Annotated in this window: 53 protein-coding genes and 1 pseudogene (1 of these 54 running past the window's edge); 37 read left to right on the forward strand and 17 right to left on the reverse strand. The window is 64.1% G+C overall.

Annotation, left to right across the window (positions count from 1 at the left end):
* The 5 genes from J2X54_RS24975 to J2X54_RS24995 all read left to right on the forward strand — a co-directional run.
* Positions 1–2,457: YDG domain-containing protein (locus J2X54_RS24975; protein WP_310184481.1), on the forward strand; the 2,457-nt coding region annotated here is incomplete at its 5' end.
* 4 nt (positions 2,458–2,461) lie between these two features.
* Complete coding sequence (locus J2X54_RS24980; RefSeq protein ID WP_310184483.1) at positions 2,462–3,211, forward strand: FecR family protein; 750 nt, start codon at positions 2,462–2,464, stop codon at positions 3,209–3,211.
* 97 nt (positions 3,212–3,308) lie between these two features.
* Positions 3,309–5,702: a heavy metal translocating P-type ATPase gene (locus J2X54_RS24985; RefSeq protein WP_310184485.1), complete on the forward strand. Its 2,394-nt coding sequence runs from the start codon at positions 3,309–3,311 to the stop codon at positions 5,700–5,702.
* Entirely contained in the window at positions 5,699–6,091 is a 393-nt protein-coding gene (gene cueR / locus J2X54_RS24990; RefSeq protein WP_310184488.1) for a Cu(I)-responsive transcriptional regulator, read from the forward strand. Before J2X54_RS24985 ends, cueR begins: the two co-directional genes overlap by 4 nt.
* Positions 6,092–6,143: 52 nt before the next feature.
* Entirely contained in the window at positions 6,144–6,878 is a 735-nt protein-coding gene (locus J2X54_RS24995; RefSeq protein WP_310184489.1) for a glutathione S-transferase, read from the forward strand.
* A 3-nt stretch (positions 6,879–6,881) separates the two neighbouring features.
* Here J2X54_RS24995 and J2X54_RS25000 read toward each other — a convergent pair whose 3' ends face one another.
* Together J2X54_RS25000 and J2X54_RS25005 are read right to left on the reverse strand one after the other, a co-directional pair.
* Positions 6,882–7,076: a cation transporter gene (locus tag J2X54_RS25000; RefSeq protein WP_310184492.1), complete on the reverse strand. Its 195-nt coding sequence runs from the start codon at positions 7,074–7,076 to the stop codon at positions 6,882–6,884.
* 76 nt (positions 7,077–7,152) lie between these two features.
* A complete protein-coding gene (locus J2X54_RS25005; protein ID WP_070246648.1) occupies positions 7,153–7,437 on the reverse strand; it encodes a type II toxin-antitoxin system HicB family antitoxin in 285 nt (94 codons plus the stop codon).
* A 470-nt stretch (positions 7,438–7,907) separates the two neighbouring features.
* Between J2X54_RS25005 and J2X54_RS25010 the strand changes: the two genes are divergently transcribed.
* Both J2X54_RS25010 and J2X54_RS25015 read left to right on the forward strand, forming a co-directional pair.
* Complete coding sequence (locus J2X54_RS25010) at positions 7,908–10,685, forward strand: TonB-dependent receptor (RefSeq protein ID WP_310184494.1); 2,778 nt, start codon at positions 7,908–7,910, stop codon at positions 10,683–10,685.
* Positions 10,686–10,772: 87 nt separating this feature from the next.
* Positions 10,773–12,803 (forward strand): S9 family peptidase, encoded by a 2,031-nt coding sequence (locus tag J2X54_RS25015; RefSeq protein ID WP_310184497.1) that lies wholly within the window; start codon positions 10,773–10,775, stop codon positions 12,801–12,803.
* Positions 12,804–12,881: 78 nt separating this feature from the next.
* On the opposite strand, the gene J2X54_RS25020 is transcribed toward J2X54_RS25015, so the two are convergent.
* From J2X54_RS25020 to J2X54_RS25030, 3 genes are all read right to left on the reverse strand, one after another.
* Entirely contained in the window at positions 12,882–14,798 is a 1,917-nt protein-coding gene (locus J2X54_RS25020) for a PhoH family protein (protein WP_310184500.1), read from the reverse strand.
* 291 nt (positions 14,799–15,089) lie between these two features.
* Complete coding sequence (locus J2X54_RS25025) at positions 15,090–15,554, reverse strand: peroxiredoxin (RefSeq protein ID WP_267875804.1); 465 nt, start codon at positions 15,552–15,554, stop codon at positions 15,090–15,092.
* A 102-nt stretch (positions 15,555–15,656) separates the two neighbouring features.
* Positions 15,657–16,049: an Mth938-like domain-containing protein gene (locus J2X54_RS25030; RefSeq protein WP_310184507.1), complete on the reverse strand. Its 393-nt coding sequence runs from the start codon at positions 16,047–16,049 to the stop codon at positions 15,657–15,659.
* A gap of 182 nt (positions 16,050–16,231) precedes the next feature.
* On the opposite strand from J2X54_RS25030, the gene J2X54_RS25035 reads away from it, so the two are divergent.
* The 4 genes from J2X54_RS25035 to J2X54_RS25050 all read left to right on the forward strand — a co-directional run bounded on the left by J2X54_RS25035 (position 16,232) and on the right by J2X54_RS25050 (position 19,757).
* Complete coding sequence (locus J2X54_RS25035) at positions 16,232–17,464, forward strand: pyridoxal phosphate-dependent aminotransferase (protein ID WP_310184508.1); 1,233 nt, start codon at positions 16,232–16,234, stop codon at positions 17,462–17,464.
* 27 nt (positions 17,465–17,491) lie between these two features.
* Positions 17,492–18,814 carry a homoserine dehydrogenase gene (locus J2X54_RS25040; protein ID WP_310184509.1) on the forward strand — a complete coding sequence of 441 codons (1,323 nt, stop codon included), beginning with the start codon at positions 17,492–17,494 and terminating at the stop codon, positions 18,812–18,814.
* Positions 18,815–18,941: 127 nt separating this feature from the next.
* The gene (locus tag J2X54_RS25045; RefSeq protein ID WP_310184510.1) at positions 18,942–19,292 is read left to right on the forward strand and encodes a phosphotyrosine protein phosphatase; all 351 of its coding nucleotides are present in this window, start codon (positions 18,942–18,944) and stop codon (positions 19,290–19,292) included.
* A 12-nt stretch (positions 19,293–19,304) separates the two neighbouring features.
* Positions 19,305–19,757 (forward strand): YcxB family protein, encoded by a 453-nt coding sequence (locus J2X54_RS25050; protein WP_310184512.1) that lies wholly within the window; start codon positions 19,305–19,307, stop codon positions 19,755–19,757.
* A gap of 167 nt (positions 19,758–19,924) precedes the next feature.
* Here the strand turns inward: J2X54_RS25050 and J2X54_RS25055 are convergent, their stop codons facing one another.
* Both J2X54_RS25055 and J2X54_RS25060 read right to left on the reverse strand, forming a co-directional pair.
* Complete coding sequence (locus J2X54_RS25055) at positions 19,925–20,377, reverse strand: VOC family protein (RefSeq protein ID WP_070246640.1); 453 nt, start codon at positions 20,375–20,377, stop codon at positions 19,925–19,927.
* Between the two features lie 105 nt (positions 20,378–20,482).
* Positions 20,483–21,129, reverse strand: a pseudogene (locus J2X54_RS25060) (tyrosine-type recombinase/integrase).
* 210 nt (positions 21,130–21,339) lie between these two features.
* Here J2X54_RS25060 and J2X54_RS25065 point away from each other — a divergent pair.
* A complete protein-coding gene (locus J2X54_RS25065; RefSeq protein ID WP_310184515.1) occupies positions 21,340–21,648 on the forward strand; it encodes a hypothetical protein in 309 nt (102 codons plus the stop codon).
* Positions 21,649–21,816: 168 nt separating this feature from the next.
* A complete protein-coding gene (locus tag J2X54_RS25070) occupies positions 21,817–22,440 on the forward strand; it encodes a hypothetical protein (RefSeq protein ID WP_310184517.1) in 624 nt (207 codons plus the stop codon).
* A 198-nt stretch (positions 22,441–22,638) separates the two neighbouring features.
* Here J2X54_RS25070 and J2X54_RS25075 read toward each other — a convergent pair whose 3' ends face one another.
* The 8 genes from J2X54_RS25075 to J2X54_RS25110 all read right to left on the reverse strand — a co-directional run bounded on the left by J2X54_RS25075 (position 22,639) and on the right by J2X54_RS25110 (position 31,054).
* Entirely contained in the window at positions 22,639–24,078 is a 1,440-nt protein-coding gene (locus tag J2X54_RS25075) for an IS1182 family transposase (protein ID WP_310184519.1), read from the reverse strand.
* Positions 24,079–24,375: 297 nt separating this feature from the next.
* Positions 24,376–24,708 (reverse strand): BON domain-containing protein, encoded by a 333-nt coding sequence (locus tag J2X54_RS25080; RefSeq protein WP_310184521.1) that lies wholly within the window; start codon positions 24,706–24,708, stop codon positions 24,376–24,378.
* A 226-nt stretch (positions 24,709–24,934) separates the two neighbouring features.
* Complete coding sequence (locus J2X54_RS25085; RefSeq protein ID WP_070251637.1) at positions 24,935–26,338, reverse strand: sigma 54-interacting transcriptional regulator; 1,404 nt, start codon at positions 26,336–26,338, stop codon at positions 24,935–24,937.
* Complete coding sequence (locus J2X54_RS25090; protein ID WP_310184524.1) at positions 26,335–26,925, reverse strand: hypothetical protein; 591 nt, start codon at positions 26,923–26,925, stop codon at positions 26,335–26,337. The genes J2X54_RS25085 and J2X54_RS25090 overlap by 4 nt, the downstream gene beginning before the upstream one ends.
* Positions 26,926–26,980: 55 nt before the next feature.
* Positions 26,981–28,405 (reverse strand): HAMP domain-containing sensor histidine kinase, encoded by a 1,425-nt coding sequence (locus tag J2X54_RS25095; protein WP_310184526.1) that lies wholly within the window; start codon positions 28,403–28,405, stop codon positions 26,981–26,983.
* Positions 28,406–28,504: 99 nt separating this feature from the next.
* Positions 28,505–28,849: a ribonuclease E inhibitor RraB gene (locus J2X54_RS25100; protein WP_070251640.1), complete on the reverse strand. Its 345-nt coding sequence runs from the start codon at positions 28,847–28,849 to the stop codon at positions 28,505–28,507.
* 28 nt (positions 28,850–28,877) lie between these two features.
* Positions 28,878–30,347: a sensor histidine kinase gene (locus tag J2X54_RS25105; protein ID WP_310184528.1), complete on the reverse strand. Its 1,470-nt coding sequence runs from the start codon at positions 30,345–30,347 to the stop codon at positions 28,878–28,880.
* A gap of 14 nt (positions 30,348–30,361) precedes the next feature.
* The gene (locus tag J2X54_RS25110; RefSeq protein ID WP_310184530.1) at positions 30,362–31,054 is read right to left on the reverse strand and encodes a response regulator; all 693 of its coding nucleotides are present in this window, start codon (positions 31,052–31,054) and stop codon (positions 30,362–30,364) included.
* A 190-nt stretch (positions 31,055–31,244) separates the two neighbouring features.
* Here J2X54_RS25110 and J2X54_RS25115 point away from each other — a divergent pair, with 190 nt between their 5' ends.
* The 24 genes from J2X54_RS25115 (at position 31,245) to J2X54_RS25230 (ending at position 54,852) form a co-directional block, all read left to right on the forward strand.
* On the forward strand, positions 31,245–32,336 hold the full coding sequence (locus tag J2X54_RS25115) for a porin (protein WP_310184532.1): 1,092 nt from the start codon (positions 31,245–31,247) through the stop codon (positions 32,334–32,336).
* A 32-nt stretch (positions 32,337–32,368) separates the two neighbouring features.
* Complete coding sequence (locus J2X54_RS25120) at positions 32,369–33,358, forward strand: tripartite tricarboxylate transporter substrate-binding protein (protein ID WP_310184534.1); 990 nt, start codon at positions 32,369–32,371, stop codon at positions 33,356–33,358.
* 40 nt (positions 33,359–33,398) lie between these two features.
* Complete coding sequence (locus J2X54_RS25125) at positions 33,399–34,490, forward strand: ABC transporter substrate-binding protein (protein ID WP_310184536.1); 1,092 nt, start codon at positions 33,399–33,401, stop codon at positions 34,488–34,490.
* Positions 34,491–34,621: 131 nt separating this feature from the next.
* On the forward strand, positions 34,622–36,403 hold the full coding sequence (locus tag J2X54_RS25130; protein ID WP_070251646.1) for an iron ABC transporter permease: 1,782 nt from the start codon (positions 34,622–34,624) through the stop codon (positions 36,401–36,403).
* A gap of 37 nt (positions 36,404–36,440) precedes the next feature.
* Positions 36,441–37,526 carry an ABC transporter ATP-binding protein gene (locus tag J2X54_RS25135; RefSeq protein ID WP_310184538.1) on the forward strand — a complete coding sequence of 362 codons (1,086 nt, stop codon included), beginning with the start codon at positions 36,441–36,443 and terminating at the stop codon, positions 37,524–37,526.
* A 194-nt stretch (positions 37,527–37,720) separates the two neighbouring features.
* Positions 37,721–38,491 (forward strand): beta-ketoacyl synthase chain length factor, encoded by a 771-nt coding sequence (locus J2X54_RS25140; RefSeq protein WP_310184540.1) that lies wholly within the window; start codon positions 37,721–37,723, stop codon positions 38,489–38,491.
* Positions 38,484–39,257 carry a 1-acyl-sn-glycerol-3-phosphate acyltransferase gene (locus J2X54_RS25145; protein ID WP_070251648.1) on the forward strand — a complete coding sequence of 258 codons (774 nt, stop codon included), beginning with the start codon at positions 38,484–38,486 and terminating at the stop codon, positions 39,255–39,257. Before J2X54_RS25140 ends, J2X54_RS25145 begins: the two co-directional genes overlap by 8 nt.
* Positions 39,250–39,504: a phosphopantetheine-binding protein gene (locus tag J2X54_RS25150; protein ID WP_070251649.1), complete on the forward strand. Its 255-nt coding sequence runs from the start codon at positions 39,250–39,252 to the stop codon at positions 39,502–39,504. The genes J2X54_RS25145 and J2X54_RS25150 overlap by 8 nt, the downstream gene beginning before the upstream one ends.
* 11 nt (positions 39,505–39,515) lie before the next feature.
* Entirely contained in the window at positions 39,516–39,782 is a 267-nt protein-coding gene (locus J2X54_RS25155) for an acyl carrier protein (RefSeq protein WP_070251650.1), read from the forward strand.
* A gap of 4 nt (positions 39,783–39,786) precedes the next feature.
* The gene (locus J2X54_RS25160) at positions 39,787–40,332 is read left to right on the forward strand and encodes a hypothetical protein (protein WP_310184544.1); all 546 of its coding nucleotides are present in this window, start codon (positions 39,787–39,789) and stop codon (positions 40,330–40,332) included.
* On the forward strand, positions 40,325–42,127 hold the full coding sequence (locus J2X54_RS25165; RefSeq protein WP_310184546.1) for an AMP-binding protein: 1,803 nt from the start codon (positions 40,325–40,327) through the stop codon (positions 42,125–42,127). Before J2X54_RS25160 ends, J2X54_RS25165 begins: the two co-directional genes overlap by 8 nt.
* Positions 42,120–42,884 (forward strand): glycosyltransferase family 2 protein, encoded by a 765-nt coding sequence (locus J2X54_RS25170; protein ID WP_310184548.1) that lies wholly within the window; start codon positions 42,120–42,122, stop codon positions 42,882–42,884. Before J2X54_RS25165 ends, J2X54_RS25170 begins: the two co-directional genes overlap by 8 nt.
* The gene (locus J2X54_RS25175; RefSeq protein WP_310184550.1) at positions 42,881–43,822 is read left to right on the forward strand and encodes an acyltransferase; all 942 of its coding nucleotides are present in this window, start codon (positions 42,881–42,883) and stop codon (positions 43,820–43,822) included. The genes J2X54_RS25170 and J2X54_RS25175 overlap by 4 nt, the downstream gene beginning before the upstream one ends.
* Positions 43,809–45,356 (forward strand): aromatic amino acid ammonia-lyase, encoded by a 1,548-nt coding sequence (locus tag J2X54_RS25180; RefSeq protein ID WP_310184552.1) that lies wholly within the window; start codon positions 43,809–43,811, stop codon positions 45,354–45,356. The genes J2X54_RS25175 and J2X54_RS25180 overlap by 14 nt, the downstream gene beginning before the upstream one ends.
* Positions 45,349–45,780 (forward strand): acyl-CoA thioesterase, encoded by a 432-nt coding sequence (locus J2X54_RS25185; protein ID WP_310184553.1) that lies wholly within the window; start codon positions 45,349–45,351, stop codon positions 45,778–45,780. The genes J2X54_RS25180 and J2X54_RS25185 overlap by 8 nt, the downstream gene beginning before the upstream one ends.
* On the forward strand, positions 45,777–46,409 hold the full coding sequence (locus J2X54_RS25190) for an outer membrane lipoprotein carrier protein LolA (RefSeq protein WP_070251656.1): 633 nt from the start codon (positions 45,777–45,779) through the stop codon (positions 46,407–46,409). The genes J2X54_RS25185 and J2X54_RS25190 overlap by 4 nt, the downstream gene beginning before the upstream one ends.
* The gene (locus tag J2X54_RS25195; protein WP_310184555.1) at positions 46,406–48,760 is read left to right on the forward strand and encodes an MMPL family transporter; all 2,355 of its coding nucleotides are present in this window, start codon (positions 46,406–46,408) and stop codon (positions 48,758–48,760) included. The genes J2X54_RS25190 and J2X54_RS25195 overlap by 4 nt, the downstream gene beginning before the upstream one ends.
* Positions 48,753–50,000 carry an NAD(P)/FAD-dependent oxidoreductase gene (locus tag J2X54_RS25200; protein WP_310184557.1) on the forward strand — a complete coding sequence of 416 codons (1,248 nt, stop codon included), beginning with the start codon at positions 48,753–48,755 and terminating at the stop codon, positions 49,998–50,000. Before J2X54_RS25195 ends, J2X54_RS25200 begins: the two co-directional genes overlap by 8 nt.
* The gene (locus J2X54_RS25205; RefSeq protein WP_070251659.1) at positions 49,988–50,548 is read left to right on the forward strand and encodes a DUF3261 domain-containing protein; all 561 of its coding nucleotides are present in this window, start codon (positions 49,988–49,990) and stop codon (positions 50,546–50,548) included. Before J2X54_RS25200 ends, J2X54_RS25205 begins: the two co-directional genes overlap by 13 nt.
* A 9-nt stretch (positions 50,549–50,557) precedes the next feature.
* Positions 50,558–51,769: a beta-ketoacyl-ACP synthase gene (locus tag J2X54_RS25210; protein ID WP_310184560.1), complete on the forward strand. Its 1,212-nt coding sequence runs from the start codon at positions 50,558–50,560 to the stop codon at positions 51,767–51,769.
* Positions 51,766–52,257 carry a hotdog family protein gene (locus J2X54_RS25215; protein ID WP_310184562.1) on the forward strand — a complete coding sequence of 164 codons (492 nt, stop codon included), beginning with the start codon at positions 51,766–51,768 and terminating at the stop codon, positions 52,255–52,257. Before J2X54_RS25210 ends, J2X54_RS25215 begins: the two co-directional genes overlap by 4 nt.
* Entirely contained in the window at positions 52,254–52,991 is a 738-nt protein-coding gene (gene fabG, locus J2X54_RS25220; protein ID WP_070251662.1) for a 3-oxoacyl-ACP reductase FabG, read from the forward strand. The genes J2X54_RS25215 and fabG overlap by 4 nt, the downstream gene beginning before the upstream one ends.
* On the forward strand, positions 52,988–54,226 hold the full coding sequence (locus J2X54_RS25225; protein ID WP_070251663.1) for a beta-ketoacyl-ACP synthase: 1,239 nt from the start codon (positions 52,988–52,990) through the stop codon (positions 54,224–54,226). The genes fabG and J2X54_RS25225 overlap by 4 nt, the downstream gene beginning before the upstream one ends.
* Positions 54,226–54,852, forward strand: a complete 627-nt coding sequence (locus J2X54_RS25230; protein WP_310184563.1) for a 4'-phosphopantetheinyl transferase superfamily protein — start codon at positions 54,226–54,228, stop codon at positions 54,850–54,852. Before J2X54_RS25225 ends, J2X54_RS25230 begins: the two co-directional genes overlap by 1 nt.
* Positions 54,853–54,854: 2 nt before the next feature.
* Here J2X54_RS25230 and J2X54_RS25235 read toward each other — a convergent pair whose 3' ends face one another.
* Entirely contained in the window at positions 54,855–55,799 is a 945-nt protein-coding gene (locus J2X54_RS25235; RefSeq protein WP_310184565.1) for a polysaccharide deacetylase family protein, read from the reverse strand.
* Positions 55,800–55,867: 68 nt separating this feature from the next.
* Positions 55,868–56,759, reverse strand: the 3' portion of a protein-coding gene (locus J2X54_RS25240) for a lytic transglycosylase domain-containing protein (protein WP_310184567.1). The gene runs 5 nt beyond the window's last position; only the last 892 of its 897 coding nucleotides appear in the window; its start codon lies off the right edge, out of view; the stop codon is at positions 55,868–55,870.

The following is a 56,759-nucleotide window of genomic DNA, read 5'->3' on the forward strand; positions in this document are numbered from 1 at the left end:
CTGGCGCTGGGCTTCACGGCAAACGGCAAGACTTATGACGGCACCACTGCCGCCACGGTCGGCGTGACTGACAACCGTGTTGCCGGAGACGTGCTGACCGCAACGGCTACCGGCGCCTTTGCCGACAAGAACGCCGGCATCAACAAGACCGTGACGGTGCAAAACGCCAGCATCTCTGGCGCCGACGCCGCCAACTACGTGCTGTCCTCGACCACCGGCGCCACCAGCGCCACCATCGCGCAGCGCGCGCTGGCGCTGGGCTTCGCGGCAGCGGGCAAGACCTATGACGGCACCACTGCCGCCACCGTCGGCGTGACTGACAACCGTGTTGCCGGAGACGTGCTGACCGCAACGGCTACCGGCGCCTTTGCCGACAAGAACGCCGGCGTCAACAAGGCCGTAACGGTGCAAAACGCCAGCCTGTCCGGGACCGACGCCGCCAACTATGTACTGTCCTCGACCACTGGCGCCACCAGCGCCACCATCGCGCAGCGCGCGCTGGCGCTGGGCTTCACGGCAAACGGCAAGACCTACGACGGCACCACTGCCGCCGCAGTCGGCATGACTGACAACCGTGTTGCCGGAGACGTGCTGACCGCAACGGCTACCGGCGCCTTTGCCGACAAGAACGCCGGCATCAACAAGGCCGTGACGGTACAGAACGCCAGCCTGTCCGGCACCGACGCTGCCAACTACGTGCTGTCCTCGACCACCGGCGCCACCAGCGCCACCATCGCGCAGCGCGTCCTGACCCTGGGCTTTACCGGTAACGACAAGGTATATGACGGCAGCACCGGCGCCCGGGTGGCGATCAGTGACGACCGAGTCGCCGGCGATGCCTTGAGCGCCTCGGCCAGTGCATCCTTTGCCGACAAGAATGCGGGCAGCGGCAAGGCTGTGACGGTGCAGGGCTTGGCCCTCTCCGGTGCGGATGCCGGCAATTACCGTTTGCTCGATACCGCTGGCGTGACCACCGCCAGCATTGCCCGCGCAGCACTGACCCTGAACACCGTCAGCGCCAGCGACAAGGTGTATGACGGCACCCAGGCGGCCACCGTCAGCGGCACGGTGGCCGGCGTGATCGGGCAGGATGCGGTCAGCCTGGCTGGCGGCAGTGGCGTCTTTGCCGACCGCAACTTTGGTACGGGCAAGGCCGTGGCGGTGAGCGGCTTCCAGTTGGCTGGCAGCGACGCCGGTAACTACACACTGGCGTCCAACAGCGGCGTGGCGCAGGCGAACATTGCACAACGCGCCCTGTCGACCTGGATCGGCGCCAGCGGCGGCTTGTGGAGCGACACTGCCAACTGGGAAGGCGGCGTGGCGCCAAGCGGCAGCAACGTCCTGGCAGCCGATTTTGCAGCGAGCACCGGCACCGTGGTGTACTCGGCGGCAGCCGGCGACACCGTCCTCAACAGCTTCACTTCGCGCGGTGGCCTGAACCTGACCGGCGGCAGCCTGCTGGTCAATGGGGCGTTGAGCGCGGCCAACTACGTACAAAGCGGCGGCTTGCTCGGCGGTGCGGGCAATGTCACGGTCAGCAACAGCTTCAGCCAGAGCGGCGGCGCCATCAACGTTGGCGGCAACCTGGCGATTACCCAGGCCAGCGGCGACCTGCGCTTTGCCGCCCTGACGGCCAATGCCATCAATCTGAGCGCCGGCACGGGCGCCATCAGCCAGAGCGGCGCCCTGGTGGCCAGCAGCCTGGCAACGCAATCGCAGACCGGCACGGTACTGAACGACGCCGGCAATCGTCTGAAAAGCTTTAGCGCCAGCAACAGCGGCGCGGGCGGCATTGTCCTGACGACGACCAGCGCGCCAGACCTGCTGGTGCTGGGCAGCCTGGCCACCGGCAGCGGCGATGTGCGTATCGACAGCACGGGCGGCGTCGAAAGCCATGCCATCACCAGCAACGGCGGCAACGTCACGCTGATCGCGCACAGTCCCGTCAACGTGCAGGGCGCCATCAGCGGTAATGACGTTACCATCGACGCCAGTACCGACGTGCGCTTCGGCGACGGCGCACGCATCAATGCCACGCGCACGGTCGCGGTCACGGCTGGCACCGGCGTGACGTTTGCCGGCGCGGCCACCGTCGATGTGCTGGCGGCGGGCGGGATCAATGTGCTGGCCAAGAATGGCGATCTGACGGCCGCCGATACCGTGCGCATCAACAGCCGCAGCGCACCCGTCACCTTGCTGGCGCCAAATGGCACGGTGCGCGTGCCGGCCTCGGTCATGGTCGGCGTGCCGGTGACCACGCCGGTTATCCCCCCCGCAACAGTGAGCCTGCCGAGCAATGCCGTGGCCGCTCTGGCCGACACGTATAACCCGCTCAACCAGGTCAATACGTCCAACACCGTGAGCAGCCCGCTGTTGACGAACACGACATCGACAGAATCGACGAAGGAAGCAACAGATGAATCCAAAAGCGGTATCAAGAAATCCTATTGCAACTAGGTCGATGCTGGCCAGCGCCATGCTGTGGCTGATGCTGATGAGCATCAGCCTGCACGCGTTCGCCCAGGTCGCCGGCACGGTGACGCAGGTGAGCGGCCCGATGATGGCGAAAAAGGCCGACGGCAAGGTCAAGATCCTGTCGGTGAAATCCGAAGTGGAGTCGGGCGATACGCTCATTACCGAGAAAAACACCTATGCGCTGGTGAAATTTATCGACGACAGCGAAATCACCCTCAAGCCGGCCACCACGTTTGTCGTGGAAAAGTTCACCTACCAGGCCGACCAGCCTGACGCCGACCAGGCCAGCTTCAACCTGGTCAAGGGCGGCTTGCGTTCGCTGTCGGGCTTGCTCGGCAAGCGCAACAAGGAGAAATTCAGCTTGAAAACCCCGGTCGCCACCATCGGCATTCGCGGCACTTTTTTCACGGCCGAGTATATCGGCGCCGGTGGTTACACTGTGCCGCGCTCGCCGTCGTCCCCGGCCGTGACGCCGGCGGGGACAACGCTGGCGCCAGGCCTGTACACGTCGGTGACCACCGGACAGATCGCGGTAAGCAATCCTGCCGGCACGCTCACTTTTGCTGCCGGCCAGTTCGGCTACACGTCGAGCTTTACCATGCCGCCCATATTGGTGCCGACCAACCCCGGCCTGCCATTCAAGCCGCCGGCCAGCTTCAGCATCAATGGGGCGGGCGCCAGCCCATCCACCACGGCGTCCGGCAAGTCCGGCAACGTCGATTGCGAAGTGCGTTAGGAAGGTCAAAACGGGCCCGGTGCGTAATTTCGCTTGACCTTCCCATCGTTGGATAGTCGATCCTGTCGGTATTCTTCATCCACACAGGAGCCGTGACATGCAACAGTCCGCTCAATACAGTTTGTCGTTCGGCATCGATGGCATGACCTGCGCCTCGTGCGCCGGCCGCGTCGAACGGGCGCTGGCCGGCGTTGCCGGCATCGATGACGCCAGCATCAACCTGGCCACCGATACGGCGCGCGTGACCAGCAGCGCGCCGATTGCGCTGGCGCCGCTGCAGGCCGCCGTGGAAAAAGCCGGCTTTGCGCTGGTCACCACCGACATCGACCTGGGCATCGAGGGCATGACCTGCGCCTCGTGCGTGCGCCGCGTGGAAAAAGCGCTGCAAAAAGTGCCAGGCGTGCATGCCGCCAGCGTCAACCTGGCCACCGAAAGCGCGCGCATCAAGGTCAGCGGCGTGGAACCAGCGGCCCTGGTCGCCGCCCTCGATGCGGCCGGCTACCCGGCCACGGTGGCCCACCATGACAGCACGTCACCCTCCAATACCACTGCACCGGCGCGCGATGGCTGGAAAGTGTTGCTGTCCGCCGCACTGTCGCTGCCGCTGCTGCTGCCGATGCTGCTCGAATGGGCCGGCCTGCACTGGACGCTGCCGGGCATGGTGCAATGGGCGCTGGCGACGCCGGTGCAGTTCTGGCTCGGCTGGCGCTTTTACCGGGCCGGCTGGAAAGCGCTGCGGGCCGGCGCCGGCAATATGGATTTGCTGGTCGCCCTCGGCACCAGCGCTGCCTATGGCCTGAGCGTATACCTGCTGCTGGCCGACCACGGCGGCATGGCACACCTGTATTTCGAGGCCTCGGCCGTCGTGATCACGCTGGTCTTGCTGGGCAAGTGGCTCGAAGCGCGCGCCAAACGGCAAACGGCTGCGGCCATCCGCGGGCTGCAAGTGCTGCGCCCCGAGTCCGCCCGCGTGCGCCGAGACGGCCAGGAGCACGACGTCCCGATGGACCAGGTGCGCCTGGACGACCTGGTCGTGATCCGCCCCGGCGCCAGGGTGCCGGTGGACGGCGTGGTGCTGGAAGGCGCCAGCGACGTGGACGAATCGCTGATCACTGGCGAGAGCCTGCCCGTGAGCAAACATGTTGGCCAGCCGGTGACGGCCGGTGCGGTCAATGGTGCCGGTGTGCTGCTGGTGCGCACCAGCGCCGTGGGCGCAGAAACCACGCTGTCGCGCATTATCCGGCTGGTGGAAGATGCACAGGCCGCCAAGGCGCCGATCCAGCACCTGGTGGACAAGGTCAGCGCCATTTTTGTTCCGGTGGTGCTGGCACTGGCGATGCTGACTTTGCTGGGCTGGTGGGGGACCACCGGCGACCTGCAAACGGCGATCATCAACGCCGTCGCGGTGCTGGTGATCGCCTGCCCCTGCGCACTGGGCCTGGCCACGCCTGCCGCGATCATGGCCGGCACCGGCGTGGCGGCGCGTTACGGCATCCTGATCAAGGATGCCGAAGCGCTGGAGGTGGCGCACGCGGTGACCACGGTGGTGTTCGATAAAACCGGCACACTGACGCTAGGCAAGCCGGCGCTGGCGGCCATCCATGCCCATGGTGTGGCCGAAGAGCGCTTGCTGCAACTGGCGGCGGCGATCCAGGCTGGCAGCGAACACAGTCTGGCCAGGGCCGTACTGGATGCGGCAACTGCCCGCCAGTCGGCGCCGCTGGCTGCCAGCGGCGTGACCGCCTTGCCGGGACGTGGCCTGGCGGCCAACGTCGATGGGCTGGCGTTGCGGCTGGGCAGCACGCGCCTGATGCGCGAAGAGGGCGTGGACCTGGCGCCGCTGCAAGCGCAGGCGCAGGCGCTGGAGCAGGGCGGCCACACCATTTCGTGGCTGGCGTCCGGTAAGGAATTGCTGGGCCTGTTCGCCTTCAGCGATCCGGTCAAGCCCGGTGCGCGCGCGGCGATTGCCCGGCTGCAGGCGCAGGGCATTGCTGCCGTCATGCTGACCGGCGATAACCAGGGCAGCGCCCAGGCGGTCGGCAAGCTGCTGGGCCTCGATACGGTGGTGGCCAATTTGCTGCCGGCCGACAAAGCCGCTAGAATCGCCGCATTGAAGGCCACGGGCACGAAGGTCGCGATGGTGGGCGACGGCATCAACGACGCACCGGCGCTGGCGGCGGCCGATGTGGGCATCGCCATGTCCACCGGCACCGACGTGGCCATGCAGGCGGCCGGCATTACCCTCATGCGCGGCGACCCGGTGCTGGTGGCGGACGCCATCGAGATCTCGCGCCGCACCTACAGCAAGATTCGCCAGAACCTGTTCTGGGCGTTCATCTACAACCTGGTGGGTATTCCGCTGGCCATGCTGGGCTTGCTGAACCCCGTGGTGGCCGGCGCCGCCATGGCGGCGAGCTCGGTCAGCGTGATCGGCAACGCGCTGCTGCTGCGCCGCTGGAAACCCGCCAACCACCGAGGGAGCGCCACATGAATATCGGCCAGGCCGCCGCAGCGTCCGGCATCACCGCCAAGATGATCCGCTATTACGAGAGCATCGCCCTGGTGCCGCCCGGGCGGCGCTCCGACGCCGGCTACCGCATCTACAGCGAGGACGACCTGCACGTGCTTCGCTTCGTCAAGCGCGCCAGGTCGCTGGGTTTTTCGCTCGAGCAGATCCGCGAGCTGTTGTCGCTGTGGCAGAACAAGGCGCGCGCCAGCGCGGACGTCAAAGCCATCGCGCTGGGCCACGTGGCAGACTTGAATCAGCGCATCGCCGAACTGACCGAGATGCGCGACACCTTGCAAACGCTGGCCGGCTGCTGCCAGGGCAACGACCGGCCCGATTGCCCGATCCTGCAAAGCCTCGGTGATCCGGCGTAAGCTGTTCCCGAAGCTGGCGCGGCGGTTTTGCGGGCGGTGCTAGCATCGGGGCATGACGACACCATACCAACTCACTTACCAACTCTACTATTGGCCCAACCTGCAAGGGCGTGGCGAATTCGTGCGACTGGCGCTGGAGGAGGCGGGCGTGGCTTACGAGGACGTAGCGCGGCAAAAGAAGGGTATGCCTGCGCTGCAGGGCAGCCTCGATTTCGACGAGGTGGATCATCCGGCGTTTGCGCCGCCGGTGCTGCGCGCGGGCGAACTGCTGATCGGCCAGACCGCTAACATCCTGCTGTTTCTCGGCGCCCGGCACGGCCTGGCGCCGCGCGCCGAAGCAGGACGGCTGTGGGCCAACCAGCTGCAACTGACGATTGCCGACATCGTCAATGAAGCGCACGACACCCATCACCCGCTCTCGACCAATCTCTATTACGAAGACCAGCAAAAGGCCGCCAAGGTGCGGGCGCAGGATTTCGTTGCCGAGCGCATTCCGAAATTTCTCGGCTACTTCGAGCAAGTGTTGGCCAACAACCGGGGACGCGGCGCCTATGCGGTGGGTTCACGGCTGTCGTACGTGGATTTGTCGCTGTTCCAGCTGCTGGCCGGCTTGCGCTACGCGTTTCCCAACGCAATGGCGCGCCAGGAGCACGCCTGGCCACGGCTGGTGGAGCTGCACGACGCGGTGGCTGCGCGGCCGCGCATCGCCGCCTACTTGGCGTCGAAGCGCCGGATACCGTTCAATGAAGATGGCATCTTCCGCCGGTACCCGGAACTTGACGGCTGAGGTTTAAGCCGTCACCGGAAAGCCGGCATCAACGATCGCCGCCTTGATCGGCGCCAGGTCGGCGCCGCTGTCGATGCGCACCGTCTTGCTGGCCAAATCCACTTCCACCGTGGCCGCCGCATCGACCGCCTGCACCGCGCGCGTGACGGCGCTGACGCAATGGCCGCAGGTCATTTCTTCCACTTGTAGCTGATACATGATGTTCTCCTGACAGGTTGGGATCATCATACTGTAAGGGTTCCAGTGGTGGAAAGGTCAAGCGTGCCGCCGGTTTTTAGCCCAGCGGCGGATCGTCGAGTCGCGCCAGGTCGAGGCTGACCAGCGCCCAGATGCCGTCGGCGTAGCTCGGTTCGCGCGACAGGTATTCCACCTCGGAGGCCTTCAGTTCGAAGGCCTTGCCCTGTTCGACCAGTTGCCCGACGTGGCCGTAAATGGCCTTGGTGGCGTTGCTCATGGCGCGGTCCACGGTCTCGCCGCTGGTGGTGCAGCCGGGGATGTCGGGCACGGTCACGCCGTACCGGCTGCCGCCGTGCTTTTGGATCAGAATTGGAATGTCCATCGTGTCACCTCGGCCGGGTCCAACTTCAGGAGAATCAACGACTTGAAGTCTCAGTGTCGTACAGTCGCTGCCACGTTTCAAGCAATTTCGTCATTCTTGTGGAAAAACCGGCTGCTTCCACCTCCTCGCTCCCTCCAATAATTTTCATCTTATGCACCAAGGCATGCGCCAAATTGGTGAGTTTTGTTCACGACGGTGCAAATTCAAGATTGAATTTAATTCTTATAAGCACGATAAAATATAAAGATAATTTTTTGAAATTCCATAATAAATAAGAAAAATGCGGGATAGTGGATAAAAAGCGACATTAAATTATATTTGTAACTGATTGAAACAGTTTCGGCTGCATAATAAATATTCTTGCTTTTACGGAATCATTATTGGTAGTAAGTAGTTTGCCAGTAATGGTTGTGATCGCTGGAGTCGGGGCTGTAACTTATAAAAAATTGACTGCATAAAAGGGAAGAGCGATGTTATTAAAAGAGAAAACCAGTGTCATCTTGGTGCGGTTGGCGATCGGGACTTTTGCCGGTACGGCGCTGCTGGCACAACTTGCTCATGCACAGGACGCCAATCTGGCGGCCAAGCCGGTGGCCCAGGCCAAGGTTGACGACGACAGCAATCCTGCCGTACAAAAAGTGTATGTGACCGGTTCCAACGTGCGTCGCATTTCCCTGGAAACCGCATCGCCAGTACAGATCATCACCCGCGACGAACTCACCCGTGGCGGCGCCACCTCGCTCAACGAGGTGCTGCGCACCATCTCCGCCAACGTGGGCGGCATCGACGAAAACCGCACCAACGGTTTCAGCGCCGGCGCCGCCGGTCTGAACCTGCGCGGCTTCGGTAGCCAGGCTACCCTGATGCTGATCAATGGCCGGCGCCTGGCGCCGTATGCGCAGCCCGAATTCCAGACCACCTTTGTCGACCTCAATTCGATCCCGGTCGGCGCGGTCGAACGGGTCGAAATTCTCAAGGATGGCGCCTCGGCGATTTACGGCTCGGAAGCGATGGCCGGCGTGGTCAACATCATCCTGCGCGACAGCTTCGAAGGCCTGGAACTGGGCGGCTCGCTGGGCGAGTCCAGCCGCAACGACGGCAAGCAAAAACGCGCAACCGTCAGCTTCGGCAAGGGCAGCCTGGTCGAAGACCACTTCAATGCCTATGTGACCCTCGACGTGCGCCAGCGCGATCCGATGTACATGTACAACCGCGACGACTACCTGGGCACCCAGGACCTGCGCGCCTACGGTTACAAGGACAACCGTTCGCTGTACACGTCTCCGGGCAATATCTACTGGACTGACAAGGCGACCAATGCGCTCACCTCGCGTACGCTCGACAGCAACTGCCCGGCCGACCGCCTGGCGCCGGCCTCGCGCGTGCTGGGCGCCACGTCCACCGGCCAGGCTTGCGTGTTCGATGATTACAAGGACAGCTCGATCAATTCCGCCGGCAAGACCGACCGTTTCGGCCTCACCAGCCGCCTGACCTGGCAGCCGACCGCCAGCACCACCGTGTTCAGTGAGCTGATGTTCAACCGCAACAAGGCCACCGTCACCGGCCTGCTGCACTGGTTTGCTGGCCAGAACGGCCAGCCGACCGGGGCGTTGCCGATCACCCACCCGCAGTATCCGAAAGAGCTGATCGGACCGGACGGCAAAACCCTGGCCGGCGGCAACGGCACCGTGCGCGTGCGTGCATCGCTGCGCGACTTCCCGGGCCAGGGCCAGAACAACACGACCGATTTCGGCCGCTACCTGGTGGGCGTCAAGGGCGACTTCAAGAACTGGGACTGGGAAACCGCCTTGCTGCGTACCGACAGCAAGGTCACGTCGCGCAACACCAGCGCCATCCTGGCCACGCCGTTCATCGACGCGTACAACAAGGGCACCTTCCTGTTCGGTGGCGGCGCCGCCAACCAGGCGCTGTACAGCACGATCACCGCCAACCCGTCCAACGGCTTCAAGTCGGGCCTGACCCAGATCGACGGCAAGGTGTCCGGCGAGTTGTTCAACCTGCCGGCCGGTGCGGTTGGCCTGGCAGTGGGCGCCGAGTTGCGTCGCGAAACGCTGTCCACCAATCCCGATCCGCTGGCCGTTGAAGGCGAGCTGTATCACCAGGCGCAATTGCCGCCCGGCTTCTCGAACAGCCGCCGCATTTCGTCGATGTTCGCTGAATCGACGATTCCAGTGTTGCCGTCGCTGGAAGCCCAGCTGGCGCTGCGCTATGACCACTACTCGGACTACGGCAATTCGACCACGCCGAAAGTGGGCCTGAAATGGAATGCCACGTCGTCGTTCGTGGTGCGCGGCACGTACGCCGAAGGCTTCCGTGCGCCGACCCTGGTGGAAAACTCGACCGATGTGCGCAACGCGTTCCTGTCGTTCCGCGATCCGTTCCGTTGCAACGCCAGATTTACCCTCGGTTGCAGCGGTTCGAGCGCGTACCAGAGCGGCGCCAACCCGGCGCTGCAGCCGGAAACGGCCAAGAGCTACACGGTGGGCGTGGCATGGGAACCGAGCCCGTCGTTCCTGGCGACGCTGGACCTGTTCCAGATCAAGCGTGTCGATGAAATCGGCACCTACGACCTGTCCAAGGTGCTGGCCGATCCCGGCCGCTATGCCAACGATCCTGCTGCTGTCATCACCCGCGCCGCGCTGACCGATGCCGACCGTCTGGCCGGCGCCACCGCCGGTGAAATCACCAACATCCGTATGTTGCTGACCAACGTGGCCGTGTCCCAGATCCGTGGCGCCGACCTGAAACTGACGGGCCGCCTGAACATGGGCGAGTACGGCGTGCTCACGCCAACGCTGAACGTGAGCTACACGCAGTCGTTCAAGAGCGCGCCGTCGCCAACCTCGGACCTGATCGAATATGCGGGCACCCGTGGCACGCCGTCGGTCCAGGCCAACCTGGGCCTGGCGTGGAAGAAGGCGGCGTATGCGCTGTCGGCCGACACCATTTTCGTCGGCAAGATGGCTTCGGTGGCGGACCGTACCACCGAGTGCGTGATGGCGACCGAAGGCTACCCGCAACTGTGCACCGGCATTCCGTCGTTCACCGTGGTCAACCTGGGCGGCAGCTACAGCGGTTTCAAGAACACCAAGCTGAGCTTTGCGATTCAGAACGCCTTAGACCGCAAGCCGCCGTTCCACCCGAACGACGGCGCCAACTACTTCGCGCCGCTGCATAGCGCCATGGGACGTTACTTCCAGTTGACCGCCGATTACAGCTTCAACTAATCGCGGCAGGACCGAAGGCGCCGTGACCGCGAGGTCACGGCGCCTTCGACCGTTCCAGTGTTTTGTTCCCGAATCGAGGAGACAGTTTTGAATCGACGCATCATTCCCGCCGTGCTGGGCGCCTTGCTGCTGGCCGCCGGCGCCTATAGCCCCGTGGCGCAGGCCGACGCCTCCATTCCCATCGCCGATTTCTTCAAAAAAGCCGAGTTCAGCGGCGCCCCGGTGTTGTCGCCCGACGGCCAGAACATGGCCGTGCTGACGCCGCGCAACGGCCGTTTCGTGCTGGCGGTGATCAATCTCGACACGCGCGCCTCGACCGTGGTGGCCTCCGACCCGGAATGGGACGTGGCCAATCCGATCTGGGTCAACAATCGCCGGCTGGTGTTCAGCATCAACAAGGGCGGCGAAGAAGTGATGGAAAAGCAGACCGGTGGCGGCCTGTTCGCGGTCAACAGCGACGGCACCAGCTTTCGCAAGCTGGTCATCAGCATCAAGGAAGCGACCAGCGCCAACAAGCCCTACAAGCCGGTCTCGGTGCTGACCCGCGTCGGTGGCGACAGCAACGACCTGATCGTGGTGAACAACGAGCGCGGCCGCGATGCCGACCTCGGCGCCAGCGACGTGTTCCGCCTCGATACCACCAACGGCCGCATGGCGCTGCTCACCTTTAACAATCCGGGCGCGGTCAGCGGCTGGGTGCTCGATCATGACAACGTGATCCGGGTGGCATCGTCGATGACGGTGGAGGACAGCAGCAAGCGCATCATCCAGACCGTGTACCTGCGCGACGACGAGAAAGCACCGTGGAAAGCAATCTACAAGGCTTACCTCGACGAAGGCAAGGACATGAATCCACTGGGCTTCGATTTCGACAACAAGACCTTGTTTGTTGCGGGCCGCTTCAATGGCCGGGACAAGGCGGGTGTGCACATATGGCATACGGCCAGCAATACCGCCGGCGAATTGATCGCGGAACACCCCGAGGCCGATATCCCGGCCGGCCTGATCTTCGACGAAACCCGCAAAAAAGTGGTGGGCGTGTCGGTGCAGGGCATGAAGCCGGAAATGTATTATTTCGACGAGGACTATGCCCGCCTGCAGGCCATGCTCGACGCCAGCCTGCCGGGCGAGCGCGTGCGGTTCCAGTGGAGCGGCACCCATGCCGTGGTGTTCACCTCGAGCACCAGCAATGTCGGCAAGCTCTACCACTTCGATACCGCCAAGAAGACGCTCGAGCCGCTCTACAGCGTCAAGCCTGAACTGGAAGGCAAGAAGTTGTCGGAGCAGACCGTGATCCGCTATCAGGCGCGCGACGGCATGAGCATACCGGCCTACCTGACCCTGCCCGAAGGCCGCCCGGCCAAGGCGCTGCCGCTGGTGGCCTACATCCACGGCGGCCCGCACGCGCGCGACGGCTACGGCTTCGACCCGATCACGCAAATGCTGGCCTCGCGCGGCTTTGCCGTGCTGCAGCCGCAGTTCCGCATGTCCACCGGTTTCGGCTGGAAACACCATGTCGCCGGCTGGAAGCAATGGGGCCTGGCCATGCAGGACGACATCACCGATGGCATCGAGACGCTGGTCAAGCAGGGCGTGGTCGACCGCAACCGCGTGTGCATCATCGGCGCCAGCTACGGCGGCTACGCCACCATGTACGGCCTGGTGAAAAACCCCGACCTGTACAAGTGCGGCATCAACTGGGTGGGCGTGACCGACGTCAAGATGCTGTTTACCGTGAACTGGTCCGACATGTCGGGCCCCGTGATGGACAACGTCGGCGCGAAAATGCACGGCGATCCGAAAACCGACGATGCCTACTTCGCCAAGGTCTCCGCCATCGGCCATGCCGACCAGATCAAGGCCCCGGTCCTGATGGCTTACGGCAGCGAAGACCGCCGGGTGCCGCTGATCCACGGTGAAAAAATGCGCGACGTCTTGCTCAAACAGGGCAATACCGTGGAATGGATGGTGATGACGGGCGAGGGCCACGGCTGGTCCAAGGAAAGCAACAACATCAAGTGGGGCGAAACCGTGTACCGCTTCATCAATCGCTACATCGGCGACGGCGCCACTGCAGTTGCTACCACCGCCACCACGGCAGGAGCAGGCCAGCCTTAATCGCTACCATCGCGGCAGGCATAAAAAAACCCCGCCGGCAGCGCTGCCGGCGGGGTTTTTTGTGACGACGTTGTTTACTTACAGCACTTCGCTGGCGTGATCGGCCAAACGCGAACGCTCGCCGCGCGCCAGTGTCACGTGGCCGCTGTGCGCCCAGCCCTTGAAGCGGTCCACCACGTAGGTCAGGCCGCTCGAGCCTTCGGTCAGGTACGGCGTGTCGATCTGGGCGATGTTACCCAGGCACAGGATCTTGGTGCCGGGACCCGCGCGCGTGACCAGGGTCTTCATCTGCTTGGGCGTCAGGTTCTGCGCTTCGTCGATGATGAGGAACTTGTTGACAAAGGTGCGGCCGCGCATGAAGTTGAGCGACTTGATCTTGATGCGCGAACGGATCAGGTCCTGCGTTGCCGCGCGGCCCCACTCGCCGCCGTCGGTATCGGACTTGTTGAGCACTTCGAGGTTGTCGTCGAAGGCACCCATCCATGGCGACATCTTTTCTTCCTCGGTACCGGGCAGGAAACCGATGTCTTCACCGACCGGCACCGTCACGCGGGTGACGATGATTTCGTTGTAGAGCTTGGTTTCCAGCACTTGTGCCAAACCGGCAGCCAGGGCCAGCAGGGTCTTGCCGGTACCGGCCTGGCCCAGCAGCGTGACGAAGTCGCATTCCGGGTTCATCAAGAGGTTCAGGGCAAAGTTCTGCTCGCGGTTGCGCGCGGTCACGCCCCAGACGTTGTTCTTGTTATGGCTGAAGTCGCGCAGGGTTTGCAGTACGGCGGTTTTGCCGTTGATCTGCTTGACCTGGCCGTAGAACGGCGCTTCGCCGTTTTTAGGCTCGAGGAACACGAACTGGTTGGCCAGCAGCGACGGGATGAACGGGCCGGTGACGCGGTAGAACGTGGCGCTCTGGCCGTTCTTGTTTTCCTGCCACGACTCGAGATCCTTGCCGTGCTTGTTCCAGAAATCGTCCGGCAGCTGGATGATGCCCGAGTACAGCAGGTCGGTATCTTCCATCACGTGGTCGTTGAAATAATCCTCGGCCGGCAAGCCCAGCGCACGCGCCTTGATGCGCATATTGATGTCTTTCGACACCAGTACGATGGCGCGGCCCGGCTGGTCCGCTTCGAGCGAGCGCACCACGGCCAGGATCTGGTTGTCGGCCTTGCCCACCGGCAGACCCAGCGGCAGGTCGGCGGTTTGCATGCGGGTCTGGAAGTACAGGCGGCCCTTGGCGTCCTTGTTGCCGAGCTTGGAGAGCAAGATACCGCTTTCGATGGCGTCGTCGTCGGTGTTGGAGACCAGCGCGTCGAGCGTGCGCGACACCTGGCGGGCATTGCGCGCCACCTCGGTCATGCCCTTCTTGTGGTTGTCCAGCTCTTCGAGCGTCATCATCGGCAGGTACACATCGTGTTCCTCGAAGCGGAACAGCGACGACGGATCGTGCATCAGCACGTTGGTGTCGAGCACGAACAGCTTGGTGGTGCCGGCCTGGTCCGCATTGCGACTGGTGGACGACTTGATGCCCGATTCGTTGGCCTTGTGCTTGGTCGGATGCGGCGCTTCGGCGGCGATCGGCGTGACCTTGGAGCGCGATGGCGCAGCCTTGGTCTTGGCGACCGGTTTTGTCACGGTTGGCGCAGCAGGCGTTGGCACTGGCGCCAGCTTGGCGACCGGAGCTACGGTAGGGGCAGCCTCGGCAGCAGCCTTCAACACGGCCGGCGCAGCCTTCAGTACGGCGGCAACCGCTTTCGACCTGGTGGTCTTGGCTGGCGCTTTGGCCACTGGCGCAGCAGGCGCCGGGACAGCCACGACTTTTGGTGCAGGAACCGCTTTGACAGCAGGCGCCGCTTTCTTCGGCGCCGGAGCGGGTGCTAACTCCACGACTTGGGCAGCGGCTGCCGCGATGGCGGACACGGGGCGCTGAGCAGTGGCTTGGGGGTAATCTTTTGCCGGCAGTATAGTCGCAGGCTTACTCGGTAATTTTGGCAGTGGCATCAGGATCTCAATCGAAAAATATCTGGAGGAATCCGCCCATAGGCGCAGCGCGCTTGGCCGCGTGGAAGCGGAAAGCGTTGGGACCGGATGGGGTGGATGCTGGGTAAAGCAGGAAACAAGACTGCCGATGGGCACACATCTCGCCCGGTGGTAGGACTGCATGGTGGCCGGTGGGCCACCAGTGAGGGGTGGTTGATTGACAGTGTAGACTCAAGATTGGTGAATACGCATGGTACTGCAACGGTTAAGCGACTCCCGGACCGCTGCGCGCCTGCCTGGGCCAGTGCGGCATCAGGCTTGACGCGCGACGAATTCCAGCACTTCATCAACGTGACCAGCAACCTTCACGCCTCGCCATTCTTTCACCAATTGGCCGTTAGCGTCAATCACAAACGTACTGCGCTCAATGCCGCGCACGGTCTTGCCATACATTTGCTTCATCTTCATGACACCGAACTGTTCGCACAGCGCTTCCTCGGGATCGGAAATCAGCTCGAAAGGCAGGCCCAGCTTGGATTTGAAGCTCTCGTGCGAGCGCAGCGAATCGCGGCTGACGCCGTAGATTTCTGTGCCGGCCGCCTGGAATTGCTCGTGCAGGTCGCGGAAGGCGATGTTCTCGGTGGTGCAGCCCGGCGTGTTGTCCTTGGGATAGAAGAACAGTACCGTGTGGCGCGCCGGACGGCCGGCCAGCTGGAAGGTCTGCGCGCCCGTCATGGCGGCGGAAAAATCGGTCACGGGGGATGGGCTATCAGCCAAAGACGTTCTCCTGGGGGTTGCGTGGCGCCGGTGCGGCGCGGTCTGTGTTGCTGCGATATGGGGACGGGCGGCGCGATTGCAAGGGTGTAAGGGGGTTATTAACTAAGCGGTAGTTTGTTCGGCCGTGTCGATAATCAGCGCCAGCGCCACCTTGCGGCCTTCGCCCATCAGGATGTTATAGGTGCGGCAGGCGGCCTGGCTGTCCATGCACTCGACACCAATGCGGCGCAAGGTCAGCGCGGCAGTCAGGCGCGGGTGGATGAACCGCTGGCGGGCGCCGGTGCCCAGGATCACTACGTCGGGATCGTCGGCGCCGATCAGGTCGAAATGCTCTACGGTAAGAGACTCGAACGTGGGCGCGTTCCAGGCGCGCGGCGGCATCTCGGGCAGCACGACCAGGCTGTAGTTATAGCGCTGGGCGTTGATTTCCACGCCGGTCTGGTCGTAGCCGGTGATGGTTTGGTACTTTTGGGTATCGCTTTGATGGAGCTTCATGGTGATGTCTGCAAGAATGCTGCGGAAGTCTGTCATTCTACCGTCTTTCCCCTGTTTGACACCCCTCAAAGGTTGATTAAATGGGATGCTTTCGGCACAATCGTTATTTTCGCAATGCAGCAAGGCGGTAGCGCCGATTTGGCAGACCGCAGCGTTTTGCTTCACCTGAACAGGATTTTATTTTGCGACCGATTCAAAAATCTAACAAACTGGCGGAAGTCTGCTACGAGATCCGCGGCCCGGTGCCGGAAAAAGCACGCCAGATGGAGGAAGAAGGTCACAAGATCGTCAAGCTCAACATCGGCAACCTGGCCGTGTTCGGCTTCGACCCGCCCGATGAAATCGTGCAGGACATGAAGATCAACCTGTCCAACGCCGCCGGCTACACCGATTCCAAGGGCATGTTCGCGCCGCGCAAGGCGATCATGCATTACACGCAAAGCAAGAATATCGCCGGTGTGACCATCGACGACATCTACCTGGGCAACGGTGCGTCCGAGCTGATCGTGATGTCGATGAACGGCCTGCTCAACAACGGCGACGAAGTGCTGGTGCCGGCGCCCGACTACCCGCTGTGGACCGCGGCCGTCAGCCTGTCCGGCGGCAAGCCAGTGCATTATGTCTGCGACGAGCAGCAGGAGTGGTACCCGGACATCGAGGACATGCGCAGCAAGATCACGTCCAACACGCGCGCGATTGTCGTGATCAACCCCAACAATCCGACCGGCGCGCTGTACCCGGTGTCGCTGCTGCTCGAGATTATCGAGCTGGCGCGCCAGCACCAGCTGATCATCTACGCCGACGAAATCTATGACAAGGTGCTGTACGACGGCGCCCAGCACGTCTCGATCGCCTCGCTGGCGGACGACGTGCTGTTCGTCACCTTCAACGGCCTGTCGAAGAATTACCGCGCCTGCGGCTACCGCGCCGGCTGGATGGTGGTGTCGGGCGAAAAATCCCATGCCAAGGACTATATCGAGGGCCTCAACATGCTGGCCTCGATGCGCTTGTGCGCCAACGCACCGGGGCAGTTTGCGATCCAGACTGCGCTCGGCGGCTACCAGTCGATACAAGACCTGGTAGGACCGGGCGGGCGCCTGTTGAAGCAACGCGACCTGGCCCACAAGCTGCTGACCGATATTCCGGGCGTCACTTGTGTCAAGCCAAAAGCGGCGCTGTACATGTTCCCGCGACTCGATCCGAAAATCTATCCGATTGCGGATGACCAGCAATTCGCTTACGAGCTGCTGGCTGAAACAAAAGTGCTGATCGTCCAGGGTTCGGGCTTCAACTGGATCGCGCCGGATCACTTCCGCGTCGTGTTCCTGCCCAATGCGGACGATATGACGGAAGCGTTTGGCCGCATGGCCAAGTTCATGGAAAGCTATCGCAAGCGTCACGGCGCCACTGTATAACCTCTGCAATCTATAGAAACGATTTATATGAAACCGATCAAAGTAGGTTTATTGGGCGTCGGCAATGTCGGCTCCGGTACGTTCAACGTCCTTGAACGCAACCAGGAAGAAATCCGCCGCCGCGCCGGCCGTGGTATCGAAATTGTGGCCGTCTCGGCCCGCAACCTCGAGCGCGCCAAGGAGCGCACCGGCGGCAAAGTCACAGTCGTGGCCGACCCGTTCGACATCGTCAACGATCCCGAGATCGATATCGTCGTTGAGCTGATCGGCGGCTACGACGAAGCCAAGGCGCTGGTGCTGCAAGCGATCGCCAACGGCAAGCACGTGGTCACCGCCAACAAGGCGCTGCTGGCCGTGCATGGCAACGAAATTTTCGCGGCCGCGCAAGCGAAGGGCGTGATGGTGGCGTTCGAAGCGGCCGTGGCTGGCGGCATCCCGATCATCAAGGCGCTGCGCGAAGGCCTGACCGCCAACCGTATCGAATGGCTGGCCGGCATCATCAACGGCACCACCAATTTCATCCTGTCCGAGATGCGCGACAAGGGCCTCGATTTCGCCACCGTACTCAAGCAAGCGCAGGAACTGGGCTACGCCGAAGCCGACCCGACCTTCGACATCGAAGGCGTGGACGCCGCCCACAAGGCCACCATCATGTCGGCGATTGCCTTCGGCATCCCGGTGCAGTTCGACAAGGCCCACGTGGAAGGCATTTCGAAACTCAATGCCGTCGATATCCGCTACGCCGAGCAACTCGGTTACCGCATCAAGCTGCTGGGCATCGCCAAGCGCGCCACGGTGAACGGCAAAGAGGGCGTGGAACTGCGCGTGCATCCAACCCTGATCCCCAATAAACGCCTGATCGCCAACGTGGAAGGCGCGATGAACGCCGTGCTGGTGCAGGGCGACGCCGTCGGCGCCACGCTGTACTCGGGCAAGGGCGCGGGATCCGAGCCGACCGCCTCGGCCGTGATCGCCGACCTGGTGGACATCACCCGCCTGGCCACGGCCGATCCCGAGCACCGCGTGCCGCACCTGGCCTTCCAGCCCAACGCCATGACCAACATCGAGATCTTGCCGATGTCGGAAGTGACCACCAGCTACTACCTGCGCATGAACGTGGAAGACCAGCCGGGCGTACTGGCCGACCTGACCCGCATCCTGGCCGACGGCACCATCTCGATCGACGCCATGATGCAAAAGGAACCAGCCGAAGGCGAAACCCGCACCGACATCATTTTCCTCACGCACCAGACCCAGGAAAAGAATGTCACCGCAGCGATTGCCAAGATGGAAGCGCTGACCACGGTGCACGGCACGGTCACCAAGATCCGCCTGGAAAACCTGAGCTGACTTGTAAAAATCTTGCATTGTGGGCATTGCCCCGTCGTTCCGCATCGGCGGACCGCCGCGCAGGCGGGGACCCAATATAAAAGGGCGGCCTCCTGCGGGGAGGCCGGCCTTTTTCATTTGGAACCGTATGAAACCACCAGCCCAGCAAAAAACCAACGTCTTGTTCGTCTGCAGCAAAAACCAGTGGCGCAGTCCGACCGCAGAAACGCTGTGGCGCCGCCATCCCGAGCTCAATGTTCGCTCCGGTGGCACCAGCCCCAATGCCCGCCACCACGTCTCCGAAGACGATATCCGCTGGGCCGACGTGATCCTGGTAATGGAAGAAAAACACAAGTCGCGCCTGAAGGCCGAATACACCCGGCTGCTCGATTTCAGGCAGGTGCATGTGCTCGATATTCCTGACGAGTACAAGTACATGGATGCGGAACTGGTCGGGCAGTTGAACGAAGCGGTGCCGTCCATCCTGGGGATTGATTAACCGGAGTTCTGCATGCAAAAAGATCAAGCCGGAGTTCTGGGCGATAGCCCGGTCGAATTTCACGTCAGCTACCGGCTTGCCGAGTACCTGGCCATCGTGGCTGCGCACTCTGTTGCCGATTTTGCGCGCGTCAAAGCCGGGCAGGGCAAAACTCTCGGCCGTCGCGATGCGTGGACCTTGCGCTGCTTCGTCTATCTGTTTGCGCCGCCCATTTTCCTGTTCAAGGTGCTGCGAGTGGGCGCATGTGATTTCAGGATAGACAGCACTCGCATTGTGCGCAGTGCGAAGTCCGGCGTGGTGACTGTGCCCTGGTCCGACCTGGTCGCCATACACGAGTATCCGGCAGGCTATCTGTTTGCGCAGAAAACCGGTGCAATGCCGGTGCCGTATCGCGTGCTGACCGATGTGCAGCGGCTAGCCCTGGATCACTTCATCGGCATTTATCGGCAGCGCTCGTTGGAGTAAGCAGATGAGTACCTGCGAGTACCTGCAAAAAAGCCAGGCTAAACGCGCGCTGATGGCGATCGCGCACAAATCTCGCTGAGCGCTGAGTGGCAGGGCCATTTTTTAAATCCTGTAGAGTTACAGTTAGTGAGAATTTTCCCGACTTAAAGTATTCACCGACAGGCAGTTCACTCCGGATGTTGCATAAGTTCTATGGTGTGGCCGTCAGGTCCTCGGGTGTAGACCATGATTGTTCCGCTAGGCGCAGTTTGCGGTTCGCCGGTTGCCGTCCATCCATAAGGGGCCATGCGATTTAGCATTGCGCGAAGATCGGTCACGGCAAACGTCAAATGAGCCGAACCGACGTCGCATGGACGTTGTTTCAAAACCACGCGGTCTTCCGGCGAATCGTACTCAATCAGCTCAACTCTATATCCATCGGGACCCTCCAGGAGAGCGTTTCTCAAGTAAGCCCCCGACACCCCGACCACTTGTTCCATCGCGTGCCCACCGCCAAGCTCTTTGCGGTACACGAGTTGAAAGCCGAGGACCTCAGTCCAGAAATCAAGTACGCCATTGATCGACGCGACAGTCAGCCCAGTGTGCTCGGTGCGCAATACGGTAGAGGTTTGGTCGTTCATAGGTGCATCCTGTTTAACAGTCAAGGCCGCAGATTTATGCGAGAGTTAAGAATCCAGTCTGGATTTCCCACATTACTTTAACAGATGACCGTTATGGGGCGACTTCTAGCGTCCCCCGTGTTCCCAGGCATCCGTTTGCTCGGCCATTTCGAGAGCGTCATCGACTTCGATACCCAGATATCGTACGGTGCTCTCCAAGCGCGTATGGCCCAGCAACAGCTGCACCGCTCGCAAATTTTTTGTGCGCCGGTAGGTGAATGTTGGCTTCGTCCTGCGCATCGTGTGCGTGCTGTATGGCGTCGGGTCTAACCCTATTTCGTCGAACCATTGGTGGACAATACGTGCGTACTGCCGAGTCGAAAGGTCCGGCGATTCCGAGATTCGACTGGGAAAGACAAATCGCCGTGGCGCAGCGCTGCGGCCGCTATCCAGTCCTCCGAGCTCTTCCTGGTTCCTGCGGTAAGTTCGAACTGGACGGGTTGCTTGGCCTTCTGTTGCATCACGCTGGCCCGCGCTGCCACATGGCCTCCATGGCAGACATCGTTGACGCGCAGCTGGACCAAGTCGCAGCCGCGCAATTTGCTGTCAATGGCCAAGTTAAAGAGTGCCAAGTCTCGGGCTCTGCCGAAGATTTCCAAACGAACGCGAATAGCCCAGATTTCGCTTACGCGAAGCGGTGCTTTCTGCCCCACCAACTTTCCCTTGTTCCACGGCGTACTGTGGCACGCGGAACCTTTCACTGGATTGTTCATGATAGACCTCCTGGATTGAAGCTCTACTATGCGCTTGACTGGCGGCGGTCGCATCCGAAAGCAATGTGGTAATTGGTGAACTTTTCATTTGTGCAACATGGTATCCTTGCTCATCGGCCAAGTGCGGCCAGGAGCGGTCATTCGGCCGGACGTGTTATGCAAGAGTCTGATGAACAAAACAGATACGGTCACGATGAGGAGAATGACTGCATGACTTTTCCTACGGTAGATTCCGCGCGACTAATTCGCGATGGTGGAATTGATGCGATGGCGGCTCTTGACGCCGTTATTTTCGATGCTATCGCGGGTCTTTCGCCACAGGAACAACAAATCATTAAGCGTGCTTTTGGCGAAGCGATGGGGGGAATCATTGTCAACCTGATTAACCCAGCGGTTCGGGCATTTCCTGAGCTTGAAACCGATCAATCTGCATGGTCCGCGATCGCGGAGTCTCGCGCATCAATTCGCGCGAATCGGTCTGACCGAGCACCCCTGCGGACGCCTTCGTCCAACGTCTGAAGGTCCTCGTTGGGGCGGCTCCGGTCCATGGTAAGTATGTGTGAGCTTTGCAGGAGGGCAAGCTGCTATCCTGAACGCCATGGGCCGGTACCGGCTAAAACCGGACATCGATAAGAATACCCGCAAACTCGAAATACACGAATCCGACAGTCAGAGGGAGTCGCAGACATGGAACAATTCGTAAAAGGCCTGGCCGACACTGCTGAACTTCTCGCCCTAACGTGCTTCAACGTCGACTTCGACATTATGGTAGCGGTGGTCCACGATTGCTTCAGCGACCGTGAACAGATCGGAGGGTACAAGGTAAGCATCGGCAGGGCCGATCTCAGCCGGGCGCGCGCTGGCCAGCCGCAAGCTGGTGGGATGCATCCTGCCACCGCCTTAATCTATCGGCCACGGGCGTACGCTGATCGCTGTGTCTTCATTGCGAATATGAGTGACGGTTGGTACACGGGTGTCAACATGTTGGCAAGGGAACTTCATGCGGACTGCTTGAGCCTGCGGACGAGCGGATTGGAGGTTAAGTACTCCATTAATGACTTAAGGATTTACCGCTTAGGACAGGAAATCCGATATGTGCGGGCGTTCAAAGACGGTAGCCAATGGGAATTTTTCGAAAAGGGCGAGCGTCTAGGGATCGAAAGCACCTCAAATTATGGCAAGCGGAGAATTAGGGACCGGTTTAACAAGGAGGGCCTGATCGAGACCGCTAGAGCTGCTGGATGGGATATGCGCGATCCAGACCTTTGGCAGTCGGATTACCCAGCAATATATATAGATGAGCTGCGTTAGCGATGAGTTTTTGACTCTCTCGCTGCGACTGACAATGAGCGGAAAGTCGACTTGTGTGACCGAAGCCTGCTGCAGACGGTGTCTTGACTGGCCGCTTTGGGGCCAGGCTGTGTGAAAACCCGAGTTTCTGTGCCGCGAACGGCCGCGCCGTGCAAGTGCTGATTTTCTCTGGCGCCCGAGTAGAAGTTAAAAAAGGGCTCACGCCACCATCAGCGCCGCTTTCAGCCCGTGATGCCCCATGATGTTCACCATGCGTTTCAAGTTGTAGGCGAGAACATGTAAGCTCATCTCTGTTTTCACGCGCGGCAAAGTTCGAGTTAGGAAATGCGTCGCTCCCATCCAAGCTTTGAGCGTGCCAAAAGGATGTTCGACAGTTTGCCGTCTGATTCTCGCTACGTCTCCACGCTCAGCCAATCGCTTGCTCATCCTATCCAAGGCATCTTCATGTTCCCAGCGGGCTATGCGGCGATTTGTCCCCGTGGTGCACTGGGATTTGATCGGGCACTTGGGACAAGATGACGACCAGTATTTATAAAACAGCAGCCCTTTTTCAACTGTGCTGAATCGTCGAATTGCCCGCTCTCCGGCAGGACATTGGAACTCATCGCTTTCGGACAGATATCGGAAGTCGCGTTTATCGAAGAAGCCCTTTGCACGATTGCCCGAAGTGAGTGGTTTAGGAACTAACGGCACCATGCCCGACTCCTCGCACGCCAAAATTTCGGGGGCGCTGTAATAACCACGATCGGCATACACTTCCAGATGCTCCTTGCCGAGTACCTCGTTAGCTTGCTTGGCCATTGATGCAAGCTGTGCGCGATCATTTCCTATGTTGGTGACTTCATGCGCCACGATCAGGTGATGCTTGGTGTCGACAGCAGATTGCACGTTGTAGCCGACAGTGGCTGTGCCTCGTCCGCTGGTCGACATCGAGCGTGAATCAGGATCAGTCAACGAGATCTGCTGATCTGGTGCCTGCTTTAAGTGCTTGTCGAGTTCGCCCAGGCTTTCGATCTGCTCTTTCAGACCTGCGATTTTTTCTTTAATGCGCACTACGCGAGTTGCAGGGACAAGCGCAGGATCGCGATCTGCGCGATCAAGTTCCTCCATGTAGCGCTTGATGCTTTCATCGAGCTGTTCCAGACGTGCTTCGAGCTTGTTGTTGGTGAAGTTCCGGTCGCGATTATTTACCGCTTTGAACTTGCTGCCATCGATTGCCACGCTGCTGTCTGAGAAAACATCAAGCCGGCGGCATACCTGAACGAATTGACGGCATACCTTGCAGATAGCTGGGCCGTTATCCTTGCGAAAATCAGCGATGGTTTTAAAGTCCGGCGATAGCCTGCCGGTGAGCCACATCAGTTCGACATTGCGCTGGGCTTCGCGCTCCAGGCGTCGGCTGGACTGGATACGATTGAGGTAGCCGTAGATGTAGATCCCAAGGAGAACGGCAGGATGATAGGACGGGCGACCGGTGCGCGCAGGCTCGGCACCGGCAAAGCCAAGCCCCTTGAGGTCAAGCGCTTCGATGAATGCCTCCACGATCCGAACGATAATGTCTTCTGCAACATAGTCGTCCAGATGCTCGGGAAAGAGAACACTCTGGCTGCGGTCGGTTCCTTCGACAAAGCGCTTCATCGTGCTCTCCTGATGGCGTTAGATGAGCTATTAACGCGTCAGAAAGAATCTCGTTTACATTTAGGACGCGTTTTCACACAGCCTGGGGCGAAAGCAGACCTTCCTGCTATAAATATGTTTCGAAAATTCAGGCAAAAAAAAGCCAGATAGTGCTACGCACACTATCCGGCAAAGGGTCAGTTACTAGGGTGATACAAAGGGGTACTACAACAGGGTCCTAAACTACTAAAGGGTCCTAAACTACTTACTTCTACTGCGGTGGTATTGCAAAATCGGTGGTACGGGTGAGCGTGGCGCTTACTTGGTTGCCACGGTCAGTTCGCTCTTGACTTCCTTCACGCCTGGCACAGCCGAGGCGGCCTGTATGGCCTTGGTGCCGACTTCGGTGCTGGGCACTGCGCCGCTCAGCACGACGACGCCGACGGTGGTGGTCACGCCAACTTCCTTGTGTTCGGCCAGCGAGGATTTGATCTTGCTGGTAATGGCTTCATCGGTGGCAGCAGTGCCGGACTTGGCGGCACCAGCCATTGCGGCTTCCTGTTGACCCGCTGCGAAAGCGGTACCGGTTGCAGCGGCCGCGGTCAGGGTGGCGGCAACCATCAGGCGAGCGAGCAGTTTATTGGTCATCATGATGATCTTCCTTTATCGAGGGTGAGGATAAGACGTCTGTGACGTTACCCAACACTTAGCAAACCGCGTGCCAGCTCGATAAAGAGATTTAAAATCAATGAGTTGGAAGGAAAATTTCTTGAGGGGACGAGTGGGGCGGGGGATTCAAGCCGCCCGGCGCGGGTTTTTGTCGGGAAATGGCGACAGCTGCCAGCCACCGGTTCTCAACTGATTGATTTATAAGGCTTTATTCCTGTCGTTCAGGAGCGACAAGGCTGGCGCCGGAGCGGAATGTAGCCGCGTCGAGGTCGTATTTCTGTAGCAGCCGGTAGAACTCGGTACGGTTGCGTTCGGCCAGGCGGGCGGCGTCGGCGACGTTGCCATCGGTCAGTTTCAGCAGTTGCACCAGGTAGTTGCGCTCGAAGCGTTGCTTGGCTTCCGTGTAGCTGAGCACCTCCAGCGACGGCACCCGCAGCGCGCGCTGCACCAGCGACAGGGGGATCAGCGGCGCCGTGGCCAGCGCACATACGTGCTCGACCACGTTGTAGAGCTGACGCACATTGCCGGGCCACGAGGCCGTGGTCAGCGCCTCGAGCGCGTCCGGGGCGAAGCCGTGCACGGTCTTGCCGTACTTGGCGGCCAGGCTGTGCAGGAACTGGGTGGCCATCGGCGTGACGTCCTCGCGCCGCTGCGACAGCGGCGGCAGGGTGAGGGTGATCACGTTCAGGCGGTAATACAGGTCTTCGCGGAACTGGCCCTCGGCCATCGCCGCGTCGAGGTCGCGGTGGGTGGCCGACAGGATGCGGACGTCGACCGGGCGGCCCACGTCCGAACCGAGCTGGCGCACCACGCGTTCCTGCAGCACCCGCAGCAGTTTCACTTGCAGCAGCAGCGGCATGTCGCCGATCTCGTCCAGGAACAGGGTGCCGCCGTCGGCTGCCTGCACCAGTCCTTCGCGGCTGCCGATGGCGCCCGTGTACGCGCCTTTCACGTGGCCGAACAGTTCGGACTCGAGCAGCGCTTCGGGGATCGCGCCGCAGTTGACGGCGATGAACGGCGCCTTGGCGCGGCGGCTGGCGCGGTGGATGGCGTTGGCCAGTAACTCCTTGCCGGTGCCGCTTTCGCCCCGGATCAGGATGCTGGCGTCCGACGCTGCCACCAGCCGCGCTTCGGCCAGCAGCTCGTCCATGCACTGGCTGCGGCTGATCAGGCCGGCGCGCCAGGCCTGGTCGCTGTCGGCGGCGTTGGCGGCTGGCGCCGACAGGCTCAGTGCCTGGGCGATGCGCTCGAGCAGCAGCTTGGCGTCGAACGGCTTGGTCAGGTAGGCATAGGCGCCCAGCGTGGTCGCTTCCACCGCGTCGGGAATCGTGCCGTGGGCGGTGAGCAGGATCACCGGCAGCGCCGGGTGGCTGCTGCGGATTTCCTGGAACAGCGACATGCCGTCGCGGTCGGGCAGGCGGATATCGCTGATGACCAGGCGCGGCAGCTCGATCGACAGCCGCGCCAGCGCCGCCTCGGCGCTGCCCACGGCGGTAACACGATAGCCATTGGCGGTGAGCCGCATCGACAGCAGGCGCAGCAGATCGGCGTCGTCATCGACCACCAGCAAATGGGCGCCGTGGCCCGGCGCGGTCTTCAGGGGCGCGTTCATTTCTTCACTCCAGTGGCGGGGGCAGCGGGGCGCACCGGCAGGGTGCGTTCGATATTTTTCAATTCTTCAACCATCTCGTTCAACTGGTCGATGCGGCGCTGGCTGTCCTTTTGCTGTGTGCCGAGCTGGGCGTTGAGGCGGTCCACGTGTTCGGCCAGGCGCCGCGCTTCGCCGCAATAGCTGGACAGCATCTGCGCCAGCGGCTTGTATGGCGCCGAATTGGTTTCGGTGGAATTGGCCACGCTGTCGAGCAAGCCCTGGGCGCGCGCCAGGTCGCCGTTGCCCCGGGTGAGCATGAGCACCATGCCGGTTTGCAGCGTCACGCGCGGCGTGCGCTTTTGTTGCATCAGCCCGCTCAACTCCTTGATCAGCTCACCCTGGCTCATGCGCCGCAATGCCTGGTGGTAATTGAGCAAGGGGCCGATGTCGTCCAGCGGCTGCGGCGTTTCCACCGCGGGAGCGGGCGTGACCGACATGGCCGGCAACCGCGGCCGGGTGGTGTTGCAAGCGGCCAAGCCTGCGCACAGCAGCAGGCACAGCAAGGGCTGCCAGCGCACGGTGCGGCGGCGAAGCGGGGAAGCAGACATGGTCGAGGCTGGCATTGGTTGGGCGAGTCTTCCGGAGGATATCAATTTGGATAGATCAGGTTGGATACGGTATTTCGATACGGAACAGCGCGCCACGCCGCGTGGGCAGCAGTTGCAACTTGCCACCGTGGGCGGCGATATATTCGTTGACGATGGACAGGCCGATGCCATTGCCGTGGCGGGCACCCGGTGGCTGGCGTTCGCCCTGGTAAAACGGTTCGAAAATGCGGGCGGCGTCGTCCGGCGCCACGCCCGGCCCCTGGTCGTTGCAGTCGAGCAGGAGCTTGCCGTCGCGCTCGCCGAGGCGGAAATACACCAGGCCTCCATGCGGGCTGAAGCGTACGGCATTGGACAGCAGGTTGCTGACCGCGACCGCCATTTTATCAGCGTCCACGGCAATGGGTCGCGCCTGCCCCTCGCAGTTGACGGTCAGGCCGGCCGCCTGCCATTGCAGGCGCTGGCTGTCGATCACGCAGGCCACCAGCACGGCGATATCAGTCGGTTCGCGGTGCAGGTGGTCGGCGTCGAAGGACGCTTCGTTGTAGCGCAGCAGCGCTTCGATCTGGTTTTGCAGCGCCACCGTGTTCTGGTTGAGGATGCCGGCGATCTCGCGCTGGTTGGCGGTCAGTTCGCCCGCCACGCCGTCCTCGAGCAGGGCCACGCCTTCGCGCAGCGCCGCCAGCGGGGTTTTCAGTTCGTGCGAGATGTGGCGCATGAAGCGCGCCTTGTCTTCTTCGAGCTGGGCCAGGCGCTGGCGCAGCCAGTCCAGTTGCTGGCCCACGCGCTGCAGGTCGGCGGGACCGCGCACGCTGATCGGCGTGTCGAGCCGGTTTTCGCCCAGTAAATCGATGCTCGCTTCGATCTGCGCCAGCGGGCGCGACAGCCAGAGGCCGAAGCCGCCGGCCAGCAAGGCAGCGACCACGATGGAGGCGACCACTTGCGCGCCCAGCACCGCGCGCCGCTGGTCGAGCTCGTCGAGCAGGGCGGTATTGCGGCGGTCCACTTCCTGCTTGACCTCGGCGGCCAGGTAGTCGTCCACCTCGGGCAACGGCGCCAGCGCCCGTTCCAGCGCCTGCTGGCGGGCGGCGCTGCGCGGCCGGGCCGACGCTTGCAGCAAGTCCCACGCTTGTTCGCCCGCTTCACGCCAGCGCTGGAACTGCTGGGTGGACGCGCGCGGCAAACCTTGCTGCAAGGCATCGAGCGAGGCGCGCGCTTCGCGCCAGGCGTCGGCATAGCGTTCGCGGAAGGCAGGGTCGTCGAGGACGAGGAACTGGCGCGCGCTGCGCGTCATGGCAACGCTGCGCTCGGCAAGTTGCTGGGTGTGGCGGGTGAGCGCGAGCGCGTGGTGTCCGCTGTCGCGGCTGTGGGCGGTCAAGCGGTCCAGCGTCCACAGCGCATGCAGGGACGCCGCGCTGAGCAACACCGCGATCAACAGGAACACGCCCAACAGCAGTTGGCGAAACGACAGTTTCGAGAGCATGGTGGTCGGTTAAGAAGACGGTCAACTGCCGATGATAGGGCTAAACCGTGCTACGGGTGTGTTTGATTGGCAACGTTTTCGTAACCGGCTGCAGGGGCATTATTTCGGCGCGGGCGCCACGTCCATGCCGTCGTAGGTCTCGATCTGCTGCTCTTCAGCAAACTTGTAGAATTCCTGGTTGCGCACGTCGAGCGTGTCCACCGTGTGCTTTTCCACTTTTTCCACGTGCAACCACCACAGCGCCGGGGTGTCGGAATCGGGCTCGGAGTCGAACACGCCCACCACCTGGTAGCCCTTGGCTTGCAGCAGCGGTGCTGCGCGTTCCAGTTTGGCCTTGTCCTGGTCGGAGAAGAAATAGCCCCACAGCAACGGCTTGGTACTGTCCCACGGCGCGTTTTGCTTCATGTCGGCGAAAAGGTCGACCATATCTTGTTTGGTGATCATGCACAGCTCCTGATGTTGGTTACACACTTCAAGCCGGCATTTTAACCGCAGTGCCGACTGCGAAGCGTACTGCTACCAGCAAGCCGCCGCCGGGCGTGTCGCCGAGGGTGACGGTGGCGCCGTGCACGGTGGCGATGTCGTGCACGATGGCCAGGCCCAGGCCGGCACCGCCGGGGTTGCGCTCGAGCGTGGCGGCGGCGCGGTAGAACGGCGCGAACACCCGTTCGCGCTCGGCCACCGCGATGCCGGGACCGCTGTCGGACACTTCCAGCACCACCGCGCGCTCATCTTCCACCACGGTCAGCGCCAGGCTGCCGCCCAGCGGCGTGTAGCGCAGCGCGTTGTCGGCCAGGTTGGCGATCATCTCGTGCAGCAGCAGGGCCTGGCCATCGACCATGCCCGGACCATTGGCGTCGAGCGACATGTCGATCTGCTTGGCCACCGCCGCCATGGCCAGCTCCAGCCCCACCTGGCGCGCGACGTCGCGCAGCGAGACCGGGGCGGCCAGCGCGGCCGCGCCTTCGGCGTCGCCGCCATGCTCGATGCGCGCCAGCGTCAGCAGGCGATTGGCCAGGTTGACCGTGGAATCGGTGGTGGCGGCCATGCTCTGCACGATCTGGCGCACTGCGGCGCGGGTTTGTTCGGGGTCGCTGCCGGCGCGGTCGCACTCGCGCAGCGCCAGTTCGGCTTGCGTCTTGAGCACCGTGAGCGGGGTGCGCAGCTGGTGCGAGGCGTCGGCGATAAAGCGGCGCTGGCTCTTGATCAGCAGTTGCAGGCGCGCGCGCGAATGGTTCATTGCCGCCACCAGCGGTCGCACCTCTTTATGCACCAGGGCCGGATCGACGTCGGCGCTGTCGTTGATCGAACCTGCTTCCACCGCGTTTTTCAGTTGCATCAGCGGTTGCAGCACCAGCTGCACGGCAAACCAGACCAGGAGCGCGAGCGCCAGCAGCAGCAAGGCCTGCCAGGTGAGGGTATCGAACAGGATCTGGTTCGACAGCGTGCGCCGCGCTTCCAGCGTTTCGCCCACCTGGATCAGGGCGATGCCGCGCATGGAGTCGTCGTACACCGGCTGCAGCAGGGCGGCAATGCGCACCGGCTGGCCGTTGTAGTTGGCGTGGTAGAAGCGCACCAGCGCCGGATAGGTCTCCGAGCGCGGCACGTTGGCCGGCACCGCAGGCAGGTCTCCGTAGCCGGAGACGGTCTCGCCGCGGATGCCCGACACCTTGTAATAGATGCGGCCCATGGTGTCGGTCTCGAAACTGTCGAGCGCCACGTACGGTACATCGGCCACCACCTTGCCGCCGACGATGGACACGCGCTCGGCCAGCGCCCGGGTGGAGGCCAGCAGCGAGCGGTCGTACGCCACGTCGGCGGCGTCGAGCGCATTGCGATAGACAAAAATGGTGTTGAGTGCGACCAGCGCCAGCATCGGTCCCAGCAGCCAGCGCAGCAGCTGGCCGCGCAGGCTGCCCGGGGTTTTGGAAGTGGCGCCCATGTCCGGTGTCCGCGTCAGGTAACCGGCTTGGGTTGCAGCAGGTAGCCGATGCCGCGCAGCGTGGTGATCACGGCGGGGGCGGGCACGGCGCTGTCGAGCTTTTTGCGCACCCGGTGGATATACAGTTCGATGGCGTCGATGTTGGCGTCGTCGGCCAGCGCGAACACTTCGTCGAACAGCTTTTCCTTGGAGACGGCGCGGCCGGTGCGGGTGATCAGGGTTTCGAGCACGGCGTGTTCGCGCGGGGTGAGCGCCAGCGGCGCGCCGCCGTAGCTGAACAGGCGGGTGACGGTATCGAAGGCCAGCGCGCCGCACGAATAGACCAGCGCCTCGCTGCCGATCCGGCGGCGCAGCAGCGCTTTCACGCGCGCTTCCAGTTCGGCCAGCTCGAACGGCTTGGGCAGGTAGTCGTCGGCGCCCAGGTTCAGGCCCTGCACCTTGTCGTCCAGGCCTCCGCGCGCGGTAAGGATGATCACCGGGGTCTGGCCGCGCGGCGCCGGCCGCGCGCGCAGGCGCTTGAGCACCTCCAGTCCGTCCATGCGCGGCAGCGTCAGGTCGAGGATCACCAGCGCGTAGTCCTGGGTGTGGAGCAGGGCGTCGGCGTCGGCGCCATTGTCCGCGCATTCCACGGTGAGGTTGGCGTCGCGCAGGGCTTTCGATAGCCAGTGCGACAGTTCGGTGTGGTCTTCCACTAACAGGATGCGCATAGTTCAGTTCTTGCCGGGTTGTTTTTGTTGTGGCCGACATCATCGTCGGGCGGGTTGCAAAAAGATAGGGGTGTTGTCAATTGTGACTTCATTGCGACACTGAAAGCTATTTGAAAGGAAGCAAATCTTATAGTGGATACCAGATGTTTATAACAGACATCACCAATAATGATAAAGACGGAGACAGACTATGCACCAAGTATCATCCCGCACCGCGATTCGCCTTGCCATTTTCGCACTGGTTTCTGCCGCTGCCGCCTCGGCGCAAGCGCAATCGAGTGTGCAGTTCTACGGCCTGCTCGACGTTGGCGTTGAAAGCCTGAACAACGCCGGCCCCAATGGCGCCAGCACCGTCAAGGCCATCTCCGGCGGCATGAACACGTCGCGCTGGGGCTTTCGCGGCAGCGAGGACCTGGGCAATGGCTTGAAAGCGGTCTACAACCTCGAAGGCGGCATCCTGATGGACAGCGGCGGCCAGGACGGCGCGCTGTTCCGCCGCCAGTCCTACGTGGGCCTCGACGGCGCCTTTGGCCGCGTGATCATCGGCCGCTCGTTTACCAGCGTGTACGATACCGTGATCGCCTACGACCCGATGGGCTTTGCGCCGTACTACTCGTGGGCCACCTCGGGTCCGGCCACGGGGCCGAGCAAATACGGCTTCACCACCGGCTACGACAACCTGGTCAAGTATGCGGTCACCGTGGGTAACTTCCGCTTCGGCGCCAACTACGCCTTCGGCGAGCAGGCCAACAGCACCGCAGACAGCGCCAAGACCGGCATCACCTGCGCCTACAAGCTGCCGATCGGCGGCGGCACCGCCAACTTCATGGCCACCTGGGAGCGCAACAACGGCAACACCGTGGCCGCCACCGGCAACCGCGACGAGAACACCGTCTGGCACGTGGGCGCCAACTACGAAACCGGCCCGCTCAAGTTCTGGGCCGTGCGCCGCGATTACAACCTGACCGCCGGGCGCGCCCTGACCGCCGACGTGGAAGCGACCACCACCTGGGGCGGCGTGGCCTACAAGCCGAATCCAGTGACCACCATCACCGGCGCCGTGTACCATATCGATGTCAAGAACGTGGCCGCCGGCCGCGACGCCGACCCCACCATGTACGTGGCGCGGTACCGTTATGCGCTGTCCAAGCGCACCGACCTGCATGTATCGGCCGCCTACGCCAAGGCGAAGAACGGCCAGCTGACCGGACTTTCGCGCGACGACGCCGGCTTTGCCAACAGCCAGCGCGGCGTCACCGTCGGCATGCAGCACCGCTTCTAGTACCTGGTGACCGCACCCGAAAGCGCCACCCCATGAAATCGTCCAAGTCCACCGCTGCCTTGCTGGCCCTGTGCTCTGTGCTGCTATTGCGTACCGCCCATGCGGCGAGCCTGGAATGCATCGTGCCATCCAAGCCGGGCGGCGCCATGGACCTGACCTGCAAGCTGGCCAAAAAAGGCTTGCAGGGGCTGGACGCCTCGGGCGACGCCAAGCCCACCCTGTCCGACATGAGCATCCGGTATCTGCCGGGCGGCATCGGCGCGGTGGCGTGGAATTCGCTGGTGGCGCAGCCGCGCGCCAAGCCCAATACGCTGGTGGCGTTTTCGGGCGGCTCGCTGCTGTACCTGGCCGAAGGCAAATTCGGCAAGGCCAAGGTCAGCGACGTGCGCTGGGTGGCGGCGCTGGGCACCGACTACGGCATGATCGCGGTGCGCGCCGATTCGCCGTACAAGAACCTGGGCGACCTGCTGGCGGCCATCAAACGCCATCCGAAGAAGGTGCTGGTCGGCCTGTCCGGTACTGCCGGCAGCCAGGACTGGTTCAAGATGGCGCTGCTGCTCAGGAGCGCGGGCATCGACCCCAAGGTGCTGCAGTTCGTGGCGCTGGAAGGCGGCGGCGAAGCGTTCACCGCCATGCATGCCAATTACGTGCAGGTGGTATCGGGCGACGCCAGCGAAGCGGTGCTGTACGCCGCCGGTGGCAACACCCGGGTGCTGGCGGTGCTGTCGCCCCAGCGCCTGCCGGGCGTGCTGGCCGCCACGCCCACCGCGCGCGAACAGGGCGTGGACGTGGTGTGGCCGGTGATACGCGGCGTGTGGATGGGCCCCCAGGTGCCCGATGCCGAGTACCGCAAGTGGGTGGGGGCGTTCGACCGCATGCTGGCCAGCCCGCAGTTTGCGCAAATCCGTTCCGACGCCGGGCTCTACCCGTTTGCCCTGACCGGGGATGCATTGAAAGAGTATGTCAGCAAGGCCGTGGACGAATACGGCAAACGCGCCACCGAGTTCGGCATGGTGCGATAAAAAATAAACCACAACTATATTAATAACGGAGACTAAAACCATGAAACTCAAAACCACCATCGCTGCCTGCGCCACCCTGATGCTGTTCGCCACCGGCGCGCTGGCGCAAGTGCCGGCCGGTTATCCCGCCGACTACCAGAAGATCATCGACGGCGCCAAGAAGGAAAAGAAACTGGTGGTGTACGGCGCCACCGACAGCAAGGCTACCCAGCCGTTGATCAAGGACTTCAGCGCGCTGTATCCCGGCATCTCGGTCGAATACAACGACATGAACTCCACCGAAGTGTATAACCGCTTCATCTCCGAAGTGGCAGCCGGCGGCAACACCGCCGACGCCGTATGGTCGTCGGCGATGGACCTGCAAATGCGCCTGGCCTCGGAAGGCTATGCGCTCAAGTACAAATCGGTGGAAAGCGCCAAGATGCCGGCATGGTCGATCTGGGAAGACCAGGCCTACGGCACCACGTTCGAGCCGGCCGCGTTTGTGTACAACAAGCGCCTGATCGACGCCAAGGACGTGCCGCAAACCCACGCCGATTTCGTCAAGCTGATCCAGCAGCCGAAGTTCAAGGACAAGGTCACCACCTACGACATCGAAAAATCGGGCCTGGGCTTCATGCTGATGGCGCAGGATGCCCGCGTCAATCCGAAATTCGCCGACCTGCTGGGCGCCTTCGGCGTGGCCAAGGTACGGGTGCAGTCGTCCACCGGCACCATGATGGAGCGTATCTCGTCCGGTGAAAACCTGATCGGCTACAACGTGGTGGGTTCGTATGCGCTGGTGCGCGCCAAGACCGATCCGTCGATCGGCGTGGTGATGCCCAAGGATTACACGCTGGTGCTCTCGCGCGTACTGTTCATCAACAAGGGCGCCAAGAATCCGAACGCCGCCAAGCTGTGGCTCGACTACATGCTGTCGCACCGCGCCCAGAACATCATCGCCAACGAATCCAAGCTGTTCGCCATCCGCGACGACGTCACCGGCGAGGCCACGTCGGCCACACTGATCAAGCAGGTCGGCAAGGACAACGTCAAGCCGGTGCCGGTGCATCCGAGCCTGATGGAATACCTGGCCCCGGCCAAGCGCATGGCTTTCCTCAAGCAGTGGAAGGAAACGGCCGGCAAGAAGTAAGCCTGGCTGTAGTTCTTTGAAACGACCACCGACCCCTGAACCGTCGCAGGGTCGTACCCCGTGCGGGGTCCGACCCTTGCCCTGATCTGCGGGTCGGCGGGCTTCCGCACGCCTTTACTACGGATATTCTCATGCAAACTCTCACTCTCCCCGGCAGCGGCCGGCGCGGCCCGGGCGTCAACTGGCTGCGCGGCCTGGTGGTGGTGCTGGCTGCCACCGCCATCTTCCTGCCGCTGTTCCTGATTTTTTATCAAAGCTTCCTGACCGCGCCGTTCTTCATGCCGGCCAAGCAGTTCGGCCTCGACGCTTACCGCTTCATTTTCGACGATCCCGATTTCTCGTCCGCCGCCTGGAACGCGCTGTACCTGGCGCTGGGCCTGACCGCGATTGCCGTGCCGCTCGGCGGCATGCTCGCCTTCCTGATGATCCGCACCGACCTGCCGGGCAAGGGTTTTATTGCGCCGGCGCTGCTGGTGCCGATCTTCGTCTCGCCGATGGTGATGGGCTTCGGCTACGTGGTCTCGATGGGTCCCGTGGGCTTCTACTCGGTATGGGCCAAGGACCTGCTGGGCTTCATCCCGTGGAATATCTATTCGTTTACCAGCATCGTCATCATCGCGGGCCTGACCCACGTGCCGCACGTGTACCTGTATGCCTCGTCGGCGCTCAAGAGCCTCGGTTCGGACGTCGAGGAAGCGGCCCGCGTGGCCGGCGCCTCGCCATTGCAGGTGATGTTCGGCGTGTCGCTGCCGATGATTACCCCGGCGCTGGCGTATGCCGGCGTGCTGGTGATGTTCCTCGGCTTCGAGGTGTTCGGCCTGGTGCTGGTGCTGGGCGACCCCGAAGGGCACATGGTGCTGGCCACCTACCTGTACAAGCTGACCAACAAGCTGGGCATCCCGTCGTACCACCTGATGGCGGCAGTGGCCGTGTGCCTGGTGATGGTGACCTTCCCGCTGGTGATGGTGCAGCGCTACCTGCTCAAGTCGGCCAACAAGTTCGTCTCGATCAAGGGCAAGGGTGCGCGGTCGAAAGTCATGCCGCTGGGCCAGTGGAAGTGGCTGGCGTTTGCGCTGATCTTCGGCTGGCTGATGTTTACCATCATCATGCCGCTGTCGGGCATCGTGCTGCGGTCGTTCGTCGAGTACTGGGGCGAGGGCGTGAACCTGCTCGACGTACTGACCTTGCAGCACTTCCGCGAAATCCTCGAGCAGCCGTCGCTGGTGCGCGGCATCGTCAACACCATCCTGATCGGCGTGGTCGGCGGCGCGCTGGCCGTGATCTGCTACTGCGCCATCGCGCTGGCCATGCACCGCAAGCCCGACATGATCAGCCGTTTCCTCGACTACAGCGTGCTGGTGCCGCGCGCCGTGCCAGGTCTGCTGGCCGGCCTGTCGTTCCTGTGGGTGTTCCTGTTCGTGCCGAACTGGCTCGACGGCATCCTGCAGGGCATGGACAACGGCGTGGCCATGTGGCTGAGCGAGAACGCCATCCCGGTGCTGCGCTCGCTGCGTTCGACCATCTTCGCGCTGTGGCTGGCGTACTCGGTGGTGTGGCTGGCCTATGGCATGCGGCTGATCTCGACCGCGCTGCTGCAAGTGGGGCCGGAGCTGGAAGAAGCGGCGCGCGCCGTGGGCGCCAGCCGTGGCCAGGTCTCGCGCGACGTCACCCTGCCGCTGATCAAGTACGGCCTGCTCGGTGCGTGGCTGATGGTGTTCCTGATCTTCGAGCGCGAATACTCGACCGGCGTGTACCTGCTGTCGCCGGGCACGGAAGTGATCGGCGCGATGCTGGTGTCGCTGTGGGCGTCCGGCTCCACCGACCTGGTAGCGGCGCTATCGTTCATCAATATTTCGCTGGTGGCCATCGGCCTCGGTGTGGCGTTGCGCTTCGGCGTCAAGCTGCATAACTAAGCATCATCAACATACAAAAATGAAACGAGACCTGACCATGAATGAACTCACCACGAATGAGCTGACCGTCCGCGACCTGCACCTCGACTACGGTACTGGCGCCACCGCCAATCCGATCCTCAAGGGCGTATCGATGCACCTGCAAAAAGGCGAAGTCGTCGCGCTGCTCGGCCCTTCGGGCAGCGGCAAGACCACCTTGCTGCGCGCGGTGGCCGGGCTGGAAAGCCCGAAGCAGGGCGTCATCGCCATCGGCGAACGCAATGTGTACGACGGCGCCAAGAACTTCGAGCTGGCGGCCGAGCACCGCAACCTGGGCCTGGTATTCCAGTCGTATGCGCTGTGGCCGCACAAGACCGTGTTCGAGAACGTCGCCTATGGTCTCAAGCTGCGCAAGATGGGCGCCACCGAGATCAAGGACAAAGTGGCGGACGTGCTGAAAAACCTGGGCCTGGGTCACCTGGCCGAGCGCTATCCGCACCAGCTGTCCGGGGGCCAGCAGCAGCGCGTGGCGATCGCCCGCGCGCTGGTGTACAACCCGCCGGTGATCCTGCTCGACGAACCGCTGTCCAACCTCGACGCCAAGCTGCGCGAAGAAGCGCGCGCCTTCCTGCGCGAGCTGATCGTGCGGCTGGGCCTCTCGGCCCTGATGGTCACCCACGACCAGGCCGAGGCGATGGCGATCTCGGACCGCATCCTGCTGCTCAACAACGGCAAAATCGAGCAGCAAGGCACGCCGCAAAGCATGTACGAAACCCCGGAAACGCTGTTTACCGCCGAGTTCATGGGCAGTAACAACAAGCTGCCGGCCAAGGTGGTCGGGCGCGACGGCAACCGCGTGCAGCTCGACGTCAACGGCGCCCGCTTGACCGGCACCGCCCGTGGCGCCGCTGGCGGCGAACCGACCACCATCATCCGCGTGGAAGAAGTGAAAATCAGCGCCACGCCGGTGGAGAACGCCATCGAGATGCCGCTGCTCACCTGCATGTACCTGGGTGACCGCTTCGAGTGCCTGTTCAAGTCGGCGGACAGCACCGAGGCGGGCCTGCGCGCTTATTCGAAATACAAGCTCGAGCCGGGCCGCTACTGGCTGCAAATGCCGGTCGAAAAGCTGTGGGTCTTCTGATAGCGCAGTGACCGGGAGCCTGGCGCTCCCGGCTTGACAGGCGGCGCCGCACTCGTGCGGGCCGCCTTTTTTCATTTTGTTGCACAAAAAGGCACAGGAAATCGGTAAATAAATTTCTCCCAGGAAATTAACAACAGTTTCCTTGGAGGTCAGTCGTTTATAATTTCGAGCTTATCTCGGGATTGATTGTCAACATGCGCAACGATGGCGTCACTTTTTCCATTGCCGGCCACGCCTATTGGGCGCCGGGACTGACCACGCCCGACGCCTGGGTGCAATGGGCAACGGCGCCGGTGGCCGCGCCGACCACGCCGGAACATGTGGCGCGCGCGGATCCGCCAGTGAAGGCAATGCCGCCCATGCTGCGCCGGCGCGCCGGTTTCTTCGGCAAGATGGCGCTGGAAGTGGCGTACGAGTGCCTGCAGGGTCGCACCGATGTGCCGGTGGTGTTCTGTTCGCGCCACGGCGAGGTGGCGCGGGCGCTGGAACTGCTGACCGACCTGGCGCGGGGCGAGCCGCTGTCGCCCACCGCGTTCAGCATGTCGGTCCATAACGCCAACGTCGGCCTGCTGACCATTGCCCGCAAGGACCGCGCCAACCATATTGCGCTGGCGGCCGGCGGCGCCACCATCGAAACCGCCGTGATCGAAGCGTGCGGCCTGCTGGCCGATGGTGCGGCGTCGGTGCTGCTGGTCGCGTGCGAAGCGCCGCTGCCGAAGCTGTTCGTACCGTTCCTGGAGGTGCAGGAGGAGGCGCACGCGTGGGCGTGGCTGCTGACCGCGCCTGCCGGCGATCCGATCAGCCTGCGCTGGCGCGCCAGTGGCGACGCCGTCACCACGGACCTGCCGGACAGCCTGGCGGCGGCGCGTTTCCACCTTGGTGGCGCCGCCGCGATGGCGCGCTGCGACGGGCGCCTGCGCTGGCAATGGCGCCGGGGCCCGGACGGTGCCGGCGGTAATGCTTAGGGGACTGGCGCGCGGCTGGCGGGTACTGGCCACCGGGTTCAGTTTTGCGGTATTCGGCCTTGGTGGGGTGGTGCTGCAATTGCTGGTGTTTCCCGTGTTGCACCTGCTGGTGCGCCAGCCCGCGCGTCGCGTGCGCGCCGCGCGCGGCATCATCCGACGCGCCTTCCGCCTGTTCGTGGAGCTGATGCGCGTGCTGGGCGTGCTGCGCTACGAGATCACCGGGCTGGAAAAACTGGCGCGGGGCGGTTTGCTGATCCTGGCCAACCATCCCACCCTGATCGACACGGTGTTCCTGATGGCGTTCGTGAAAAACGCCGACTGCATCGTCAAGAGCGACTTGTGGCACAACCCGGTGACGGGCGGCCCGGTGCGCGCGGCGGGCTACATCAGCAATGCGGGCGGCGCCGAGCTGGTGGCAGACTGCATCGCCTCGCTCGAGCGCGGGAACAACCTGATCGTGTTCCCCGAAGGCACGCGCACCGGCGCCGACGGCGTGATCGCCATGAAGCGCGGCGCCGCCAACGTGGCCGTGCGCGGCGCGCGCGACATCACGCCGGTGCTGATCCGCTGCGATCCGCCCACGCTGGGCAAGGGTGAGAAATGGTGGCGCGTGCCGCCGCGCCGGGTGCTGCTGCGCATCGAGGTGCAGGACGATGTGGCGATCGCCGGCTTGATCGAAGGCAGCGCAAGCGATGTGCTGGCAGCGCGCCAGGTGACAGAATTTTTACAAAAATATTTTACGGGGAAGTGCGCAAACCATGCTTGAACTGGAAGTGAAACAACTGATCATCGATGTCCTGCAACTGGAAGACATCACGCCCGACGACATCGACAGCGGTGCGCCGCTGTTCGTCGAAGGCCTCGGCCTCGATTCGATCGACGCGCTGGAGCTGGGCGTGGCGCTGCAGAAGAAGTATGGCATTTCGCTGTCCGCCGATTCGGAAGATACCCGCCGCCACTTCGCCTCGGTGCAAGCGCTGGCGGCGATGATAGCGACCCACCGCAAGAAGTGAAGGAGCAGGACATGATTGATTTGAACACGATGAGCAAGGAACAACTGCGGCTATGGGTGATCGACCTGCTGGCCGAGATGTTCGAACTCGACAAGGCGCAGCTCACGGCCGAGTCGAACCTGTATTCCGACCTGGATATCGACAGCATCGACGCGGTGGACCTGTCGGTCAAGCTCAAGCAGCTGACCGGCAAGCGCCTGCAACCCGAAGTATTCAAGAACATCCGCACCATCGGCGACGTCGTCGATGCGCTGTCCGGGATGACGGAGCCCGCGTAACACGATGTTGATGACCGTACTGACAGTGGCATTGACGCTGCTGTATCCGCTGGCGATCTGGCTGGGACATGGCAAGGTCGAGCCGCGCTGGCTGGCCATGCTGTTGCTGGCCGCCGCTGTCACGCGCCTGCCGGCACTGCGCCTGTCCGGCGCGGCGCGCTGGTCGGTGGCCGGTGCGCTGGTGCTGGTGGCCTGCGCCATCTGGAGCAACCTGCTGTTGCCGCTCAAGCTCTACCCGGTGCTGGTGAACGCCGCGCTGCTCGGCGGTTTTGCCTACAGCATCACCACCCCGGTGTCGGCGGTAGAGCGCATGGCACGCCTGCGCGGCGAGGATTTTCCCCCGGTGGCGCAAGCGTATATGCGCAACGTCACCAAGGTGTGGTGCGGCTTTTTCATCGTCAACGGCGCCATCGCGCTGGGCACTGCGCTGTGGGCCAGCGAAGCCGCCTGGTCGCTCTACACGGGCGTGATTTCGTACGCGCTGATGGGGCTTTTGTTCGGCGTCGAATACCTGGTGCGCCTGCGGTTCAAGCGCCTGCACCATGGCTGACCTGTTCTCTGCGCCACTGGCCAACCTGGCCGCCGCCATGGCGGCGCGGCCGGCCCACGCCCAGGTGGGCTGGCGCGCCGGGGCGCCGGTCGCCAACGCCCAGTTCCTGGCCCGCGCCGGCGCCTGGCATGCGCTGCTGCGCGCCCAGCCCGGCCGCCATTTCGCGCTGTATCTCGACGACAGCATTGACTTTGGCGCGGCGCTGCTGGGCGCCTGGCATGCCGGCAAAACCATCTGGCTCGGCGCCGATACACTGGACGCCACGTGCACCGCGTTGGCGTCGTCCGTCGACGGTTTCCTGGGAATGTACCCGGCGGCGCTGGCGCCGTTGCAGCCCGATGCTGCGCACGGCGGCGTACTGCCGGCCGCAAGGCTCGAGGACGACGCGCCGGCGCTGGTGGTGTTTACCTCCGGCAGCACCGGCGCGCCGCAGGCCATTCCCAAAAAGCTGTCGCAGGTCGCCAGCGAGGTGGCCACGCTCGACCTGCTGTTCGGCGCCACCGCTGGCGACGCCGCCATCGTGGCGACGGTGTCGCACCAGCATATCTACGGCCTGCTGTTCAAGGTCCTGTGGCCGCTGACCACGGGCCGGCCGCTGCATGCGTCCAGCATCGGTTTCCACGAAGCGCTGGCGCCGGCGCTGGCGCTTGGCCCCTGCGTGCTCGTCGCCAGCCCCGCGCATCTCAAGCGCCTGCCCGAACACCTGGACTGGCGCGGCGCCGCGCGCAACCTGCGCGCCGTGTTCTCCTCCGGCGGCCCGCTGGCGGCCGACGCCGCGCTGGCTGCCGGCGCGCTGCTGGGAAAAACCCCGATCGAAGTGTATGGCAGCTCGGAGACCGGCGGCGTGGCCTGGCGCCAGCGCGCCCACCTCGCTGACGATGCGTGGCGCGCCATGCCTGCCGTGGCCTGGCGCCTGGGCGGGGAGGGCGGCCTGGAAGTGCGCTCGCCGCACTTGCCCGACGACAGCTGGCTGGCGCTGGCCGACCGCGCCGAGCCGGCCGGTGAAAATGGTTTCGTGCTGCGCGGGCGTAACGACCGCATCGTCAAGATCGAGGAAAAGCGCGTCTCGCTCACGGCCATGGAAGCGGCGCTGCTGGTTTCCAGCCTGGTGCTGGAGGCGCGCGTGATCGTGTGTACAGATACAGCGCAGCCGGGCAGCGAACGCCAGCGCATCGCGGCCTTGGTCGTGCCCAGCGCCGCCGGCGCTGCGGTGCTGGCGCAGCACGGCAAGGCGGCGCTGAACCGCCTGCTGCGCGCCGCGCTGGCGCTCACCGTGCCCGCAGTGGCCTTGCCGCGCCGCTGGCGCTACCTCGACCGCTTGCCGGTCAACGCCCAGGGCAAGACTACGCTGGCTGCGCTGGAAGCGCTGCTCGACCAGCCTGCCCTGGTCAAGCCGCAAATATCGCAACCACCGCAACCGCCGCAACCGCCGCAACCACCGCGCCTGCCGCACGTCGTCGAACTGGAGCGCGACGAGCGCCGCGTACTGCTGCAGGTGACGGCGCCAGCCGACCTGCTGTACTTCGACGGCCACTTCGACGTGGCGCCCATCCTGGCCGGCGTGGTGCAGGTGGAGTGGGCCATGCATTACGGCCGCGCATACTTCGCGCTGCCGCCCGATTTCACTGGCATCAACGTGCTCAAGTTCCAGCAGGTGGTGGTGCCCGACATGCGGGTGCAGCTCGAGCTGGTGCACGACGCCGCCAAGGGCACCCTCAATTTCCGCTACACGTCCGAGGGCTTCCAGCACTCGAGCGGGCGCATCACGCTGGCCGGAGAAAACCGCGATGAGTGAGACCTTCAAGCCCTGCATCGTGGTCCCGGTGTATAACCACGAACATGCGATCGGCGCCGTGGTCGACGGGCTGCTGGTGCATGGCGCGGGCGTGCCGGTGATCCTGGTCGACGACGGCAGCAACAGCGCTTGCGCGGCGGTGCTGGACGGGCTGGCAGCCGTGCACGCGCCACGCGTGGCGCTGGTGCGCCTGGCGGTCAACCAGGGCAAGGGCGCGGCCGTGCTGGCGGGCTTCGTGCACGCGGCGCGCGCGGGCTGCACGCACCTGCTGCAAATCGATGCCGACGGCCAGCATCGCAGCGGCGACGTGCCGCTGTTCCTTGCGCAGGCGCAGGCGCACCCGGAATCGATCATCGCCGGCCACCCGGTGTACGACCAATCGGTGCCGAAGGCGCGCCTGTACGGGCGCTACGCCACCCATATCTGGGTGTGGATCAATACGCTGTCGTTCGACATCATCGACTCGATGTGCGGCTTTCGCGTGTATCCGGTGGCGGCCGTCACCGCGCTGGCCGCGCGCCAGCGCATCGGCGCGCGCATGAACTTCGACACCGACATCCTGGTGCGGCTGTACTGGGCCGGCGCCCAAGTGGTCAATCTGCCCACGCGCGTAAGCTATCCTACCGACGGCGTCTCGCACTTCCGCATGTGGCACGACAATGTGCTGATCACCTGGATGCACACGAAGCTGTTCTTCGGCATGCTGCCACGCATCCCGCGCCTGCTGGCGCGCAAGTGGCGCGGGCGGGCGCCATGAGCGCGCGCGGCCTGCACTGGGCGTCGCTCAACGAGTTCAGTTTCGTCGCCGGGATGCGGTTCCTGTTCTGGATCTGCCGCGTGTTCGGCCGCTGGCCGTTTCGCCTGGTGCTCTACCCGGTGCTGGCGTGGTATGTGTTCACCAAGCCGTTGCCGCGCCGCGCTTCGCGCGAGTACCTGCGGCGCATGGCGGCGCATTCCGGGCGCAAGCTGCCGGGCGTGCTGCGTCACTTCGCCGCCTTCGGCGAGAGCATCCTCGACAAGATGCTGCTGTGGGGCGGCCTGTACAACATGGACGAGGTGGCACTGCACGGCGCCGAACTGATGGCCAACGCGGCGACGGCGGGGCGCGGCGGCCTGCTGATCTGCTCCCACCTCGGCAATATGGAATTATGCCGCGTGCTCTCGCGTCAACGCCGCGATATCCGCATCACGGTGCTGGTGCATACGCGCCATGCCCAGGCGTTCAACGACATGCTGGCCAGCCTGAATCCGGAAAGTGCGCTCAACCTGGTGCAGGTGACCGAGATGTCGCCGGCCACGGCGATGATGCTGGCCGAGCGCATTGCGCGCGGCGAGTTCGTGGTGATTGCCGGTGACCGGGTGCCGGTGTCGCCCAATCCCCGCGTGGCGGTCGTCGATTTTCTCGGCGCGCCGGCGGCATTCCCGGTGGGGCCGCACATCCTGGCCGGCATCCTGCAATGCCCGGTGTACCTGGTGTTTTCGGTGCGCCGCAATGGCCGCGCGCACGTGTACTTCGAGGCGTTCCGCGACAGCGTGCGCATCCCGCGCAAGGACCGCGATGGCGCACTGGCGCAGCTGGCCGGCGACTACGCGCGCCGCCTGGAACACCATGCGCTGCAGGCGCCGCTGGAATGGTTTAACTTTTACGATTTTTGGCATTTGCCGGAACTGGACTCCCCCGATGCACCTCGCTGAACCACTGCGCACCGTCCATTTCAGCCGCGAGCGGCTGACGCTGGAAGACATCGTCGACATCGCTCACGGTCGCGCGGCTGCCGCACTGTCCGACGATCCGGCCTTTCGCAGTGCGATTGCGCGCGGCGCCGACTTCCTCGACCGCCTGCTGCGGGAAGACGGCACCATCTACGGCGTGACCACCGGCTACGGCGACTCGTGCACGGTGACGGTGCCGCCGGCGCTGGTGGCCGAGCTGCCGCACCACCTGTACACGTACCACGGCGTGGGCTTGGGCGAGTATTTCACGCCGGCGCAAACGCGGGCCATCCTGGCCACGCGCCTGGCGTCGCTCTGCAAGGGGTACTCGGGCGTGAGCGTCGAGCTGCTGCTGCAAATTACGCGCCTGCTGGACGCCGGCCTGCTGCCGCTGATTCCGTCCGAAGGTTCGGTGGGCGCCAGCGGCGACCTCACGCCCTTGTCGTACCTGGCCGCCGTGCTGTGCGGCGAGCGCGAAGTGTGGCGCGACGGCGTGCAGGTGCCGGCCGCGCAGGCATTGGCGCAGGCAGGCATCACGCCGCTGCGCCTGCGCCCGAAAGAGGGACTGGCGATCATGAATGGCACCGCAGTCATGACCGCGCTGGCCTGCCTGGCCTATGACCGCGCCGACTACCTGGTGCGCCTGTGCACGCGTATTACCGCCATGGCGTCGTTCGCGATGGATGGCAACGCCCACCACTTCGACGAAGTGCTGTTTGCGGCCAAGCCGCACGCTGGCATGCAGCAGGTGGCCGCCTGGCTGCGCAGCGACCTGCCGACTGCCGAGTGGGAGCGCAACGGCAAGCGCCTGCAGGATCGCTACTCGATCCGCTGCGCGCCGCACGTGATCGGCGTGCTGGCCGACGCGCTGCCGCTGTTCCGCACCATGATCGAGAATGAACTCAACAGCGCCAACGACAATCCGTTGATCGATGCCGACAACGAACGGGTGCTGCACGGCGGCCATTTTTACGGCGGCCATATCGCCTTTGCCATGGACGGCATGAAGAACGCCGTGGCCAACCTGGCCGACTTGCTGGACCGGCAAATGGCGCTGCTGGTCGACAGCCGCTACAACCACGGCCTGCCTGCCAACCTGTCCGGCGCCAGCGGCGAGCGCGCACCGATCAACCATGGTCTCAAGGCCTTGCAGATCAGCGCCTCGGCCTGGACTGCCGAAGCGCTGAAACTGACCATGCCGGCGTCGGTGTTCTCGCGCTCGACCGAGTGCCACAACCAGGACAAGGTCAGCATGGGCACCATCGCCGCGCGCGACTGCCTGCGCGTGCTGGAACTGACTGAGCAGGTAGTGGCGGCGTTGCTGGTCACGGTGCGCCAGGGCGTGTGGCTGCGCTGCCAGCTGACGCCCGACCTGCCGCCACCGGCGCAACTGGCGGCAATGCAGGCGGCGCTGGAACGGGATGTGGCGCCGGTGGTGGAAGACCGCCGCCTGGAGCCGGACCTGCGCCTGCTGATCGCGCGCATCCGCGCCCAGGACTGGAGCCTGTATGCGTAAAGTCACGCAAAGCCGCTGGTTTGCGGAAGTGGAGATGCAGGTACAGTTCTTCGACCTGGACCCGATGGAAATCGTCTGGCACGGCCGCTACGTCAAGTACCTGGAAGTGGTGCGCTGCGCGCTGCTCGACAAGATCGATTACAACTACCCGCAAATGAAGGCTTCGGGCTATGCCTGGCCGGTGATCGACATGCAGCTGCGCTACGTGGGCTCGGCCACCTTCGGCCAGAAGCTCAGGCTGCGCGCCGATATCGTCGAGTGGGAAAACCGCCTCAAGATCGATTACCTGATCACCGACGCCGAAACGGGCAAGCGATTGAACCGCGCCAGCACCACCATGGTGGCGGTCGATATAGCGACCAAAGAGATGTGCTTCGTGTCGCCGCCGGTGCTGTTTGAAAAACTGGGATTGGAACCTGTATGAATCTGAAAAAAACGCTACGCGCCGCGCTGGCAGTGGTGACGTTGGCCACCTCGGCCGCATCGATGATGCCTGCCGCGCACGCTGCGGTGCAAGTGTCGAAAATCCAGGCCATGCTGGCCAGGCCCGCGATCATGTGCGGCCGCTTCGACCAGACCAAGACGCTGGCCGGCATGAAGAAGCCGCTGGCCTCCAACGGGCGCTTTTGCGTGGTGGCCGGCAAGGGCGTGTTGTGGCGAACTTTAAAACCATTCCCCGCCACCTTGCGCCTGACGCGGGACGAAATCGTCAACTACCAGGGCGACCGCGTGGCCATGCGGCTCGACGCCAAGACCGAGCCGACCGTGCGCGTGATTAACAACGTGCTGTTCTCGCTGCTGTCGGGCGACCTGGCGCAGCTCGACTCGGTGTTCGAGGTCGATGGCGCGGTGGAAGCCAATAGCTGGAATGTCTCGCTCAAGGCACGCCAGGCGGCGGTGGAAAAGGCGATCGGCACCATCAGGCTCGAAGGCGGCGCCTACGTGAAAAACATCGTCATGAGCGAAGCCAGTGGCGACCGCACCAATATCGTTTTCTCGGACATCAAGACTGGCGAATCGGCGTTGACCGCCGAGGAAGCGGCGCTGTTTTGACGCGCAGCCGACAACTGGCGGCGCTGTGGGCGCTGATCGTATCTCTGCTGCTCGGGCATAACGCCTACCTGTGGCTGGTCCAGCGCATCGTGCCCAACACCGACATCATGGCGCTGCTGCCGGTGCAGGAGCGCGACCCGGTGTTGCAGGCGTCGTTTGCGCACATGGTCGATGCGGCCCAGCAGCGCGTGATCGTGCTGGTTGGCGCCGAGAGCTGGATTGATGCCAAACGCGCGGCCGACGCTTACCAGGCGGTGCTCGGCGCCCGCAGCGATCTGTTCAAGGCCACTGCCATCGACGAGAAAACCCAGAGCGACTGGTTCTCCGTCTTCCAGCAGCATCGATTGACCTTGCTCACCGCCGAACAGGAAGCGCAATTGCGCGGCGAACCGGCGCAGTTCTGGCTCGACGCCGCGCTGTCCAAGCTGTATAGCCCGTTCGGCGGCCCCAAGCTCGGATCGTGGCAAGACGATCCGTTCGGCCTGTTCGGCGGCTGGGTGCAGGAGAGGGCGCAAGAAACGCCGGTGCGTCCGCGCGACGGCCACCTGTTTGTCGCCGACGGCCAGAAACAGTACGTGCTGCTGCCCCTGACATTGAAGGTGCCGGCGCTGTCGATGTCGGCGCAGGAAGCCGTGCTGCCGCTGCTGCGCCAGGCCGGCGATGCTGCCCGCAAGGCTGTGCCACAGGTGGAGCTGATCCAGACGGGCGTGATCCTGCACGCGGCCAACGCCAGTTCGCAGGCCAGCGGCGAAGTGTCGACCATCGGCATCGGCTCGCTGCTGGGCATCATCGCGCTGATGTGGTTCGCGTTCCACTCGTTCAAGCCGATCTCGCTGATCCTGCTGTCGATCGGCGTCGGTTTTCTGGGCGCGCTGTCGGTGTGCTGGCTGCTGTTCGGCCAGATCCACCTGCTCACGCTGGTGTTCGGCGCCAGCCTGATCGGCGTGGCGCAGGACTACGGCATCTACTTCCTGTGCAACCGCCTGGCCGCCAGCGAACAACTCGACTCGCCATCGCTGCTGCGGCGGCTGATGCCGGGCCTGTGCTTCACGCTGCTGGCGGCGGTCATCGGCTACATGGGACTGGCGCTGACGCCGTTCCCTGGCCTGCGCCAGATGGCCGTGTTTTCGGCGCTGGGTCTGGTGTTCGCCTGGCTGACGGTGGTGTGCTGGTTCCCGGTGCTGATCGGCAGCCGCACCTTGAAGAGCGGAGTACTGGTGCGCCTGTACGGCGGCGCCGTGCGCGCCTGGCCGGTGCTGCGGTTCAACCGCGCGACGCTGGTGGCGGTGCTGGTGTTTGCGGTGGCCGCTGCCTACGGCGTGAGCCGGCTGGGCGCCAACGACGATATCCGCCTGCTGCAAAATCCTCCCAAGCACCTGATCGCCGACCAGATCAAGTTGAGCCGCCTGCTCGACGCGCCCACGCCGGTGCAGTACTTCCTGGTGCGGGCCGCATCGGCCGAGCAGTTGCTGCAACGCGAAGAGCAGCTCAAGGCGCGCCTTGAGCCGCTGATCGCCGACCAGCACATCTCCGGCTACCAGGCCATGTCGAACTGGGTGCCGTCGGCCGCGAAGCAGGCCGCGCGGCGCACCCTGGTCGAACAAAAACTGCTGGCCGACGACGGTCCGCTGGCGGGACTGGCGCGCGAGACCGGTGCGGATGCCGCCTGGATCGGCGCCACCCGCGCCGGGCTGCTGGCGGCCGGTGCACCGCTGTCGGTGGACGATTTTCTCAAGAGCCCGGCCAGCGAGCCGTGGCGCCACCTGTGGCTGGGCCAGATCGACGGCGGCTATGCCAGCATCGTCGCCTTGCGCGGCCTGGGCATGGCCGGCGTACCGCATGTGCAGCGCGCGGCCGACGGCTTGCAAGGCGTGCAGTGGGTGGACAAGGTGGCCGAGATTTCGTCGGTACTGGGCCGCTACCGGGTGAACATGAGCTGGGTGGCGCTGGGTGCCTACGCGGTGGTGTTCGTGCTGCTGTTCCCGCGCTATCGCGGGCGCACCTGGCGCGTGCTGGCGCCGACCGCCATTGCCAGCATCGCCGCGCTGGCGATCCTGGGCTATGCATCGCAGAACCTGCAACTGTTCCACGTGCTGGCGCTGATGCTGCTGCTTGGCGTGGGCGTAGACTACGGCATCTTCATGCAGGAACACCCGGACCGGCGCGACCATACGCCGTGGCTGGCGGTGGGCATGTCGGCTGCCAGCACCATCTTGTCTTTCGGCCTGCTGGGCCTGAGCCATACCCCGGCCTTGCAGGCGTTCGGCCTGACCATGCTGCTGGGGACAGCGCTGGTCTGGCTGATCGTTCCCTGTTTCGGCAACTTCACCACTGAGGGCAAACATGTCTGAAGCTTTCCCGCTTGAATCCGTAGAGATCCTGATCGTCGGCGCCGGTCCTGCCGGTTCTGTCGCCGCCGCGCTGCTGCGCCAGCAGGGCCGGCACGTGCTGGTGCTCGAGCGCGAGGAGTTTCCGCGCTTTTCGATCGGCGAAAGCCTGCTCCCGCAAAGCATGGAATACCTCGAGCAGGCCGGCATGTTGCAGGCAGTGGTGGAGGCGGGCTTCCAGTTCAAGAACGGCGCCGCTTTCATGCGCGACGGCTGCTACACCGACTTCGACTTCCGCGACAAACACTCGCAGGGGTGGGGTACCACGTACCAGGTGCAGCGCGCCCACTTCGACCACATCCTGGCCAAGGAGGCCGAGCGCTTCGGCGCCGAGGTGCGCTACCGCCACGAGGTGCTCGATATCATGCTGGGCCAGGATGGCGCGCCGGCGCTGGTGACCGTCAAGCGCCCGGACGGCGCCCGGTACCAGGTGCGCGCCGGTTTCATCCTCGACGCCAGCGGCTTCGGGCGCATCCTGCCACGCCTGCTCAAGCTGGAAACGCCGTCGAACTTCCCGGTGCGCGGCGCCATTTTCACCCACGTGGAAGACGGCATTCGCGGTGCCCATTTCGACCGCAACAAGATTCGCGTGACGGTCCATCCGAGCCACTGCAACGTGTGGTTCTGGACCATCCCGTTTGCCGGCGGGCGCTGCTCGCAGGGCGTGGTGGCCGAGACCTCCTTCCTCGACCAGTACCAGGGCACGCCCACCGAGCGCCTGCGCGCCATCATTGCGGAAGAGCCGTCGCTGCACGCGCTGCTGGCCGATGCCGTGTGGGATACGCCGGCGCGCCAGATCACCGGCTACTCGGCCAACGTGGACAAACTGTGGGGCGAGGGTTACGCCTTGCTCGGCAACGCCGGCGAATTCCTCGACCCGGTATTCTCGTCGGGCGTGACCATCGCCTTCAAATCGGCCAGCCTGGCGGCAGCGGCCCTGCAGCGCCAGTTCGCCGGTGAGCAGGTGGACTGGCAGGCCGACTACGGCGCGCCGCTGCGCAAGGGCGTGGACACCTTCCGCGCATTCGTGGAATCCTGGTACGCGGGCAGCTTCCAGACCATCATCTTCCACCAGGAGCAGCGCCCGGAAATCAAGCGCATGATCGCCTCGATCCTGGCCGGCTATGCCTGGGACCTGACCAACCCGTACGTGAAAGAGACGCCGCGCCGGCTGGCCGCACTGGAGGCCGTATGCGCAGCGTGACGTTCAGCCGCGCCCTCGTCGTGGCAGCTATAGGGAGTGCGTTGGCGCTGGCCGGCTGCGCCACCACGCCGCCGCCCCAGGCCCGGCTGGGACTGAAGCTGCCGCCCGCCGCGCTGGGCGCCTCGATCAGCGTGCAGCAGCACCTGACCGTGGAGCGCGCGGGCCGCACCGACGACATGGACGTGGCTTTGCAGGTGGAGCCCGATGCGATCGACGTGGTGGGCCTGGCCATGGGCCAGCGCGTGCTGACCCTGCGCTACGACGGCAAGGAACTGACGTCGTGGCGCCACTTCATGCTGCCGTCGCAGGTCAAGGCCGAGGATGTGCTGGAGGACATGCAGCTCACGCTGTGGCCAGCCAGTGCGGTGGCCGCCGCGCTGCCGGCCGGCTGGCGCATCGCGGAGCAGGGCGACACCCGCATGTTGTACCTGGACGACGAGGCGATCATGCGAATCGTGTACAGCGGCCAGCCGCGCTGGAGCGGCAAGGTGGTGTTGGAAAATCTGCGGTATCACTATAAGCTGACCATCCAGGCAGCCCCGGACTGATTGAATCACATGTCGACTTACTACCTTAACGCGTGCGGCATCGTCTGCGCACTGGGCGCCAGCCATGCCGAGGTGAAGGCGCGCCTGTACGCCGGCCAACCGGGCGTGGCGCCCACCCGCGCCTGGACCCCGGACCGCGAGCTGCCGCTGGGCTGCGTGCTGGCCGAGCTGCCGCAGCTGGCGCACCTGCCGCCGGTGCAGCGCAGCCGCAATAACGCGCTGGTGCTGGCCGCGCTGGCGCAGATCCGGCCGGCCGTCGATGCGGCGATTGCCCGCCACGGCGCCGACCGCGTGGGCGTGGTGATCGGCACCAGCACGTCGGGCATCGGCGAGACCGAGCATGCGATCCGCACCTACGCCACGCAGGGAGTGTTGCCTGACGACTTCCAGTACGACCGCCAGGAAATGGGTTCGCCGGCCGTGATGCTGGCGCGCGAGCTGGGCGTGGCCGGGCCGGCGTATGTGCATTCGAGCGCCTGTTCGTCCAGCGCCAAGGCCATGGCCAGCGCTGCGCGCCTGATCAAGATGGGGTTGTGCGATGCGGTGGTCACGGGCGGCGCCGATTCACTGTGCACCTTCACGGTGGCCGGCTTTGCGTCGCTCGAATCGGTCAGCGCGGCACTATGCAACCCGATGAGCGCCAACCGCAACGGCATCAATATCGGCGAAGGTGCGGCGCTGTTCCTGATGACCGCCGATGCCGACGCCGGTGACGGTGCCGACACCGGTGCAGCGGTGGCACTGATGGGCTGGGGCGAGTCGTCCGACGGCCACCACATGTCCGCGCCCGATCCCACCGGCGCCGGCGCCGCGCTGGCCATGACACAGGCGTTGCAGCGCGCCGGCGTGGCGGCCGGCGAGGTCGATTACATCAATATGCACGGCACCGCCACGCCGCAGAACGACGCCATGGAGTCGCGCGTGATCGCCGCGCTGTTCGGCGAGCAGGTACCGGTCAGCTCCACCAAGCCGTTCACCGGCCACACGCTGGGCGCGGCGGCGGCCATCGAGGCGGCGCTGTGCTGGCTGGCGATGCAGGACGATAACCGGCAGGGCCGGCTGCCCCCGCACCTGTGGGACGGCGTGTTCGATCCCGCGCTGCCGCGCCTGAACCTGGCGGCGCCCGGCGCGTCGCTGGGCCGGCCGCTGCGGCGGGTGCTCAGCAGTTCCTTCGCCTTCGGCGGCTCCAACGCGGCGCTGGTGCTTGGATGCGTGCCATGAGTGACGTGGAGATGCCCGATGTGCGCGAACTGGTGCCGCATTCCGGCGCCATGGTGCTGCTCGACCGCGTGGTCAGCGCCGACCACGACAACCTGTGCGCCGAGGTGCGCATCCATGCCAACAGCATGCTGGCCTCGCAGCAGGGCGTGGGGGCCTGGGTGGGCATCGAATACATGGCGCAGGCCATTGCCGCGCACGCCGGCTGGAAGGGCCGCCTGCTGGGCGAACCTGCCCGTGTGGGCTTTCTGCTGGGCTCGCGCAAGTACCAGGCCAGCGTGCCGTATTTCGTGCCGGGCAGCGTACTGCGGGTGCACGTGCACCGCGTGCTGCAAGGTGAAAACGGGCTCGGAGCCTTCGACTGCCGCATCGAGCTCGCCGATGCGCCGGGCCAGTTGCCGGAACAGGCGCCGGCGCTGGCCACCGCCACGGTGACGGTGTTCCAGCCCCATAATGTCAATCAATTTCTCGAAGATGGAAACGCAGGATGAATCAGAATAAGTCCATGAGTGTGCTGGTGACGGGGTCGTCGCGCGGCATCGGCAAGGCGATCGCGCTGCGCCTGGCGCGCGACGGTTACGACGTGGTGCTCCATTGCCGCAGCCAGCGCGCCGAAGCGGACGCCGTGGCCGGCGAAATCGTGGCCATGGGCCGCGCGGCGCGGGTGCTGCAGTTCGACATCGGCGATCGCGCCGCCACCGCCGCCGCGCTGGCGGCGGACATCGCCGAACATGGCTGCTACTACGGCGTGGTGTGCAATGCCGGCGTGGCGCGCGACAACGCCTTCCCCGCCATGTCGGGCGAGGACTGGGACATCGTCCTGCAAACCAATCTCGATGGTTTTTACAATGTGCTCAATCCGCTGGTGATGCCGCTGGTCCAGCGCCGCAAACCGGGGCGCATCGTGACGCTCGCTTCGGTGTCGGGACTGATCGGCAATCGCGGCCAGGTCAATTACAGCGCCGCCAAGGCCGGCATTATCGGCGCCACCAAGGCGCTGGCGCTGGAACTGGCCAAGCGCGCCATCACCGTCAACTGCGTGGCGCCGGGGCTGATCGAAACCGACATGACCGAGGGCGTGCCGATGGAAGAAGCACTGAAGATGATTCCCGCGCGCCGGGTGGGCAAGCCGGAAGAGGTGGCCGCAGCAGTGAGCTTCCTGATCGGCGAGGAAGCGGGCTACATCACGCGCCAGGTCATTTCCGTCAATGGCGGCCTGGCATGAGCCGCCGCGTCGCCGTCACCGGCATGGCCGGCATCAGCCCGATCGGCAACGACTGGGCCAGCGTGCGCGCGCGCCTGGGCGAGTACCGCAACGCCGTGGTGCGCATGGCCGACTGGGACGACTACGAGGGCCTGCATACCCGCCTGGGCGCGCCGGCTGCACCGTTCGAGCTGACGCCACGCTACAGCCGCAAGGCCGTGCGCAGCATGGGCCGGGTGGCATTGATGGCCACGCGCGCGAGCGAACTGGCGCTGTTCGACGCCGGCCTGCTCGACCATCCGCTGCTGCAAAGCGGCGACATGGGCGTGTCGTTCGGTTCGTCGGCGGGCACGCCGAGCGCCATCGGCGACTTTGGCCGCATGATGGAGGAGCGCTCCACCAAGGGCATCAACGCCACCACGTATATCAAGATGATGGCGCACACGGCGCCGGTCAACATCGGCGTGTTCTTCGGCCTGACCGGACGCGTGATCACCACGTCGAGCGCGTGTACCTCGGGCAGCCAGGGCATCGGCTACGCCTGCGAGGCGATCCGCGCCGGCAAGCAGATCGCCATGGTGGCAGGCGGCGCCGAGGAATTGTGCGCGACCGAGGCGGCGGTGTTCGACACGCTGTTTGCCACCAGCACCCGCAACGACGCCGGCCACACCACGCCGCGCCCGTTCGACGCGGACCGCGACGGCCTGGTGATCGGTGAGGGCGCAGGCTGCCTGATCCTGGAAGACCTGGAGCACGCGCAGCAGCGCGGCGCCACCATCTACGCCGAACTGGTGGGCTTCGGCACCAACAGCGACGGCTGCCACGTCACGCAGCCGAATGCGGCTACCATGCAGACGGCCATGCGCCTGGCGCTGCGCGACGCCGGCCTGCAACCGCAAGACATCGGCTACATCAATGCCCACGGCACCGGCACCGAGCAGGGCGACGTTGCCGAATCGCAGGCCACGCTGGCGGTGTTCGGCAGCGCTACCCCGATCAGCTCCCTGAAAAGCTATATGGGCCACACGCTGGGCGCGTGCGGTGCGCTGGAAGCGTGGATCAGCATCGAGATGATGCGCGAGGGCTGGTTCGCGCCCACCATCAACCTCGAGCAGCTCGATCCGCGCTGCGCGCAACTCGACTACATCGCCGGCACCGGCCGCGCGCTGGACTGCGACTACGTCATGTCGAACAACTTCGCCTTTGGCGGCATCAACACGTCGCTGATCTTCAAACGCTACGCGGGCGCGCAGTGATGACGGCGCCGGTCACGGTCCGCCTGTTGATGGTCGATGCCGATGCGGTGGCGGACGTTGACCTGCCGCGCCTGCGTGACTGGCTGGCGCCGGGCGAACTGGCGCGCTGCCAGCGCTTTGCGCGGTCCCAGCGTCTGCGCCAGTTCGTCATCGGCCGGGTGCTGGCGCGCATGGCGCTGGGCCAGGTGCTGGGGGTGCCGGCGCGCGCGGTGGTACTGGAAGAGCAGGTGGCCGGCGCGCCGCTGCTGGCCGCGCCGCCGCTGAAAAACTTCGACGGCGGCTTTTCCATCTCGCACAGCGGGCGCTGGGTGGCGTGCGCGGTCAGTGCGCGCACCCGCTTGGGCCTCGATATCGAATTGCGCGACCCCGGCCGCGATCTGGCGGCGCTGGCCGCGCAGGCGTTCGATGCACACGAAGTCGCGCAATGGCAGGCACTGGCGGCCGCGCGCCGCGTGGACGGTTTTTATCGCTTGTGGAGCGAGAAGGAAGCGCGCTTCAAGCTCGGCGCCGATGGCCACAGCGTGAGCCTCGCGCATGACGAATTGTCGGTGGTGGTATGCACCGCGCGCGTGCTCGACGAGGCGCCGGAGATCGAGGTCGTGCTACTGGATGCTGGCTTGAAGTAACGCTAGTGCCAGAGCCAGTTCCAGAAACCCGGTAATTGCTGGCGCGCCTGGCCGTCGGCCACGGTACGCGCCAGCGCCGCGCGTTCGAGCTGTTCGCGGTTGTCGTAGAACGGTTGCGCAGCCAGTGGCACGTCGAGTTCGCGGGCCACGTCGACCAGGATGTCCAGGTATTCCGCGAGGTGGCGCGACGTGTAGCTGTTAACGTCATGGAAGGTCACCACCACCGGTGTGGCGCCGTCCACTTCCGGCAGCTCGCCGGCAGCCCAGCGCAAGCGTGTCTCGGCCAGGTGCTTGAGCATATTGGAGCGCTTGTGCCAGCTCCAGTTGACGCCATAGATTTTACCGTCGTTGGCACTCAGGTCCGTGAGCAGCATTTGCAGCCCGTAGGCGTGGTAGATCTCGAGCGTGTCGGCGGTGTAGGCCCAGAACGGCGGACGCACCAGCGTGGGCGGCACGCCGGTTTCCGCCAGCAGGTCGCCCACGCCGGTTTCCATCGAGGCGGCCAGTTCGGCCGGCGGCATGAAGCGGTGGTTGGCATGGCGCGGGGTGGCGCTGTGCAGGGCGACCAGGTGGCCTTCGGCCTGTTCGCGCCGGATCAGGGCGCGCCCGCGCGGCGTGCCGCCGCCGTTGGCGGCGCGCGTCTGCGTAAAAAACACTGCCTTGATGCCCGGCTGCTGCTGGTTGCGGGCCAGCGTTTCGAGGATGCGCACGGTCGGGTTGGCGCTGGTGGCCGAGGCCGGGCCGTCGTCGAAGGTAAGCAGGAAGCGCACTGGGGCCGATGCCGGCGCCGAGGCTGGGGCCAGTACCGCGGCTGAAGCTGGTGTCGCGGACGCAGCTGGCCGGGTGCCGGCGCAGGCCGTGAGCAGCGACAGCATCAGTACCGCAATCAGGGGGCGCAAGCGTAGCAGGGGCACGGTGGTGAGCGTGGTGGCAAGATGGAGCGCCATTGTACGTGATGACGTAAAAATGGCCCGATTCCGCGAGGAACCGGGCCATTTTTTTCGCCCTCTATATATTAGATGCCGGCGATTTGCGTATCGGCTGCCGGGGCCGGTGGCGCTTCCACCTTCGGCGCCGGCTTGGATTGCGCCATCACCGGAGTGATGGTAGGTACTTTCTTGCCGCTCGAAACTTGTTTCAGGCGCTGGTATTCGGCCAGTACCTTGGCGCCGTAGCCGTCGTCGTGGGCGAATGCTGCTGCGCCGACGTAGCTCTTCAGACCGGCTTCCACCGAACCGCCACGGGTGACGTAATCCTTGAGGATCAGCGAACCGACGCGGATGTTAGCGACCGGATTCAGGGCTGCCTGCAGGCCGCCCATTTCCTGGAAGCGCTCGTGGTGCACCTTGGACATCACCTGCATCAGGCCCTGCGCGCCCATCGGGCTTTCCGCGAACGGGTTGAGGCCCGATTCGATCGCCATCACGGCCAGGATCAGCAGCGGGTCGAGCTTGATTTCACGGGCCGTCAGGTAGGCGGTGGACACCAGCATATTGGTCGCGTCACCGGCCACGCGATAGCGCTTGGACAACCAGTCGGTCACCCAGCGTTGCTGCTTCTGGGTGCCCATCAGGGCCTTCTCCTCGCTCGACAACTGGGACGAAGCGCCGGCCGCATCGGTTGCAGCAGGCGCCGGCGCGTCCATCAAGGCCGACAGCGGCGGTGCGACCAGGCTGATCGGTTCTGCCACTGGCGCCGGATTCAGGCTGTCGCTCAGGGCTTTGGCCAGGTCCGGACGGAAAAACAGTACTGCCATAACAACCAGAGCGGTCACACCAAGTATGGTCAAAGTGTGCTGGGCGGTGGTCAAGACGCCCTTGGCCGAAATGCGGGTGTTGGACAACCACGCCGCTGGCTGGCGAGCCAGGATGGTGCTGGCAAATGCGGAAGCACCGGTAAAGCGGTTA

This window comes from Duganella sp. 3397, from assembly GCF_031456625.1.
Classification (GTDB): domain Bacteria; phylum Pseudomonadota; class Gammaproteobacteria; order Burkholderiales; family Burkholderiaceae_D; genus Rugamonas; species Rugamonas phyllosphaerae.

Excerpts from the sequence above, each read along its gene's own strand:
- J2X54_RS25085 (WP_070251637.1), bottom strand. The coding sequence starts at position 26,338 with ATGAACGCGCCCCTGAAGACCGCGCCGGGCCACGGCGCCCATTTGCTG.
- J2X54_RS25150 (WP_070251649.1), top strand. The coding sequence starts at position 39,250 with ATGCTTGAACTGGAAGTGAAACAACTGATCATCGATGTCCTGCAACTG.
- J2X54_RS25110 (WP_310184530.1), bottom strand. The coding sequence starts at position 31,054 with ATGCGCATCCTGTTAGTGGAAGACCACACCGAACTGTCGCACTGGCTA.
- J2X54_RS25155 (WP_070251650.1), top strand. The coding sequence starts at position 39,516 with ATGATTGATTTGAACACGATGAGCAAGGAACAACTGCGGCTATGGGTG.
- J2X54_RS25040 (WP_310184509.1), top strand. The coding sequence starts at position 17,492 with ATGAAACCGATCAAAGTAGGTTTATTGGGCGTCGGCAATGTCGGCTCC.
- J2X54_RS25135 (WP_310184538.1), top strand. The coding sequence starts at position 36,441 with ATGAATGAACTCACCACGAATGAGCTGACCGTCCGCGACCTGCACCTC.
- J2X54_RS25000 (WP_310184492.1), bottom strand. The coding sequence starts at position 7,076 with ATGTATCAGCTACAAGTGGAAGAAATGACCTGCGGCCATTGCGTCAGC.
- J2X54_RS25180 (WP_310184552.1), top strand. The coding sequence starts at position 43,809 with ATGCACCTCGCTGAACCACTGCGCACCGTCCATTTCAGCCGCGAGCGG.
- J2X54_RS25080 (WP_310184521.1), bottom strand. The coding sequence starts at position 24,708 with ATGATGACCAATAAACTGCTCGCTCGCCTGATGGTTGCCGCCACCCTG.
- J2X54_RS25185 (WP_310184553.1), top strand. The coding sequence starts at position 45,349 with ATGCGTAAAGTCACGCAAAGCCGCTGGTTTGCGGAAGTGGAGATGCAG.
- J2X54_RS25020 (WP_310184500.1), bottom strand. The coding sequence starts at position 14,798 with ATGCCACTGCCAAAATTACCGAGTAAGCCTGCGACTATACTGCCGGCA.
- J2X54_RS25210 (WP_310184560.1), top strand. The coding sequence starts at position 50,558 with ATGTCGACTTACTACCTTAACGCGTGCGGCATCGTCTGCGCACTGGGC.
- J2X54_RS25105 (WP_310184528.1), bottom strand. The coding sequence starts at position 30,347 with ATGGGCGCCACTTCCAAAACCCCGGGCAGCCTGCGCGGCCAGCTGCTG.
- J2X54_RS25190 (WP_070251656.1), top strand. The coding sequence starts at position 45,777 with ATGAATCTGAAAAAAACGCTACGCGCCGCGCTGGCAGTGGTGACGTTG.
- J2X54_RS25145 (WP_070251648.1), top strand. The coding sequence starts at position 38,484 with ATGCTTAGGGGACTGGCGCGCGGCTGGCGGGTACTGGCCACCGGGTTC.
- J2X54_RS24995 (WP_310184489.1), top strand. The coding sequence starts at position 6,144 with ATGACGACACCATACCAACTCACTTACCAACTCTACTATTGGCCCAAC.
- J2X54_RS25045 (WP_310184510.1), top strand. The coding sequence starts at position 18,942 with ATGAAACCACCAGCCCAGCAAAAAACCAACGTCTTGTTCGTCTGCAGC.
- J2X54_RS25065 (WP_310184515.1), top strand. The coding sequence starts at position 21,340 with ATGACTTTTCCTACGGTAGATTCCGCGCGACTAATTCGCGATGGTGGA.
- J2X54_RS25050 (WP_310184512.1), top strand. The coding sequence starts at position 19,305 with ATGCAAAAAGATCAAGCCGGAGTTCTGGGCGATAGCCCGGTCGAATTT.
- J2X54_RS25215 (WP_310184562.1), top strand. The coding sequence starts at position 51,766 with ATGAGTGACGTGGAGATGCCCGATGTGCGCGAACTGGTGCCGCATTCC.
- J2X54_RS25010 (WP_310184494.1), top strand. The coding sequence starts at position 7,908 with ATGTTATTAAAAGAGAAAACCAGTGTCATCTTGGTGCGGTTGGCGATC.
- J2X54_RS25200 (WP_310184557.1), top strand. The coding sequence starts at position 48,753 with ATGTCTGAAGCTTTCCCGCTTGAATCCGTAGAGATCCTGATCGTCGGC.
- J2X54_RS25120 (WP_310184534.1), top strand. The coding sequence starts at position 32,369 with ATGAAATCGTCCAAGTCCACCGCTGCCTTGCTGGCCCTGTGCTCTGTG.
- J2X54_RS25130 (WP_070251646.1), top strand. The coding sequence starts at position 34,622 with ATGCAAACTCTCACTCTCCCCGGCAGCGGCCGGCGCGGCCCGGGCGTC.
- J2X54_RS25070 (WP_310184517.1), top strand. The coding sequence starts at position 21,817 with ATGGAACAATTCGTAAAAGGCCTGGCCGACACTGCTGAACTTCTCGCC.
- cueR (WP_310184488.1), top strand. The coding sequence starts at position 5,699 with ATGAATATCGGCCAGGCCGCCGCAGCGTCCGGCATCACCGCCAAGATG.
- J2X54_RS25230 (WP_310184563.1), top strand. The coding sequence starts at position 54,226 with ATGACGGCGCCGGTCACGGTCCGCCTGTTGATGGTCGATGCCGATGCG.
- J2X54_RS25095 (WP_310184526.1), bottom strand. The coding sequence starts at position 28,405 with ATGCTCTCGAAACTGTCGTTTCGCCAACTGCTGTTGGGCGTGTTCCTG.
- J2X54_RS25090 (WP_310184524.1), bottom strand. The coding sequence starts at position 26,925 with ATGTCTGCTTCCCCGCTTCGCCGCCGCACCGTGCGCTGGCAGCCCTTG.
- J2X54_RS25235 (WP_310184565.1), bottom strand. The coding sequence starts at position 55,799 with ATGGCGCTCCATCTTGCCACCACGCTCACCACCGTGCCCCTGCTACGC.
- J2X54_RS25165 (WP_310184546.1), top strand. The coding sequence starts at position 40,325 with ATGGCTGACCTGTTCTCTGCGCCACTGGCCAACCTGGCCGCCGCCATG.
- J2X54_RS25175 (WP_310184550.1), top strand. The coding sequence starts at position 42,881 with ATGAGCGCGCGCGGCCTGCACTGGGCGTCGCTCAACGAGTTCAGTTTC.
- J2X54_RS25115 (WP_310184532.1), top strand. The coding sequence starts at position 31,245 with ATGCACCAAGTATCATCCCGCACCGCGATTCGCCTTGCCATTTTCGCA.
- J2X54_RS25055 (WP_070246640.1), bottom strand. The coding sequence starts at position 20,377 with ATGAACGACCAAACCTCTACCGTATTGCGCACCGAGCACACTGGGCTG.
- J2X54_RS25005 (WP_070246648.1), bottom strand. The coding sequence starts at position 7,437 with ATGGACATTCCAATTCTGATCCAAAAGCACGGCGGCAGCCGGTACGGC.
- J2X54_RS25205 (WP_070251659.1), top strand. The coding sequence starts at position 49,988 with ATGCGCAGCGTGACGTTCAGCCGCGCCCTCGTCGTGGCAGCTATAGGG.
- J2X54_RS24980 (WP_310184483.1), top strand. The coding sequence starts at position 2,462 with ATGCTGGCCAGCGCCATGCTGTGGCTGATGCTGATGAGCATCAGCCTG.
- J2X54_RS25160 (WP_310184544.1), top strand. The coding sequence starts at position 39,787 with ATGTTGATGACCGTACTGACAGTGGCATTGACGCTGCTGTATCCGCTG.
- J2X54_RS25225 (WP_070251663.1), top strand. The coding sequence starts at position 52,988 with ATGAGCCGCCGCGTCGCCGTCACCGGCATGGCCGGCATCAGCCCGATC.
- J2X54_RS25030 (WP_310184507.1), bottom strand. The coding sequence starts at position 16,049 with ATGAAGCTCCATCAAAGCGATACCCAAAAGTACCAAACCATCACCGGC.
- J2X54_RS25170 (WP_310184548.1), top strand. The coding sequence starts at position 42,120 with ATGAGTGAGACCTTCAAGCCCTGCATCGTGGTCCCGGTGTATAACCAC.
- J2X54_RS25140 (WP_310184540.1), top strand. The coding sequence starts at position 37,721 with ATGCGCAACGATGGCGTCACTTTTTCCATTGCCGGCCACGCCTATTGG.
- J2X54_RS25100 (WP_070251640.1), bottom strand. The coding sequence starts at position 28,849 with ATGATCACCAAACAAGATATGGTCGACCTTTTCGCCGACATGAAGCAA.
- J2X54_RS24985 (WP_310184485.1), top strand. The coding sequence starts at position 3,309 with ATGCAACAGTCCGCTCAATACAGTTTGTCGTTCGGCATCGATGGCATG.
- J2X54_RS25125 (WP_310184536.1), top strand. The coding sequence starts at position 33,399 with ATGAAACTCAAAACCACCATCGCTGCCTGCGCCACCCTGATGCTGTTC.
- J2X54_RS25075 (WP_310184519.1), bottom strand. The coding sequence starts at position 24,078 with ATGAAGCGCTTTGTCGAAGGAACCGACCGCAGCCAGAGTGTTCTCTTT.
- fabG (WP_070251662.1), top strand. The coding sequence starts at position 52,254 with ATGAATCAGAATAAGTCCATGAGTGTGCTGGTGACGGGGTCGTCGCGC.